Annotated in this window: 60 protein-coding genes (2 of these 60 cut by a window edge); 43 read left to right on the forward strand and 17 right to left on the reverse strand. The window is 64.9% G+C overall.

What is annotated here, in order from left to right; all coding sequences use genetic code 11:
• From fusA to RIB52_RS07460, 32 genes are all read left to right on the forward strand, one after another.
• Positions 1–1951 carry the 3' portion of an elongation factor G gene (gene fusA / locus RIB52_RS07305; RefSeq protein ID WP_350174441.1) on the forward strand. The gene continues 143 nt to the left of window position 1, outside the view, so 1951 of the gene's 2094 nt are visible here — the last part of the coding sequence; its start codon lies beyond the left edge, outside the window; its stop codon occupies positions 1949–1951.
• Positions 1952–2044: 93 nt separating this feature from the next.
• The gene (tuf, locus tag RIB52_RS07310; protein ID WP_350174443.1) at positions 2045–3235 is read left to right on the forward strand and encodes an elongation factor Tu; all 1191 of its coding nucleotides are present in this window, start codon (positions 2045–2047) and stop codon (positions 3233–3235) included.
• 338 nt (positions 3236–3573) lie between these two features.
• On the forward strand, positions 3574–3885 hold the full coding sequence (rpsJ, locus tag RIB52_RS07315) for a 30S ribosomal protein S10 (protein WP_034905023.1): 312 nt from the start codon (positions 3574–3576) through the stop codon (positions 3883–3885).
• A gap of 256 nt (positions 3886–4141) precedes the next feature.
• Positions 4142–4945 (forward strand): 50S ribosomal protein L3, encoded by an 804-nt coding sequence (gene rplC, locus RIB52_RS07320; RefSeq protein WP_350174777.1) that lies wholly within the window; start codon positions 4142–4144, stop codon positions 4943–4945.
• 3 nt (positions 4946–4948) lie between these two features.
• Positions 4949–5572 carry a 50S ribosomal protein L4 gene (rplD, locus tag RIB52_RS07325; protein WP_350174446.1) on the forward strand — a complete coding sequence of 208 codons (624 nt, stop codon included), beginning with the start codon at positions 4949–4951 and terminating at the stop codon, positions 5570–5572.
• Positions 5565–5873, forward strand: a complete 309-nt coding sequence (locus RIB52_RS07330) for a 50S ribosomal protein L23 (RefSeq protein WP_350174448.1) — start codon at positions 5565–5567, stop codon at positions 5871–5873. The genes rplD and RIB52_RS07330 overlap by 8 nt, the downstream gene beginning before the upstream one ends.
• A 14-nt stretch (positions 5874–5887) precedes the next feature.
• Positions 5888–6724 (forward strand): 50S ribosomal protein L2, encoded by an 837-nt coding sequence (gene rplB, locus RIB52_RS07335; RefSeq protein ID WP_350174450.1) that lies wholly within the window; start codon positions 5888–5890, stop codon positions 6722–6724.
• A gap of 6 nt (positions 6725–6730) precedes the next feature.
• Complete coding sequence (gene rpsS, locus RIB52_RS07340; protein WP_350174452.1) at positions 6731–7006, forward strand: 30S ribosomal protein S19; 276 nt, start codon at positions 6731–6733, stop codon at positions 7004–7006.
• Positions 7006–7383, forward strand: coding sequence for a 50S ribosomal protein L22 (gene rplV, locus RIB52_RS07345; protein WP_350174454.1), 378 nt, complete (start codon positions 7006–7008; stop codon positions 7381–7383). The genes rpsS and rplV overlap by 1 nt, the downstream gene beginning before the upstream one ends.
• Before the next feature lie 3 nt (positions 7384–7386).
• Positions 7387–8082 carry a 30S ribosomal protein S3 gene (gene rpsC / locus RIB52_RS07350; protein ID WP_350174456.1) on the forward strand — a complete coding sequence of 232 codons (696 nt, stop codon included), beginning with the start codon at positions 7387–7389 and terminating at the stop codon, positions 8080–8082.
• Positions 8083–8112: 30 nt separating this feature from the next.
• The gene (gene rplP, locus RIB52_RS07355) at positions 8113–8547 is read left to right on the forward strand and encodes a 50S ribosomal protein L16 (RefSeq protein WP_350174458.1); all 435 of its coding nucleotides are present in this window, start codon (positions 8113–8115) and stop codon (positions 8545–8547) included.
• Positions 8547–8756, forward strand: coding sequence for a 50S ribosomal protein L29 (gene rpmC, locus RIB52_RS07360; protein ID WP_350174779.1), 210 nt, complete (start codon positions 8547–8549; stop codon positions 8754–8756). Before rplP ends, rpmC begins: the two co-directional genes overlap by 1 nt.
• 10 nt (positions 8757–8766) lie before the next feature.
• The gene (rpsQ, locus tag RIB52_RS07365; RefSeq protein WP_350174460.1) at positions 8767–9057 is read left to right on the forward strand and encodes a 30S ribosomal protein S17; all 291 of its coding nucleotides are present in this window, start codon (positions 8767–8769) and stop codon (positions 9055–9057) included.
• Positions 9058–9127: 70 nt separating this feature from the next.
• Entirely contained in the window at positions 9128–9496 is a 369-nt protein-coding gene (rplN, locus tag RIB52_RS07370; RefSeq protein ID WP_350174462.1) for a 50S ribosomal protein L14, read from the forward strand.
• A 2-nt stretch (positions 9497–9498) separates the two neighbouring features.
• Complete coding sequence (gene rplX, locus RIB52_RS07375) at positions 9499–9819, forward strand: 50S ribosomal protein L24 (RefSeq protein ID WP_350174464.1); 321 nt, start codon at positions 9499–9501, stop codon at positions 9817–9819.
• On the forward strand, positions 9812–10393 hold the full coding sequence (gene rplE, locus RIB52_RS07380) for a 50S ribosomal protein L5 (protein ID WP_350174466.1): 582 nt from the start codon (positions 9812–9814) through the stop codon (positions 10391–10393). The genes rplX and rplE overlap by 8 nt, the downstream gene beginning before the upstream one ends.
• Before the next feature lie 42 nt (positions 10394–10435).
• The gene (gene rpsN / locus RIB52_RS07385) at positions 10436–10741 is read left to right on the forward strand and encodes a 30S ribosomal protein S14 (RefSeq protein WP_034905004.1); all 306 of its coding nucleotides are present in this window, start codon (positions 10436–10438) and stop codon (positions 10739–10741) included.
• An 11-nt stretch (positions 10742–10752) separates the two neighbouring features.
• Complete coding sequence (rpsH, locus tag RIB52_RS07390) at positions 10753–11148, forward strand: 30S ribosomal protein S8 (protein WP_350174468.1); 396 nt, start codon at positions 10753–10755, stop codon at positions 11146–11148.
• Positions 11148–11681: a 50S ribosomal protein L6 gene (gene rplF, locus RIB52_RS07395; RefSeq protein ID WP_350174470.1), complete on the forward strand. Its 534-nt coding sequence runs from the start codon at positions 11148–11150 to the stop codon at positions 11679–11681. Before rpsH ends, rplF begins: the two co-directional genes overlap by 1 nt.
• A 1-nt stretch (position 11682) precedes the next feature.
• Positions 11683–12027, forward strand: coding sequence for a 50S ribosomal protein L18 (gene rplR / locus RIB52_RS07400; protein WP_350174472.1), 345 nt, complete (start codon positions 11683–11685; stop codon positions 12025–12027).
• Entirely contained in the window at positions 12027–12845 is an 819-nt protein-coding gene (rpsE, locus tag RIB52_RS07405; protein ID WP_350174474.1) for a 30S ribosomal protein S5, read from the forward strand. The genes rplR and rpsE overlap by 1 nt, the downstream gene beginning before the upstream one ends.
• A 6-nt stretch (positions 12846–12851) precedes the next feature.
• Complete coding sequence (gene rpmD / locus RIB52_RS07410; RefSeq protein ID WP_350174476.1) at positions 12852–13028, forward strand: 50S ribosomal protein L30; 177 nt, start codon at positions 12852–12854, stop codon at positions 13026–13028.
• Positions 13029–13171: 143 nt separating this feature from the next.
• On the forward strand, positions 13172–13687 hold the full coding sequence (gene rplO, locus RIB52_RS07415; protein ID WP_350174478.1) for a 50S ribosomal protein L15: 516 nt from the start codon (positions 13172–13174) through the stop codon (positions 13685–13687).
• A 172-nt stretch (positions 13688–13859) separates the two neighbouring features.
• Complete coding sequence (gene secY / locus RIB52_RS07420; protein WP_350174480.1) at positions 13860–15224, forward strand: preprotein translocase subunit SecY; 1365 nt, start codon at positions 13860–13862, stop codon at positions 15222–15224.
• A gap of 94 nt (positions 15225–15318) precedes the next feature.
• On the forward strand, positions 15319–15963 hold the full coding sequence (locus tag RIB52_RS07425) for an adenylate kinase (RefSeq protein ID WP_350174482.1): 645 nt from the start codon (positions 15319–15321) through the stop codon (positions 15961–15963).
• A 63-nt stretch (positions 15964–16026) separates the two neighbouring features.
• Positions 16027–16776: an SRPBCC family protein gene (locus RIB52_RS07430; protein WP_350174484.1), complete on the forward strand. Its 750-nt coding sequence runs from the start codon at positions 16027–16029 to the stop codon at positions 16774–16776.
• 371 nt (positions 16777–17147) lie between these two features.
• Complete coding sequence (gene rpsM, locus RIB52_RS07435; RefSeq protein WP_350174486.1) at positions 17148–17516, forward strand: 30S ribosomal protein S13; 369 nt, start codon at positions 17148–17150, stop codon at positions 17514–17516.
• Positions 17517–17577: 61 nt separating this feature from the next.
• Positions 17578–17967 (forward strand): 30S ribosomal protein S11, encoded by a 390-nt coding sequence (gene rpsK / locus RIB52_RS07440; RefSeq protein ID WP_034904984.1) that lies wholly within the window; start codon positions 17578–17580, stop codon positions 17965–17967.
• 124 nt (positions 17968–18091) lie between these two features.
• Complete coding sequence (locus RIB52_RS07445; RefSeq protein ID WP_350174490.1) at positions 18092–19147, forward strand: DNA-directed RNA polymerase subunit alpha; 1056 nt, start codon at positions 18092–18094, stop codon at positions 19145–19147.
• A gap of 120 nt (positions 19148–19267) precedes the next feature.
• Positions 19268–19690, forward strand: coding sequence for a 50S ribosomal protein L17 (gene rplQ / locus RIB52_RS07450; protein ID WP_350174492.1), 423 nt, complete (start codon positions 19268–19270; stop codon positions 19688–19690).
• An 88-nt stretch (positions 19691–19778) separates the two neighbouring features.
• A complete protein-coding gene (locus RIB52_RS07455) occupies positions 19779–21224 on the forward strand; it encodes a serine hydrolase domain-containing protein (protein WP_350174494.1) in 1446 nt (481 codons plus the stop codon).
• A 173-nt stretch (positions 21225–21397) separates the two neighbouring features.
• A complete protein-coding gene (locus RIB52_RS07460; protein WP_350174496.1) occupies positions 21398–21943 on the forward strand; it encodes a hypothetical protein in 546 nt (181 codons plus the stop codon).
• 106 nt (positions 21944–22049) lie between these two features.
• Here the strand turns inward: RIB52_RS07460 and RIB52_RS07465 are convergent, their stop codons facing one another.
• On the reverse strand, positions 22050–22907 hold the full coding sequence (locus RIB52_RS07465; RefSeq protein ID WP_350174498.1) for a hypothetical protein: 858 nt from the start codon (positions 22905–22907) through the stop codon (positions 22050–22052).
• A gap of 226 nt (positions 22908–23133) precedes the next feature.
• Here RIB52_RS07465 and RIB52_RS07470 point away from each other — a divergent pair, with 226 nt between their 5' ends.
• Positions 23134–24162 carry a hypothetical protein gene (locus RIB52_RS07470; protein WP_350174500.1) on the forward strand — a complete coding sequence of 343 codons (1029 nt, stop codon included), beginning with the start codon at positions 23134–23136 and terminating at the stop codon, positions 24160–24162.
• A 7-nt stretch (positions 24163–24169) separates the two neighbouring features.
• Here RIB52_RS07470 and RIB52_RS07475 read toward each other — a convergent pair whose 3' ends face one another.
• From RIB52_RS07475 to RIB52_RS07530, 12 genes are all read right to left on the reverse strand, one after another.
• Entirely contained in the window at positions 24170–24928 is a 759-nt protein-coding gene (locus tag RIB52_RS07475; RefSeq protein WP_350174502.1) for a trimeric intracellular cation channel family protein, read from the reverse strand.
• Positions 24929–25027: 99 nt separating this feature from the next.
• Positions 25028–26410, reverse strand: coding sequence for an amidase family protein (locus RIB52_RS07480; protein ID WP_350174504.1), 1383 nt, complete (start codon positions 26408–26410; stop codon positions 25028–25030).
• Positions 26411–26435: 25 nt separating this feature from the next.
• Positions 26436–27848 (reverse strand): dihydrolipoyl dehydrogenase, encoded by a 1413-nt coding sequence (gene lpdA, locus RIB52_RS07485; protein WP_350174506.1) that lies wholly within the window; start codon positions 27846–27848, stop codon positions 26436–26438.
• Between the two features lie 78 nt (positions 27849–27926).
• On the reverse strand, positions 27927–29201 hold the full coding sequence (odhB, locus tag RIB52_RS07490) for a 2-oxoglutarate dehydrogenase complex dihydrolipoyllysine-residue succinyltransferase (protein ID WP_350174508.1): 1275 nt from the start codon (positions 29199–29201) through the stop codon (positions 27927–27929).
• A 51-nt stretch (positions 29202–29252) separates the two neighbouring features.
• Positions 29253–32072, reverse strand: a complete 2820-nt coding sequence (locus RIB52_RS07495; protein ID WP_350174510.1) for a 2-oxoglutarate dehydrogenase E1 component — start codon at positions 32070–32072, stop codon at positions 29253–29255.
• Positions 32073–32160: 88 nt separating this feature from the next.
• The gene (locus RIB52_RS07500) at positions 32161–32448 is read right to left on the reverse strand and encodes a GIY-YIG nuclease family protein (RefSeq protein ID WP_350174512.1); all 288 of its coding nucleotides are present in this window, start codon (positions 32446–32448) and stop codon (positions 32161–32163) included.
• A 57-nt stretch (positions 32449–32505) separates the two neighbouring features.
• Entirely contained in the window at positions 32506–33396 is an 891-nt protein-coding gene (sucD, locus tag RIB52_RS07505; protein WP_350174514.1) for a succinate--CoA ligase subunit alpha, read from the reverse strand.
• Between the two features lie 116 nt (positions 33397–33512).
• Positions 33513–33806: a GIY-YIG nuclease family protein gene (locus tag RIB52_RS07510; protein WP_350174516.1), complete on the reverse strand. Its 294-nt coding sequence runs from the start codon at positions 33804–33806 to the stop codon at positions 33513–33515.
• 85 nt (positions 33807–33891) lie between these two features.
• Positions 33892–34854 (reverse strand): malate dehydrogenase, encoded by a 963-nt coding sequence (gene mdh, locus RIB52_RS07515; RefSeq protein ID WP_350174518.1) that lies wholly within the window; start codon positions 34852–34854, stop codon positions 33892–33894.
• Between the two features lie 252 nt (positions 34855–35106).
• The gene (locus RIB52_RS07520; RefSeq protein ID WP_350174520.1) at positions 35107–37077 is read right to left on the reverse strand and encodes a putative bifunctional diguanylate cyclase/phosphodiesterase; all 1971 of its coding nucleotides are present in this window, start codon (positions 37075–37077) and stop codon (positions 35107–35109) included.
• A 141-nt stretch (positions 37078–37218) separates the two neighbouring features.
• Complete coding sequence (locus RIB52_RS07525) at positions 37219–37638, reverse strand: hypothetical protein (RefSeq protein ID WP_350174522.1); 420 nt, start codon at positions 37636–37638, stop codon at positions 37219–37221.
• 271 nt (positions 37639–37909) lie between these two features.
• Positions 37910–39250 (reverse strand): cell wall hydrolase, encoded by a 1341-nt coding sequence (locus RIB52_RS07530; protein WP_350174524.1) that lies wholly within the window; start codon positions 39248–39250, stop codon positions 37910–37912.
• A 220-nt stretch (positions 39251–39470) separates the two neighbouring features.
• On the opposite strand from RIB52_RS07530, the gene RIB52_RS07535 reads away from it, so the two are divergent.
• The 4 genes from RIB52_RS07535 to RIB52_RS07550 are packed head-to-tail and all read left to right on the forward strand — an operon-like array spanning position 39471 to position 42658.
• A complete protein-coding gene (locus RIB52_RS07535; RefSeq protein ID WP_350174526.1) occupies positions 39471–40334 on the forward strand; it encodes an ABC transporter substrate-binding protein in 864 nt (287 codons plus the stop codon).
• Positions 40331–41335 carry a FecCD family ABC transporter permease gene (locus RIB52_RS07540; RefSeq protein ID WP_350174528.1) on the forward strand — a complete coding sequence of 335 codons (1005 nt, stop codon included), beginning with the start codon at positions 40331–40333 and terminating at the stop codon, positions 41333–41335. Before RIB52_RS07535 ends, RIB52_RS07540 begins: the two co-directional genes overlap by 4 nt.
• Positions 41335–42129, forward strand: a complete 795-nt coding sequence (locus tag RIB52_RS07545; RefSeq protein WP_350174530.1) for an ABC transporter ATP-binding protein — start codon at positions 41335–41337, stop codon at positions 42127–42129. The genes RIB52_RS07540 and RIB52_RS07545 overlap by 1 nt, the downstream gene beginning before the upstream one ends.
• Before the next feature lie 46 nt (positions 42130–42175).
• Complete coding sequence (locus tag RIB52_RS07550) at positions 42176–42658, forward strand: hypothetical protein (RefSeq protein WP_350174532.1); 483 nt, start codon at positions 42176–42178, stop codon at positions 42656–42658.
• Between the two features lie 313 nt (positions 42659–42971).
• Here the strand turns inward: RIB52_RS07550 and RIB52_RS07555 are convergent, their stop codons facing one another.
• Both RIB52_RS07555 and RIB52_RS07560 read right to left on the reverse strand, forming a co-directional pair.
• Entirely contained in the window at positions 42972–43775 is an 804-nt protein-coding gene (locus RIB52_RS07555) for a lysozyme (protein ID WP_350174534.1), read from the reverse strand.
• 223 nt (positions 43776–43998) lie between these two features.
• Positions 43999–45270 carry an amidohydrolase family protein gene (locus tag RIB52_RS07560; protein WP_350174536.1) on the reverse strand — a complete coding sequence of 424 codons (1272 nt, stop codon included), beginning with the start codon at positions 45268–45270 and terminating at the stop codon, positions 43999–44001.
• 342 nt (positions 45271–45612) lie between these two features.
• On the opposite strand from RIB52_RS07560, the gene uvrA reads away from it, so the two are divergent.
• The 4 genes from uvrA to RIB52_RS07580 all read left to right on the forward strand — a co-directional run bounded on the left by uvrA (position 45613) and on the right by RIB52_RS07580 (position 51634).
• A complete protein-coding gene (gene uvrA, locus RIB52_RS07565; RefSeq protein WP_350174538.1) occupies positions 45613–48555 on the forward strand; it encodes an excinuclease ABC subunit UvrA in 2943 nt (980 codons plus the stop codon).
• Positions 48556–48799: 244 nt separating this feature from the next.
• Positions 48800–49417 (forward strand): hypothetical protein, encoded by a 618-nt coding sequence (locus RIB52_RS07570; protein ID WP_350174540.1) that lies wholly within the window; start codon positions 48800–48802, stop codon positions 49415–49417.
• Positions 49418–50686: 1269 nt separating this feature from the next.
• Complete coding sequence (locus RIB52_RS07575) at positions 50687–51169, forward strand: CHRD domain-containing protein (protein ID WP_350174542.1); 483 nt, start codon at positions 50687–50689, stop codon at positions 51167–51169.
• 81 nt (positions 51170–51250) lie between these two features.
• Positions 51251–51634 carry a hypothetical protein gene (locus tag RIB52_RS07580; RefSeq protein ID WP_350174544.1) on the forward strand — a complete coding sequence of 128 codons (384 nt, stop codon included), beginning with the start codon at positions 51251–51253 and terminating at the stop codon, positions 51632–51634.
• Positions 51635–51653: 19 nt separating this feature from the next.
• Here the strand turns inward: RIB52_RS07580 and RIB52_RS07585 are convergent, their stop codons facing one another.
• A complete protein-coding gene (locus tag RIB52_RS07585; protein WP_350174546.1) occupies positions 51654–52301 on the reverse strand; it encodes a septal ring lytic transglycosylase RlpA family protein in 648 nt (215 codons plus the stop codon).
• A gap of 911 nt (positions 52302–53212) precedes the next feature.
• Positions 53213–54427, reverse strand: coding sequence for an argininosuccinate synthase (locus tag RIB52_RS07590; RefSeq protein WP_350174548.1), 1215 nt, complete (start codon positions 54425–54427; stop codon positions 53213–53215).
• A gap of 134 nt (positions 54428–54561) precedes the next feature.
• On the opposite strand from RIB52_RS07590, the gene RIB52_RS07595 reads away from it, so the two are divergent.
• Positions 54562–55179, forward strand: coding sequence for a hypothetical protein (locus RIB52_RS07595; protein WP_350174550.1), 618 nt, complete (start codon positions 54562–54564; stop codon positions 55177–55179).
• Positions 55176–55301 carry the 5' portion of a hypothetical protein gene (locus RIB52_RS07600; protein WP_350174552.1) on the forward strand. It continues 90 nt past the right edge of the window, so only the first 126 of its 216 coding nucleotides appear in the window; the start codon lies at positions 55176–55178; its stop codon lies off the right edge, out of view. The genes RIB52_RS07595 and RIB52_RS07600 overlap by 4 nt, the downstream gene beginning before the upstream one ends.

Genomic DNA, 55301 nt, shown 5'->3' on the forward strand with positions numbered 1-55301 from the left:
GACCATGGACTGGATGGAACAGGAACAGGAACGCGGGATTACCATCACCTCGGCCGCGACCACGACTTTCTGGCGCGCCAATGACGGTGAAGGCGAAGAGCACCGCATCAACATCATCGACACCCCCGGACACGTGGACTTCACGATCGAAGTCGAGCGTTCGCTGCGAGTGCTCGATGGCGCCGTCGCAGTATTCGACGGAGTTGCCGGGGTCGAACCGCAGTCGGAAACAGTCTGGCGTCAGGCGGACAAGTATAAAGTCCCGCGGATGTGCTTCATCAACAAGTTGGACCGCACCGGCGCCGATTTCTATTACTGTGTCCAGTCGATTATTGACCGCCTCGGCGCGACTCCGCTCGTGCTTTATCTCCCGATCGGCGCGGAAAGCGATCTTCAGGGTGTCGTCGATCTCGTGAATAATCGCGGCATCGTGTGGGAGTCCGAAGGCCTCGGCGCGAAGTTCAATTACGTCGACATCCCCGATGATCTCCAGGGCAAGGCCGCCGAATATCGCGAGAAGCTGATTGAACTCGCCGTCGAACAGGACGACGACGTGATGGAAGCCTATCTCGAGGGCAACGAGCCCGACGTCGACACGCTCAAGCGGCTCATCCGCAAGGGCACGATGGCCCGTGCCTTCGTGCCCGTGCTGTGCGGCTCTGCGTTCAAGAACAAGGGCGTGCAGCCCCTGCTAGACGCGGTCATCGACTACATGCCTTCGCCGATCGACGTTCCCCCGATCGAAGGCGTGCTGCCCGACAGTGAGGAAAAGGCGACTCGTCCGTCTTCGGACGACGAGCCCTTCGCCGCGCTCGCGTTCAAGATCATGAATGACCCCTTCGTTGGTTCGCTCACCTTCACCCGGATCTATTCGGGCAAGCTGTCGAAGGGCGGCGTGCTCAATTCGGTCAAGGACAAGAAGGAAAAGATCGGGCGCATGCTGCTCATGCACTCGAACAACCGCGAGGATATCGAGGAAGCATCGGCCGGCGACATCGTTGCGATCGCGGGCCTCAAGGAGACGACCACCGGCGACACGCTGTGCGCGCCGAACGCTCCGATCATTCTCGAGCGGATGGAGTTCCCCGATCCCGTTATCGAGCTTTCGGTCGAACCCAAGACCAAGGCCGACCAGGAGAAAATGGGCGTCGCGCTCAACCGTCTCGCGGCCGAGGATCCTTCCTTCCGCGTTTCGACCGATCACGAATCCGGCCAGACGATCATCAAGGGCATGGGCGAGCTTCACCTCGACATTCTCGTCGACCGTATGAAGCGCGAATTCAAGGTCGAGGCCAATGTCGGCGCGCCGCAGGTGGCCTACCGCGAATCGCTCGCGAAGGAAGTCGAGCTCACCTACACCCACAAGAAGCAGTCGGGCGGCTCGGGCCAGTTCGGCGAGGCGAAGGTCGTCGTCACCCCGGGTGAACGCGGCCAGGGCATCGTCTTCGAGGACGAGATCAAGGGCGGCAACATTCCGCGCGAATACATCCCGTCGGTGGAAAAGGGCATGCGCGAGCAGGCCGAAAGCGGCCATCTCGTCGGCTTCCCGATCATCGACTTCACGATCCGGCTCGTCGACGGCAAGTATCACGATGTCGACTCCAGCACCGTCGCCTTCGAGATCACCGGTCGCGGCGCCATGCGCGAGGCCGCACAGAAGGCCGGGATCAAGCTGCTCGAGCCGGTGATGCGGGTCGAGGTCGTGACGCCCGAGGATTATCTCGGCGACGTGATCGGCGACCTCAACAGCCGTCGCGGCCAGATCCAGGGCACCGACAGCCGGGGCAATGCGCAGGCGGTAGAGGCTTTCGTCCCGCTTGCGAACATGTTCGGCTACGTCAACGAACTGCGCTCCTTCACGCAAGGGCGCGCGCAGTACACGATGCAGTTCTCGCATTACGACGAAGTCCCCGCGAACGTCGCGCAGGAGGTCAAGGAGAAGCTTGCCTAAGCGGCAAAGCAAGGCTAGGGGCGGCGCCTGTTTCGAGCGGGCCCGCCCTTTCTCCCGCTAAGAAATCATCTCAAGAGAAGGTAAAACTGAGAAATGGCGAAGGAAAAATTTGAGCGGAACAAGCCGCACTGCAACATCGGCACGGTCGGTCACGTCGACCATGGCAAGACTACGCTGACCGCCGCGATCACCAAGGTCATGGCGGAAGTCTATGGCGGTGCGGCCGTCGATTTCGCGAATATCGACAAGGCTCCCGAAGAACGCGAGCGCGGCATCACCATCTCGACTGCCCATGTCGAATACGAAACCGACAAGCGTCACTACGCCCACGTCGACTGCCCCGGCCACGCCGACTATGTGAAGAACATGATCACCGGCGCGGCGCAGATGGACGGCGCCATCCTCGTCGTGAACGCCGCCGACGGCCCCATGCCGCAGACCCGCGAGCACATCCTGCTCGCCCGTCAGGTCGGCGTGCCGGCGCTGGTGGTCTATCTCAACAAGGTCGACCAGGTCGATGACGAGGAAATCCTCGAGCTCGTCGAACTCGAAGTGCGCGAACTGCTTTCGGATTACGACTTCGACGGCGATAACATTCCGATCATCAAGGGATCGGCTCTGGCCGCTCTCGAAGGTCGCGACGACGAGATCGGCAAGAACTCGATCGTCGAGCTTATGAACGCCGTCGACGAGCACATCCCGCAGCCCGACCGTCCGGTCGACAAGGACTTCCTGATGCCGATCGAGGACGTGTTCTCGATCTCGGGTCGCGGCACTGTCGTCACCGGCCGTGTCGAAACCGGCATCGTGAAGGTCGGCGACGAAGTCGAGATCGTCGGCATCAAGGACACTACCAAGACGACTGTCACCGGCGTCGAGATGTTCCGCAAGCTGCTCGATTCGGGTGAAGCCGGCGACAATATCGGCGCTCTCATCCGCGGCGTCGCCCGTGACGATGTGGAGCGCGGCCAGGTTCTCGCCAAGCCGGGTTCTGTCACCCCGCACACCGAGTTCAGCGCCGAAGTCTACGTGCTGTCGAAGGACGAAGGCGGTCGTCACACGCCGTTCTTCGCCAACTACCGCCCGCAGTTCTATTTCCGCACCACGGACGTGACCGGCGAAGTGATCCTTCCCGAAGGCACCGAGATGGTCATGCCGGGCGACAATGTGACGATCGGCGTGAAGCTCATCGCTCCGATCGCCATGGACGAAGGTCTGCGCTTCGCGATCCGCGAAGGCGGTCGCACGGTCGGTTCGGGCGTGGTCTCGAAGATCACCAAGTAAGCCTCTTGCCCTGCAAGGGGTGGGTCGAAAAATTCGGGGCCCGGTTCGCCGCTGGTGAGCCGGGCCCCAATTTATGGAAGCCCCGCAAAAGCCGGCATCGGCGAGGGCGGGGCGGCCCTTCGCGGTTTGGCGTAAGTTCGGTGACAGAAGGGGGCTTGCGCTCCCACCCGCGTCTCCGTATATGCCCGCCATCGCTGTCGGGATTCGTTTCGGCTGCAACGAAATTCAACAAGGCCGCCCGTTCCGGTTTCACCGGGCTAAAGCGGGGCGGGCCTTTTATTTTTGGAGCGTGATCCTTCGGGGAGACGCTTCTGGCTCTTTCGCATCGGTAGCAGGACATGGAAGCACAGAATATCCGCATTCGCCTCAAGGCGTTCGACCACCGCGTTCTCGACCAGGCAACTGGCGAGATTGCCGACACCGCTCGGCGCACGGGTGCTCTTATTCGTGGCCCCATTCCCCTGCCGACGCGGATCGAGAAGTTCACCGTGAACCGTGGCCCGCACATCGACAAGAAGTCGCGCGAGCAGTTCGAGGTGCGCACCTACAAGCGGCTGCTGGACATCGTGCAGCCGAACGCCCAGACGGTCGATGCGCTGATGAAGCTCGACCTTGCTGCGGGCGTCAATGTCGAGATCAAGCTCGCCTGAGGCGTGATCTCGGTCTTCCCGGCGGACCTTAACCGGCCGGGCGATTTTCAAGGGGCTCCAACGGCCCCGCCGCTCCCACGGGATCGGCAAGACATTGGGATACCGCCGGCAAATGCCGGGCTGCGTCCCCCGTCTCGCTCCGACGACCATCTGGTCGTCACGAGCAGTTCAGCCCGGACGGGGCGATGCAACACAATTCGGGCTGGCAAGCACCTGGGGATGGTCCCCTTGTGCCTCTGTGTAGGAGTCAATGACGATGCGCACTGGCGTGATCGCAAAAAAAGTCGGGATGACCCGCCTCTTCCAGGAGGATGGACGGCATGTGCCGGTCACCGTTCTCGCGCTTGAGGACTGCCAGGTCGTCTCGCACCGCACCGCTGACACTGACGGTTATTTCGCCGTTCAGCTCGGCGCGGGCGAAGCGAAACAGAAGAACGTGGCCAAGCCGCAGCGCGAGCACTTCGCGAAAGCGGGCGTCGGCCTCAAGCAGCGCACGGCCGAATTCCGTGTCGAAGGCGAAGACGGCCTGATGCCGGTGGGCGCGCAGATCAGCGCGGATCACTTCGTCGCGGGTCAGAAGGTCGACATCACCGGCCACACGCAGGGCAAGGGCTTTGCCGGCGCGATGAAGCGCTGGGGCTTCGGCGGCCTTCGTGCCAGCCACGGCGTGTCGATCTCGCACCGTTCGCACGGTTCGACCGGTCAGAACCAGGATCCGGGCAAGGTCTTCAAGGGCAAGAAGATGGCGGGCCACATGGGCGACCGCCAGCGCACCCAGATGAATCTCGAAGTGGTTCGCACCGATTCCGAACGGGGCCTGCTCTTCATCAAGGGTTCTGTGCCCGGTTCGAAGAATGGCTGGCTGCTTGTGCGTGACGCGGTCAAGCTGCCGCTTCCCGAAGATGCACCGTTCCCCGGTGCCGTGATCGAGAAGAATGCGCCCGCGAATGAAGAACCCGCTGCCGAGGCCCCGGTCGATCAGGCCGCGGGCGACGTAGCTGCAGACACTCCCGCGCCCGAGGCCGATGCCCCGGCCGGCGACGCAAGCAAGGAAGACTGAGCCATGAAGGTGAAGGTCCAGAAAATCGACGGCAAGGCGTCGGGCGATATCGAACTGTCGGATGACGTGTTCGGGGTCGCGCCGCGCGCCGATATCCTGCACCGGGTCGTGACCTGGCAGCTTGAAAACCGCCGTGCCACCGCCCGCCCGACGCGTGAACGCGCCGACGTTGCGCGCACAGGCAAGAAGTTCGTCCGCCAGAAGGGGTCGGGCGGAGCTCGCCACGGCGACCGCAAGGCTCCGATCTTCATCGGCGGCGGCAAGGCGCACGGCGCGCGCAAGCGTGACTTCGAACAGTCGCTCAACAAGAAGGTCCGCGCGCTCGGCCTCAAGATGGCGCTTTCGACCAAGGCGAAGGAAGGGCTCGTCGTCGTCGACAGCCTCGAACTCGCCGAAGCCAAGACGAAGGTCCTCAAGGGCCATCTCGCCAAGGCGGGTCTCGACGGCAAGGTGCTGGTGATCGACGGCGACGCGGTGAATGACGGCTTCAGGAAGGCTGCCGGTAACCTCCCGGGCGTCAACGTGCTCCCGGCGATGGGTGCCAATGTCTACGACATTCTCAACCATGACACGCTGGTCCTGACCAAGGACGCGGTCGAAAAGCTGGAGGCGCGCTTCAATGGCTAAGAAGAGCGAGATCGATGCGCGTCACTATGACGTGATTCTGGCGCCGCATATCACCGAGAAGTCCACCTTGGCTTCCGAGAACAATGCGGTTGTGTTCCGCGTGGCGAACGATGCGACGAAGCCGCAGATCAAGGAAGCGGTAGAGGCGATCTACGACAAGAAGGTCGTCGCGGTGAACACGATCGTCACCAAGGGCAAGTCGAAGCGCTGGCGGGGCAAGCCCTACAAGCGTTCGGATTTCAAGAAGGCTGTCGTGAGGCTCGCCGAAGGCGAGATGATCGACATAACCAGCGGTATCTGAGGCGTTAGCGAACAATGGCACTCAAGAACTACAAACCGACAAGCCCGGCGCGCCGCGGCCTGATCTTGATCGACAAGACCCAGCTCTGGAAGGGCAAGCCGGTCAAGTCGCTCACCGAGGGCAAGCGCAAGACCGGTGGCCGCAACAACAAGGGCCATGTCACGAGCCGGGGTATCGGCGGCGGTAACAAGCAGAAGTACCGCGTGATCGATTTCAAGCGGCGCAAGTGGGATGTCCCCGCGACGGTCGAGCGGATCGAATACGATCCGAACCGCACCGCGTTCATCGCTCTCGTCAAGTACGAGGACGGCGAACAGGCCTATATCCTGTGCCCGCAGCGTCTTGCCGTGGGCGACACGATCGTGGCGGGCGAAAAGGCCGACACCAAGCCGGGCAATGCGATGCTTCTCGGCCAGATGCCGGTCGGCACGATCTGCCACAATGTCGAGATGAAGCCGGGCAAGGGCGGTCAGATCGCGCGCAGCGCGGGCGCTTATGTTCAGCTCGTGGGTCGCGACCGCGGCATGGTCATCGTGCGGCTCAATTCGGGCGAGCAGCGTTATCTGCGCGCCGATTGCATGGGGACGGTCGGAGCGGTTTCGAACCCTGACAACCAGAACCAGAATTTCGGCAAGGCCGGTCGCACCCGCTGGAAGGGCCGTCGTCCGCTGACCCGCGGCGTCGCCAAGAACCCGGTCGATCACCCCCATGGCGGCGGCGAAGGCCGCACCAGCGGTGGCCGTCACCCGGTCACCCCCTGGGGCAAGCCGACCAAGGGTGCGCGCACCCGCAAGAACAAGCAGACGGACAAAGACATCATCCGTTCGCGTCACGCGAAGAAGAAGAGGTAAGGCACGATGGCACGTTCCGTCTGGAAAGGTCCGTTCGTCGAACTCAGCCTGCTGAAAAAGGCCGAGGAAGCTCAGGATGCCGGTGGCAGCAAGCCGATCAAGACCTGGTCGCGTCGCTCCACCATCCTGCCGCAGTTCGTCGGGCTCACGTTCAACGTCTATAACGGGCAGAAATTCATCCCCGTCTCGGTTTCGGAAGAGATGGTCGGTCACAAGCTCGGCGAGTTCGCACCCACGCGCAACTTCCCCGGCCACGCTGCCGACAAGAAGGGCAAGCGATAATGGGCAAGGCAAAAGCACCCCGCCGCGTCGGCGATAACGAGGCGCTGGCTGTCGGGACCACGATCCGTGGTTCCGCGCAGAAGCTGAATCTCGTCGCCGAGCTGATCCGCGGCAAGAAGGCCGAAGAGGCTCTCAACATCCTCGAATTCTCGAAAAAGGGAATGGCGAAGGACGCGAAGAAGGTTCTCGCTTCCGCGATCGCCAATGCCGAGAACAATCACAATCTCGACGTCGATGCACTGGTGGTTGCCGAGGCTTCCGTCGGCAAGTCGATCACCATGAAGCGGTTCCACACGCGCGGCCGCGGCAAGTCGACCCGGATCCTCAAGCCCTTCAGCCGGCTGCGGATCGTCGTGCGCGAAGAGGAAGAGGCGTAAACCATGGGCCAGAAGAGCAATCCGATCGGTCTGCGCCTGCAGATCAACCGCACCTGGGACAGTCGCTGGTACGCCGAAGGGCGTGACTATGCCGGCCTGCTCAAGGAAGACATCGAGATGCGCAAGTTCATCCTCGAGAGCGTGCCGCAGGCCGCGATCTCGAAGGTGGTGATCGAGCGTCCGGCCAAGCTGTGCCGGGTTTCGATCTATGCCGCACGTCCGGGTGTTATCATCGGCAAGAAGGGTGCCGACATCGAGAAGCTGCGTTCCAAGCTTTCGGCGATGACCGACAGCGAAGTGAAGCTGAACATCGTCGAGATCCGCAAGCCGGAAATCGATGCGAAGCTCGTTGCGCAGGGCATTGCCGACCAGCTCGTTCGGCGCGTTGCGTTCCGCCGCGCTATGAAGCGTGCGATGCAGTCGGCCATGCGCCTCGGCGCCGAAGGCATCCGTATCGTTTGCGGCGGCCGTCTGGGCGGGGCGGAAATCGCCCGTGTCGAACAGTATCGCGAAGGCCGCGTGCCGCTTCACACGTTGCGCGCCAATATCGACTATGCCGAAACCGAAGCGCTGACCGCTTACGGGATCATCGGCATCAAGGTGTGGATCTTCAAGGGCGAGATCCTCGGCCACGATCCGACCGCGCAGGACCGTCTGATGATGGAATCGCAGACTTCGGGGGTGCGTCCGGCCCGCTGAGCGGAACCGGCGCCAGATAGGTAAGAGACAATGCTGCAACCGAAGAAAACCAAGTATCGCAAGGCTTTCAAGGGCAAGATCAAGGGCGAGGCCAAGGGTGGCACGACCTTGAATTTCGGCTCCTACGGCCTCAAGGCGATGGAACCGGAGCGGATTACCGCCCGCCAGATCGAGGCCGCGCGCCGTGCGATCACGCGCCACATCAAGCGCCAGGGTCGCCTGTGGATCCGTGTCTTCCCCGATGTGCCGGTGTCCAAGAAGCCTGCCGAAGTGCGTCAGGGTAAGGGCAAGGGCTCGGTCGAATACTGGGCCGCGCGCGTCAAGCCTGGCCGTATCCTGTTCGAGCTCGACGGTGTCCCCGGTCCGCTCGCTGCATCCGCTTTCGAGCGCGCCGCGATGAAGCTGCCGATCAAGACCAAGGTCGTCGCCCGCTTCGGCGACAATTCTCACAAGGAGGGCGAATGATGGCCAACACCGAAGACCTCCGTGCGAAGACCGACGACCAGCTCACCAGCGAGCTGACCGATCTCAAGCGCGAGCAGTTCAACCTGCGCTTCCAGGCCGCGACGAACCAGCTCGAGAACCCGGCGCGGATCCGCGAGGTGCGCCGCACCATCGCCAAGATCAAGACGCTGCAGAACGAGCGCGCCAAGAGCGCGGCGGAAAAGGCTTAAGGAGCAGACAATGCCGAAACGTATCCTGATCGGGACTGTCACCTCCGACAAGACCGACAAGACCGTGACCGTGAAGGTTGAACGCAAGGTGAAGCACCCGCTTTACGGGAAGATCATCCGTCGTTCGAAGAACTATCACGCGCACGACGAAAACAACCAGTACCATGTCGGCGACGTGGTGCGGATCGAGGAATGCCGGCCGATCTCCAAGACCAAGACTTGGACGGTCAAGGACGAGGTGGTTTCGGGCGGCACGCAGGCGATCGAAGCCGATCTCGATGTCGAGGCGGCGGGTAACTGACGCCACACGAATTACACGATAAGGAACTGCCGGACTGGTTCCGGCAAGCCATTGAGAAGGAAACGGATCGATGATCCAGATGCAATCCAATCTCGACGTCGCGGACAATAGCGGCGCCAAGCGCGTCCAGTGCATCAAGGTGCTGGGCGGCTCGAAGCGGCGTTTTGCCTCCGTCGGCGACGTGATCGTGGTCTCCGTGAAGGAGGCCCAGCCGCGTGCCAAGGTCAAGAAGGGCGACGTTCACCGCGCGGTGATCGTGCGCACCCGCAAGGACGTTCGCCGTCCCGATGGCAGCGTGATCCGCTTCGACAGCAATGCCGCGGTTCTCGTGAACAAGCAGGAAGAGCCGATCGGTACGCGTATCTTCGGCCCGGTGGTTCGCGAACTGCGCGGCCGCGGCTTCATGAAGATCATTTCGCTCGCTCCGGAGGTGCTCTGATCATGGCATCTGCAAAGATTCGCAAGGGCGACAGCGTCGTCGTGCTTTCGGGCAGGGACAAGGGCCGGACTGGTACGGTCGCCCAGGTCCTGCCGAAAGAAGGCAAGATCGTTGTCGAGGGCGTCAATGTCGTCGCCCGTCACCGCAAGCCGAGCCAGGCCAATCCGCAAGGTGGCATCGACCGTTTCCCGGCTCCGATGGACATCTCCAAGGTTGCGCTGGCCGATCCCAAGGATGGCAAGCCCACCCGCGTCCGCTTCGAGGAGAAGGACGGTCGCAAGGTGCGCGTTGCCGTGAAGAGTGGGGAGACCATCGATGGCTGATTACACTCCGCGCCTGCGCGCCAAGTATGACGAGGAAATCGTCAAGGCGATGACCGACAAGTTCGGTTACAAGAATCGCCTCGAAGTGCCGCGGCTTGAAAAGATCACGCTCAACATGGGCGTGGGCGAAGCCAGCCAGGACAAGAAGAAGGTCCAGACGGCTGCCGAGGAAATGGCGCTGATCGCCGGCCAGAAGCCGGTCATCACCAAGGCCAAGAAGTCGATCGCCCAGTTCAAGCTGCGCGAAGGCATGCCGATCGGTTGCAAGGTCACCCTTCGCCGTGAACGCATGTACGAATTTCTCGACCGGCTTGTCACCATCGCCATGCCGCGCATCCGTGACTTTCGCGGGCTGAATGCGCGCTCGTTCGACGGGCGTGGCAATTACGCGATGGGGCTGAAGGAACAGATCGTGTTCCCGGAAATCAGCTATGACCGGATCGAGAAGGTGCGGGGCATGGACATCATCGTCACGACCACCGCCAAGACCGATGAAGAGGCGCGCGAATTGTTGCGTCTGTTCGGCTTCCCCTTCGAAGGCGAAGCCAAGGGCGAACAGAAGGAGGCGGCGTGAGCCGTCCCCTAGTAGAGACACGAAAGAAGAGAGCTTAAGTCCATGGCGAAACTGAGTTCGATCAACAAGAACGAGCGTCGCAAGAAGCTCGTTAAGAAGTATGCGGCCAAGTACGAGAAGCTGAAGGCGATCGCGAATGACGAGAGCCTCGATGAGACCGAGCGTCTCATGGCGCGTCTCAAGATGGCCGAGATCCCGCGCAATGCGAACCCGACCCGGGTGCGCAACCGTTGCGCCACCACCGGCCGCCCGCGCGGCTATTACCGCAAGTTCGGCATCAACCGCATCGAACTGCGTCAGCTTGGCAACCGGGGCATGATCCCGGGCCTGACCAAGTCGAGCTGGTGAGGACCTGACAGATGGCTATGACCGATCCCCTGGGTGACATGCTCACCCGCATCCGCAACGGCCAGCAGGCGAAGAAGGATTCCGTCCTTTCGCCGGCTTCCAAGCTGCGCGCGAACGTGCTCGAGGTTCTCCAGCGTGAAGGCTACATCCGTGGCTATTCCGAGGACGAGAGCGGCAAGCACAAGGCGCTGCGGATCGAACTGAAATATTTCGAAGGCGAGCCGGCGATCAAGCACGTCGCGCGCGTTTCCAAGCCGGGCCGGCGCATTTATTCGGGCAGCAAGGAGCTTCCCACGGTGCGCAACGGCCTCGGCATCACCATCGTCTCGACCCCGCGCGGCGTTCTCTCGGACGCAGAGGCCCGTGCGAGCAATGTCGGCGGCGAAGTGCTGGCGGAGGTGTTCTGATGAGCCGCATCGGCAAGAAGCCGGTGGCGATCCCCTCGGGCGTCACCGCCAATATCGACAATGGCATCCTCAGTGTGAAGGGCCCGAAGGGTACGCTCACCATGGGGTTGTCCGACCTGGTCGAGTACAAGGTCGAGGACGGGTCGATTTCGGTCAACCCGGCCAATGACAGCCAGAAGGCCCGTGCCTACTGGGGCATGCAGCGTACCATGGTTTCGAACCTCGTGGAGGGCGTGACCGAAGGCTTCACCAAGACGCTCGAGATCGCCGGTGTCGGCTTTCGCGCGCAGGCACAGGGCAAGAAACTCAAGCTTCAGCTTGGTTTCAGCCACGATGTCGACCTCGACGTGCCCGAGGGCCTCGAGGTGAAGACACCCGACCAGACCACGGTCGAGATTTCGGGCATCGACAAGCAGGCCGTCGGCCAGTTCGCTGCCGAGATCCGCGAACTTCGCAAGCCCGAGCCCTACAAGGGCAAGGGCATCAAGTATCGCGGCGAGTACATCTTCCGCAAGGAAGGGAAGAAGAAGTAAGATGGCAAAGCTTTCCCTTTTCGAACGTCGCCGCTTGCGAGTGCGCAGCGCGCTGCGCAAGCGCTCGGGCGACAAGCCGCGCCTGTCGGTGCATCGCACCGGCAAGCATATCTATGCGCAGATCATCGACGACGCGCAGGGACGCACCCTGGCGGCCGCTTCGACGCTCGGCGCGGCGGGCAGCGGCGCGAATGTCGAGGCCGCGAGCAAGGTCGGCAAGGACATCGCCGAGGCCGCCCAGAAGGCGGGCGTGACCACTGTCGTGTTCGATCGCGGCGGGTTCCTCTACCATGGCCGCGTCAAGGCGCTGGCCGATGCCGCCCGCGAAGGCGGGCTGGAGTTTTGATGATGGCCGAGAACAACGAAAACACCGAGAACACCGAGGCGACGGAAAACGCTGCAACTTCGGCTCCGGACGCGCAGACCGAAGCCAAGGCGGAAACCCCTTCCGAAGCCGCCGACAACCAGTCGCCCTCGCAGGAGCCCGCGGCCCAGCCGACCGAGGAGCCCAGGCAACAGGGCCGCGGTCGCGGCGGTCGGGGCGGCCGTGACGGCGGCGGCGGCGGTGGCGGTCGCGGCCGGGGCCGCGGTCGCGACGGCGGCCGCGGCGGCCGACGCGAGGAAGAGGACGACGGCATCATCGAGAAGCTCGTCCACATCAACCGCGTCTCCAAGACCGTGAAGGGCGGCAAGCGCTTCGGTTTCGCAGCCCTAGTGGTTGTCGGCGACGGTCAGGGCCGCGTCGGTTTCGGTCACGGCAAGGCCCGCGAGGTGCCGGAAGCCATCACCAAGGCAACGGCTGCTGCGCGCAAGAAGATGATCCGCGTGCCGCTCAAGGAAGGCCGCACGCTGCACCATGATGCCAAGGGTCATTTCGGCGCGGGCAAGGTCACCGTCCGCACCGCGCCCCCCGGGACCGGCATCATCGCCGGCGGTCCGATGCGCGCCGTGTTCGAGAGCCTTGGCGTTGCCGATGTCGTGACCAAGTCGGTCGGGACCTCGAACCCCTACAACATGATCCGCGCCACTTTCGACGCGCTGACCAACCAGACTTCGCCCAAGTCGGTCGCCCAGCGTCGCGGCAAGAAGGTCGCCGACCTGCTCGGTCGCGGCGGTGCGAACGAAGCTGAGGCGGACGCCGACGCTGCGGCGATTGTGGAGTAACTGGCAATGGCTACCATCAAGATCAAGCAGGTGGGCTCGCCCATCCGTCGTCCCGAAGCCCAGCGCAAGACGCTGATCGGCCTCGGTCTGGGCAAGATGCACAAGGTCGTGGAGCGCGAGGATACCCCGGAAATCCGGGGCATGGTCGCCAAGATTCCGCATCTGGTCGAGATCGTCGAATAACCGACCCGTGAGTCCCCGCGCAAGCGGGGCCCTCGAGCCGTAGGCGGATCGCCGAATGCTCGAGATCCCCGCACCTGAGTTTCCTTGGCGCGGGGCTTCACATTCCAAGAAAGCGCGAAGAAAAGCGAAAGCGAGTGCAACACATGAAACTCAACGACATCCGCGATAACGAAGGCGCACGCAAGGGCCGCATCCGCAAGGGCCGGGGCATCGGCTCTGGCAAGGGCAAGACCGCCGCTCGTGGCCAGAAGGGCCAGAAGAGCCGCTCGGGCGTCGCGATCAAGGGCTTCGAAGGCGGCCAGATGCCGCTTCACATGCGCCTGCCGAAGCGCGGCTTCAATAACCCCTTCGGCAAGGACTATGCCGAGGTGAATATCGGCATGGTGCAGAAGATGATCGATGCCGGCAAGCTCGACGCCAAGGCTGACATCACCGAAGATGCGCTGCGTGCCTGCGGTCTCGCGCGCGGCGGTACGGACGGCGTGCGTCTTCTCGGCAAGGGCGAGCTTTCGGCCAAGGCGAAGTTCATCGTCACCGGAGCGACGAGGGGCGCCGTTGCGGCCGTGGAAAAGGCCGGCGGCAGCGTCGAGGTGACCGCGCCGACCAATGCCGAACTCAAGGCTGCCAAGGCTGCCAAGTCGGGTGACAGCGGCGAATAATGCGACAAAAGGCGAGCGGGGGGTTCGACAAGCGGCTCCCCGCCTCCTATTTACGCCTTTGCGCGGCCTGCCGGTTCCGGCAAACATCCGGTGTGTTTCGCCGCAGGTCGCCCACATCCGGGCCGTGATGCGTCAGCGAATCGCGGCCACAGGTTAGGATCGAAACGACGACATGGCATCACGCGCCGACAACATCGCCAGCAATCTGAATTTCGGCAATTTCGCCAAGGCGACCGAGCTGCGCCAGCGCATCTGGTTCACGATCGGCGCGCTGATCGTGTTCCGGTTCCTCAGCTTCGTCCCGCTACCGGGGGTCAATCCGTCGGCGCTGCGCGATCTCGCCGAAATGGGGCGGGGAGGGGTGCTCGACCTGTTCAACACCTTTTCGGGCGGCAGCCTCGAGCGGATGAGTCTCATCGCGCTCGGCGTCATGCCTTACATCACAGCCTCGATCGTGGTGCAGATGGCCTCTGCGCTGCATCCCACGCTATCCGCGCTCAAGAAGGAAGGCGCGAGCGGGCGTCAGAAGCTCAATCAGTATACGCGCTATGGCACGGTCTTCCTATGCGCGATCCAGGGCTATTTCCTTGCTGTCGGGCTTGAAGGGTTCGCCTCGCAGCAGGGTATCGGCGCCGTGGTGCAGCCGGGCTACATGTTCCGCATCGGAGCGGTCATCAGCCTAGTCGGCGGCACGATGTTCTTGCTCTGGCTGGGCGAGCAGATCACCAGCCGCGGGATCGGCAACGGCGTCTCGCTCATCATCATGGCGGGCATCGTCGCCCAGTTCCCGACATTCGCCGCCAACCTGTTCGAAGGGGGGCGCACGGGCTCGATCTCTGCGACGATCATTGTGTTCTTCGTCGTCATGGTGATCGCGCTGATCCTGCTTATCTCCTTTGTCGAGCGGGCGCAGCGACGGCTGCTGATCCAGTATCCCAAGCGCGCGACCCAGCAGGGCGTGATGCAGGCGGACCGTTCGCACCTCCCGCTGAAGCTCAACACCGCCGGCGTGATCCCGCCGATCTTCGCCAGCTCGCTGCTCCTTTTGCCGCTCACGATTTCGCAATTTGCGGGCAATTCGGTCGATACAGAAAGCGGCTTTGGCAGTGTGATCGTGACGCTCAACCAGTATCTCCAGCCGGGCGCGCCGATCTACATGCTGCTTTATGGCGCGGGGATCATATTCTTCTGCTTCTTCTACACGGCGGTCGTGTTCAACCCGGAAGAGCAGGCAGAGAATCTCAAGAAGGCCGGCGGCTTCATCCCCGGCATCCGCCCGGGCAAGCGGACGTCGGACTATCTCGAATATGTCCTCACTCGAATCACCGTGGTCGGCGCGCTCTATCTCGCGCTGGTCTGCATGCTGCCCGAATGGATGATTCGCCAGACGGGTATCCCGCTGTTCCTTGGAGGAACCAGCCTGCTCATCGTCGTCAACGTGACGGTCGATACGATCAGCCAGATTCAGTCGCACCTCATTGCGCACCAATATGGCGATCTTATCAAGAAGGCGAAGTTGAAAGGGCGGATGCGCTGAGGCATTCCGGCTTGACGGTTGCCATTCGCCGACCGCTTATGAGAGGAGCGACCTGCCGGCCACGAGGCCGCAGCGCGATAACGGGGGAGCTTTCGTGAACATTATTCTTCTGGGGCCTCCCGGTGCGGGCAAGGGCACGCAGTCCAAAGGCCTTGTCGAGCGCCATGGCATGGTCCAGCTCTCGACCGGCGACATGCTGCGCGAAACCCGCAAGGCCGATACCGAGCTTGGCCGGACGGTCGCCGGCATCATGGATTCGGGCGGGCTTGTTTCGGACGACATCGTCTCGGCCATGATCGATGCCAAGCTTGCCGACATGGGCGAGGGTCAGGGCGCGATCTTCGACGGCTATCCGCGCACCGCGTCGCAGGCCGACCAGCTCGACGGCATCCTCGCCAGACACGGTCGCGGGCTCGACCGGGTGATCGAGCTCGAGGTGAACGAGGACGCGCTGGTCGAACGCATCACCGGGCGGTTTTCCTGCGCCAATTGCGGAACGCTGTATCACGACACCGCCAATCCGCCGAAGACCGAAGGCGTGTGCGATGCGTGCGGCTCTACCGAGTTCAAACGCCGACCCGACGACAACGAGGAAACGGTGCGCAACCGGATGGCCGAATACCGCGCGAAGACCGCGCCGATCCTGCCCGGCTATGAAGCGCGCGGGATCGTAACGCGGGTCGACGGGATGGCAGGGATCGAGGATGTCGCCGCCGCCATCGACCGGGTGCTAGGCTGAACGCTCTTTCCCGGCCCTTGCCGATTGCCTAAACGCCGGCAAGATTGGACGAAGGAAAGGCCGATGACCCGTTTCACCATCCGCACCGCATGTCTTGCGGCAGGCCTGGGGCTTGCCGCCTTGGCGCTTCCCGCTTCGGCGGAGGTCGTGGAGCAGGAAGACCACAGTTTCGTTACCCGCGACGAGGCGATCGTCGCCAGCACCCCGAAGCAGGTCTGGCTCGCACTCATCAGCCCGGCGCGGTGGTGGAATTCGGCCCATACCTGGTCGGGCGAAGCGGCCAATCTCCGCCTCAAGCCGCAGGCGGGCGGTTGCTTTTGCGAAACGATCCCCGAAGTCGACGAACCGCGCCGTTTCACGCTCGAGGGCAGCGTCGAACACATGCGCGTGATTCAGGCCTATCCGGAACGGGCGCTGGTCATGCGCGGCGCGCTCGGCCCGCTCCAGCCCGAACCGGTTACAGGTGTGCTTACCATCGCGATCAGCGAAGTCGATCAGGGCACACGGATCGTGTGGGAATACAATGTCGGCGGCTTCATGCGCTTCGAGACCGAGGTGATCGCGCGCGCGGTGGACGGGGTGATGAGCGAACAGCTTGCCGGGCTTGCCGGGATACTTGGTCCGGTGGATCCTGCCGAAATCGATACCGAAGCCGAAGCCGAAGCCGAAGCCGAAGCGGCGCCCGTTGCCGACCCGGGCGGCAAGGCGATGATCGAACCCGAAGCAGTTATCGACGAAGCGCCACAGGAGGGGGGCGAGCCCTCTCCGAGCGTGGACGAAGCGTTTGGCGACTTCATCGAGGACGGAAAATGACGCGATCCGGCGCAGCTTGGCCGGCGCAGCTTGGCCGGCCCGGCTTTGACGGAACGGGCGAAGCGTTGTAGTATATAAATGATAATATGGCGCGCGGCTCCTGGGCGGGTTAGCGCATGTTTTGCGCGCGCAGCGGTTGACGGCCCGCGCGAATCACCCTATGCGCGCCGTTCATTCGACACGCTCGAGCCCCGTCCGGATGGTCGTCGCCCCGCGCGCGCACCGGCCGGGCTTTTTGCCGTTTCAAGACCGAGTGTCCTAGCCTGGACGAACGGCTCGCATCGACGGGGGCGCGCGTTTCGGTGGTTAAGCGATGAGATAGGGGCTCCGGCACGCCGTGTCGCAAACCCCTGTGGAGCATGGAGAATTAAGTGGCTCGTATTGCCGGGGTCAATATCCCCACCAACAAGCGCGTGATCATCGCGCTCACCTATATTCATGGAATCGGCCGCAGCAAGGCCGTCGAAATCGCCGAAAAGCTGGGCATTCCGCTCAGCGCGCGCGTGCAGGACCTTACCGATGAGGAAGTGTTGCGCATTCGCGAGACGATCGATTCGGAATACACCGTCGAGGGTGATCTTCGTCGCCAGACCGCGATGAACATCAAGCGGCTGATGGACCTGCGATCCTATCGCGGCCTGCGTCACCGCAACCAGCTGCCCGTTCGCGGCCAGCGCACCCATACGAACGCCCGCACCCGCAAGGGCAAGGCGAAGCCCATCGCCGGGAAGAAGAAGTAAGCGCGAGCGGTCATCCGCAGCACGCTTTTCCCTTCATCCGAATTCAAGAGGAATACGCATAATGGCACGCGAACCCGGCCGAGTGAGGCGCCGCGACAAGAAGAACATCTCTTCGGGCGTTGCGCATATCAATGCCAGTTTCAACAACACCATGATCACTATCACCGATGCGCAGGGCAATGCGATCAGCTGGTCCAGCGCCGGCATGATGGGCTTCAAGGGCAGCCGCAAGTCGACGCCCTATGCTGCCCAGGTCGCCGCCGACGATGCCGGCAAGAAGGCCGCCGAACACGGCGTGCGCACGCTCGAAGTCGAGGTCAAGGGCCCTGGCTCGGGCCGCGAAAGCGCGCTGCGCGGTCTTGCCGCGGTGGGCTTCAACATCACGTCCATCCGCGACGTGACGCCTATCCCGCACAACGGCGTTCGCCCGTCCAAGCGTCGCCGCGTCTGACCGCATCCCGTCCGGCGGCCTGCCGCGGCCGCCGGGACACCGCACGGGGTGTCCGCCGCATCCGCTCACCGCGCCTCGGCCCGTCCCGTATTTGAACCGCTGAAAGGCGAATTAGGGGAAATCCATGTCCGTCAACACGAAGAACTGGCAGGAACTCAAGAAACCCAACGCTCTCGAAATCAAGGAAGGCGGCGACAAGCAGCGCAAGACCACCTTCGTCGCCGAACCGCTCGAGCGCGGCTTCGGTCTCACTCTCGGCAATGCCCTTCGGCGCGTGCTGCTCTCCAGCCTGCAGGGTGCGGCGATCACCTCGATCAAGATCGAGAACGTGCTCCACGAATTCTCCTCGCTTGCCGGCGTGCGCGAGGACGTGACCGACATCGTCCTGAATGTGAAGCAGATCGCGCTCCGCATGGAAGGGGAGGGGCCCAAGCGTCTCCAGCTTTCGATGACCGGTCCAGCCACCGTCAAGGCCGGTGACATTGCCGTGACCGGAGATATCGAGGTGATGAACAAGGATCTCGTCCTTTGCCACCTCGATGAAGGTGCGACGCTCAACATGGAACTGACCGCGGATGTGGGCAAAGGCTATGCCCCGGCCGTGCAGAACCGTCCGGCGGATGCGCCGATCGGGCTTATCCCGGTCGACTCGCTCTATTCGCCGGTGCGTCAGGTCAGCTACAAGGTCGAGAACGCCCGCGTCGGGCAGGAACTCGACTATGACAAGCTCTCGCTCTCGGTCGAAACCGACGGCACGGTCACGCCGGAAGACGCCGTGGCCTATGCCGCGCGGATCCTGCAGGACCAGCTGACCTTGTTCGTGCACTTCGAGGACGGCATCCCACAGCCGCAGTCGGCGATGATCGGCCATGCCGCGCAGCCGCAGGAGGACGACGCGAACCAGCTCAACCGCTACCTACTCAAGAAGGTGGACGAGCTCGAATTGTCTGTGCGCAGCGCCAACTGCCTCAAGAACGACAACATCATCTATATCGGCGACCTCGTCCAGAAGACCGAGGCCGAGATGCTGCGCACGCCGAATTTCGGCCGCAAGTCGCTCAACGAGATCAAGGAAGTGCTTTCCTCGATGGGCCTGCGCCTCGGCATGGACATTCCCGGCTGGCCGCCGGAGAACATCGAGGAAATGGCCAAGAAGCTCGAGCAGGAACTGCTCGGCTGATGAATTGGCGTGCTCCGGGTAACCGCCCGGAGCCGCTTCAGGGGCGATGGTGACGGCCCGCAACGGTCACCGGGATGGAGCTACCTGACACGGGCTCCCTACGAACGAAGGAAACGAAAAATGCGTCACGGTATTTCGCAGCGCAAGCTAGGTCGCAAGACCGGCCACCGCAAGGCCCTGTTCCGCAATATGGCCGCGGCCCTTATCAAGCACGAACAGATCGTCACGACCCTGCCCAAGGCAAAGGAACTTCGTCCCTATGTCGAAAAGCTGGTCACGCTCGCCAAGCGTGGCGGCCTGTCGAACCGTCGTATAGCCATGGGCCGACTGCAGGACGAGACCCAGCTCAAGAAGCTGTTCGACGTTCTGGCCGAGCGTTATGCGGACCGCGATGGCGGCTATACCCGCATCATCAAGGCCGGCTATCGCGCCAGCGACAGCGCCGAGCTTGCGGTGATCGAATTCGTCGACCGCGACGAAGAGGCCAAGGGGCAGGACAGCGGCCCCGATATGAGCGAAATGGACGAATACGCTGAGGCGTAGGCCATCTCTCGACAAAGGTTGGACAGGGGCCGACGGAGCGATCCGCCGGCCCTTTTCTTTTGGCGCTTTCACCCTAGTCTCGCCGACCATGAAAATGCTCCTTCCGGCTGCCGCCGCCGCAGCTCTCCTTGCCCCGATTTCCGCCACGGCGCAGAGCCCGCAGGACCGGCTCGATTCCCGCTACGAGCGCGCGCTTGCCGCGGGATACAAGGCGCTGATGCTGTGCAGCGCCATTGCGGTGGCCGAGCGTAACGGGACGACGCGCACCCCCGATAGTGTCCACGAATGGGAGCTGTCGGGGATCTATCCCGCGCTCGATCCGATCATCCGCGACCTGCCCTATGAGATCGTGCGCCGCCCGACCGGACAGGTTGCCCATGTCGAGGTCGGCTGGGCCGAGGACATGCCCGACCGGATCGCTGCCTATTACGGTGCGCAGACCGGCTGTTCCGTTCTCCCGATCGGCGCGCCCGAGGATATCAGCAATCCCGAACTGCCATTGCAGGAAAGCGCCGGTGAGCCGGAGGCGGAAGGGCACACCATCGCGCTCGACGAGGCCGCGCCGAGCGGCGGCGCGAGCGATAGCGCGCTTGGCGAGGTTCTCGGCCAGGCATTCGGCGGGACCTATGGCGAGGGCCGGACAACCGCCGTGCTCGTTCGCCGGGTGGGTGATGACGGGACCAGGCTGGGCCAGAGAGCGCGATATGCGCCCGGCTTCGACGCGGCGACGCCCCAGCGCACCTGGTCGGTCGCCAAGAGTATCGCTGCAACCTTTGTCGGTGCGGCCGTACTCTCGGGGGAACACGACGTGAGCGATCCGGTTGGCCTCAATTACTGGCGCGCCGGCGCAGAGGGCGATCCGCGCAATGCTATCACCATCGATCACGCCCTGCGCATGGCCACCGGGCGCTATTCCGATACGCCGGGCAATCGCACCGATCCGCTTTACTGGGGCGGCACCACGGTTGACGAGCGCGCTGCCAACTGGCCGGTGATCCATCGGCCCGGCACGGTCTATCGCTACGCCAATAACGACACGCTCATGGCGGTGAAAGCGATCGATCGCTGGCTGACCTATTACCCGCCGCACGAATTATTCGAGCAACTCGGGATGGAACACACCGTTGCGGAGACCGACATTCGCGGCAATTACGTCCTTTCCTCACAAGTCTGGTCGACGGCGGAGGATCTCGCCACGCTCGGCCAGCTCTATCTCTCGGACGGGGTCTGGAACGGCAAGCGCCTTCTCCCCGAGGGGTGGCGCGATTATGTCTCCGACCCGTCCGGCCCGCAGCCCGTAGGCACCGACTGGGGCTATGGCGCGGGCTGGTGGACCTTTCGCCGACCCGAAGGAAACGCCTTTGAAGGCATCCCCGACGATGCTTTCGCCGCGCGCGGCAATCGCGGACAATATGTCGTCGTCGTGCCCAGCCGCAATGTCGTGATCGTGCGCCGGGGCGAGGATCGCGTAGGAACCCGCTTCGATATCGCCGCTTTCACCCGCGACGTGCTGGAGGCTCTGGAGGGCGCCTAAGTTGATCTTGTTCATTCACCGGGGTATCGAATAACGGCAAAGCTGTTCAGCTTGGGTGGTTTTTAGCTGAACGGGCGCTGCACGCCGGATTCAGGCTCGTCTCACCCCCTTTCCTACATGTTGGGCTCGCAAGCCGGAGCTATCCTGCCCCGGTCCAATGCGAGGATGAGACCATGACGAGCCACCCTTCCAAACTCGCCCGATCGGCATTCGGCGCGCTGGCCGCCGGAGCCCTGGCCTTCACCGCCGCTACCCCTGCCATGGCCGACGACCGACGCGATCGCGACGGCGGGATCGGCGCGGGCGAGATCATCGCGGGCGCGCTCGTCATCGGTGGGATCGCCGCGCTTGCGGGCGCTTTCGACGGCGACGACGACTGGCGCGACAGGCGCTGGCGCGACCGCAACTGGCGCGGTGACCGGCGCGGCTGGCGCGGCGATCGGCGCGGCGGGCGCTTCGGCGATCCGCGCTTCGCGATCAATCGCTGCGTGCGCGCCGCCCAGAACCAGGCCCGCCGTTTCGGCGGCTGGCGCTTCGCCGACGTGACCGAGATCCGCGATGTCGACCGCAAGCGCTACGGTTTCCGGGTGCGCGGCCGCATCGTGGTCGAGGACAATGTCCGCTTCCGGCGCAATTTCGACCGGGGCCGGTTCACCTGCCGTTTCGACGGGCGCGGCCGCCCGCGGATCGATTTCGACGGGGTGAGGGGCCTGCGCTGAGGCGCGGCCTCGTCCGAAGACCGGATGACCACCAAACGCCCCCGGCCAGACCGCGTCGGGGGCGTTTTCACGTCCGAGAGACGTGGCCCTTGCCCCGCGCCGCAGGTCAGCGCCCCGCTATCCTCCGGGCCATCGCATAGGCTGTCACATAGCTCGGCGCGATCGTCGTGAAATCGATCGGCATCGTGCGCTCGCCCGCCTCGGTCCCTTCCGGCGAGGCCTCGCCGCCTGCAAGGCCGAAGGTCAGCGTCACCGGCTGCCCCTTTCCCTCGAGCCAGCGGGGCAGGAGCGCGGTCGTCTCGCGCACGGCGCTTTCGAAGGCGAAGCCTTTGCCGAAACGCGCGCCCTTGCCCTCCAGCGTGAGAGTGCCGATCGGTGAAGCGAGCACGGCGGGGCGTGCAGGATCGACGCGAAGCGGGAAGCCGGCATCGCCGACGAAACGCAGGACCGACAGGAACGACCCTTGCGAACCCAGCGTCGCGCGCACGGCGAAAGCCTTGCGCCGGTCGATCCATATGTCGCAGCGAATGGCGTCTGGCCTCCGGCCGAATACTCGCTTGGAATAGCATTCGGCCATTGTCCGGGGCGCGGCGGTTGCATCGTCGGCGACTTCGAGAGTCATTTTCCGGCCGCCCATGCGTCCATGCCAGACGGTGACGGCCTGCCCGGCGCGCTCGCTGCGTTCGCCGACCCTCAGCTTGGCGCGTGTGCGATCGGGATGCGCATCGACCCGACAGAAGATCTCGGAGGTGGCGCCATCGGCCTCGAGCACCTTGCCGTGAAAGGCGGCGTCCTCGCTCCAGGCCGGCATTCCGGGCGCGGTCCCGGGGCCGTATTCGACGCTCTCGCAACCGAACTGCCGGGCGGCTTCTTCGATGGGCGGCCCTTCCTGCGCCGCGAGCGACGGGCCGCTCAGGAGAGCGAGCGCAACAAGGGCCGCGGCGGCGGGAAGCGGGTTTTTCATATGTAGCTGCCTCGTCATGCACGCCGGGCATAGCATGCGCTGCCGCCGGGACTTTGTAAGAACGCGACCTTGCAGCCTGGTGCGGTCCATGCTTTGATCGCAATGTTCCGCTGGTTGTTCACGCCCCGCTAAGCCGGGCAGCGTTAATCTGCGGACCGTAAACCCCGGAGCGCTTGGTGGCCGCTCGCCGTTTCGATGGACCCCTTTCGTGAAGGAGGACCCTTTCATGGCGTTCAAGTCCCGCACGGCCGCTGCCTCAGGCCTCGCTGCCGCGCTTTCGATGCTGGCCGTCCCGGCCCATTCCGCCAAGCTTCCGGCCAATCTCGTCCGGCCCGCTGCCACGGGCAGCGCCTTCATGGCCGATTTCTCCTCGAGCCGTTACGACGCACAGGCCGACACGGCCGACTGGCGGCGCTGCTGGCGACGCTGGGGCTGTCGCGGCTGGCGCGGGCGCGGCTGGAGAGGTCGTCGCGGGGTCGATGCGGGCGACGTGCTCGCAGGCGTCCTGGTGCTGGGCGGGATCGCCGCCATCGCCAGCGCGGCGAGCAACAACAACCGCCGCGAGCGCGATGTCGTCGTCGTCGAACGCGACCGGGTGCGCTACGATGATCGCTATGACGAGCGGCGCTATGATGATCGGCGCTACGACACGCGCCGCCGTGACGAGCGCCGCTATGAGGAGAGCCGCGCGCCGGCCCGTCGCTCCGGCGCCTCGGGCCTGGACCGGGCAGTCGACATGTGCCTGACGCAGATCGAGCGCGACGTGCGGGTCGAGGAAGTCGACAATGTCCGCCGCACCGCGCGCGGATGGAGCGTCACCGGTTCGCTGTTCAACGGGTCTTCCTTCCTTTGCTCGATCGGCAGCGACGGGCGGATCGAGGGAATCGATTATGGCGGCTTCACCGGCCGCGCCGCCGCCGATCCGGCGGGGGGCGAGACCTCTATCCCGCCGATGGGCGAAAGCCCCGAGCAGTGGAGCGACGCGCGGTACCTGAGAGCGCGCGCGACGGTCGAACGGCGCGAAGGGTTCGGCCCGCAGCCGGACGAGGAGATGCGCGTCGCGCTTGTCACCAGCCCGCGCGATGTCGAAAACGCCTTTGCCGGGCGGCAGGCATCCGTGCGCTATGCCGAAGATCGCCCGGCCGAACCGTTGGTCCCGCTCCGCGCGGAGCGGCAGCCGGCCTATCCCGGCGGCCCGATCCCGGGCGAGGATATTCCCGAGGCGCGGCCCATCGACGGCGACCTGAACCGCTAGGCGCGCCTCACGAGGCGTGCGGATCGCGCTCCTCGAAGGCGGCCTCGCCGCTATCCTGCATGACGGGGCTTTCCGCCGCTTCCGGCTCGACCAGCGCGTCCATCTGGGCGGCGGTTTCCGCGGCGGCCCTGCGGCGGAGCTTGCCATAGGTCGGCCAGCGCCAGCGGAACTGGATCGCGCCGAGGCGGACGACGAAGCCGACGGCGAAGGCCACGGCCCAGGCAATCGTCTCGGTGAAGCGGAAGAGCTCGGCGAGGAACGATCCCGCTGCCGTGATGGTCGAGGCGAGCAGGGCAGCGGTGAGATAGATCTGCGGCTGCATGATGACCGTGGGCCGCCCGGCCACGACATCGCGGATGATCCCGCCCGCGACTCCGGTGAAAACTCCCATCAGCAGGGCCGGGACCGGCGGGATGCCATAGGCGAGCGCCTTGGCCGTGCCGAGGACCGCGAAAGCGGCGAGCCCCGCGCCGTCCGCATAGAAGAACAGCCGTCCGTCCCAGATTCGGCCCGGAAAATTCCACGCGATGACCGCCATGCCGAGACAGACCGGTGCGACCCACGGATCGAACATCCAGAACACCGGCGCGCCGATCAACAGGTCGCGCACCGTGCCCCCGCCGACTCCGGTGACGAGCGCGAAGAACCCCATGGTGACGAAACTCTGACGCTCGCGCGCGGCGATCAGCGCGCCCGACAGTGCGAACACGGCAATGCCGAGAATGTCGAGAATGTCGAGAATGGGGGTGAGGATGGTCTCGTTCATGCTGGGCTTTCGATCGGGATGCGCGCGGGTCCGTCGCCATTATCACGCATCGCTCGAAAATGCGTTCCCGGCCTGCGCGCAACCCGCCGCAGCAAAGGGTCAGCTGTGGAGGATCGCCCCGATTTCGCCCGCGATCCTTATGCAGTCGAGATCGGCGAAGGCCGGGCCCATGACCTGCATCCCGCAGGGCAGCGGCGCGCCCCGATAGGTCCCCGAACCGATCGGCAGGACGGTGGAGGGCAGGCCCGGGAAAGTGGCGAGACCGGAGAAGACCAGCCCCGCGCCGCCGGGCACGTCCTCACCGTTGACGTCGAGCGCGCCCTTGAACACGCTTTCCTCGCGATGTTCGAGCGCGAGCACCGGGGCGGGCGGGGCGAGGACGAAATCGTAAGTCTCGAAAAGACGCTCCCACAGCACCTGGTTGGCCGCCTGCGCGTCGAGCAGGTCGAACCAGTCGGTCGCGCTGGCACGCTTGCCGCTTGGTGAGGGCGCGCCGCGGGCCATGATCGTGTTCATCATGCGCAGGTAATCGCGGTGCTGCTGCGCGAGATCGGGCAGGAGGTCGCCCGTGCCGGAAGGAGCCCGCTCGATGGCAATGCCCGCTTGTCCGAGCGCCTCGAGTGCGGCTTCGGTCGGCTCGGCGACGCTCGCATCGAGTGGGCAGGCGGCGAGGTCGGTAAGCGCGAGCAGGCGGCACTGGCCGAGTGGCTTGCCCCGCGCGCGCAGCGGGAAGCGCGCGCCGATCTCGGTCAGTACGGCAAGGTCTTGCGGGTTCCGTGCGAGCGGCCCGGCGATCGACAGCTCGCTTTCATGCGCGGCGATAAAGCCTTCGCGGCGGGCCATCATCGGGTGGTCGTGGCCGCGTTTCGAGATCAGGCCGTGGGTCGTCTTGTGCCCCCAGATGCCGCAGAAATGCGCCGGCACGCGGACCGAGCCGCCGATATCCGTGCCGTATTCGCACGCCACCATCCCGCTCGCCACAGCCGCTGCGCCGCCGCCGGAGGAACCGCCAGGCGAGCGCGCATGGTCGTGCGGATTGTTGGTGCGGCCATAGACCGGATTGACGCTCTGCCAGTCGGTCAGATCGACCGGCACATTGGTCTTGCCGAGGATGACGGCGCCCGCCGACTTAAGCTTGCGGACCAGTTCGGCATCGCGCGTCGGCACGTAATCGGTCAGGCGCTGGTGACCCCAACAGCTTTGCAGCCCTGCCACATCGAAGCTCTCCTTGACCGTCATCGGCACGCCGAACAGCGGCTGGTCATCGCCCCCGTCTTTTGGCGGTCCCGCGCGGTCCATCGCCTTCGCGGTCTCACAGGCGCGCTCGAAATCGGGCACGGCGAGCGCGTTGACCTGCGCATCGAGATGTTCGATCCGCACGATCGCGGCATCGACCGCCTCCGCGACCGAGTGCTTGCCTTCGCGGATAGCCTGCGCGGTCGCGAGCGCGCCCGGCTTCGCCGTCAGTTGCGGATAGGCCATGTCTCCCCCTCGACCCTGCGCCGCGTCACATATGGATCGGCTTGCCGGTTACCGCCATCGCCGCTTCCTTGAAGGCTTCGGCATGGGTCGGGTGGGCATGGCAGGTATAGGCGATGTCTTCGCTCGTCGCGCCGAATTCCATCGCCTGGGCTGCCTGCGCGATCATCGTGCCCGCCAGCGTGTTGATCATCCAGACGCCCAGCACCCGGTCGGTTTCGGCATCGGCGATGACCTTGACGAAGCCGTCCGTGTCGCGGTTCGCCTTGGCCCGGCTGTTCGCCATCATCGGGAACTTGCCGACCTTGACGGCTTTCTTGTCGCCCCCCGCGGCCTCGATCGCCTGTTCCTGCGTCAGGCCGACCCCTGCGATCTCGGGCGCGGTGTAGACGACATTGGGAATGACGTCGTGGTTCACGATGCCCGTCTGCCCGGCGATGAATTCGGCCACGGCGATGCCCTCGTCCTCGGCCTTGTGCGCGAGCATCGGGCCGGGCGCGACATCGCCGATTGCCCAGATGTTCTCGACCTTGGTGCGAAAATCGTGCCCGATCTCGATCTGGCCCTTATTGTTCGTTTGCAGGCCTGCCTTCTCCAGCATCAGCCCGTCGGTGTTGGGCCGCCGCCCGATGGAAACGAGGACATGGCTCGCCTCGATGGTCTGTTCATCGCCGCCGGCCGATTTCTCGACCGAAAGGGTGACTGTCTTGCCCTTGACGCTGGCGCCGGTGACCTTGTGGCCGAGCATCATTTCCATGCCCTGCTTCTTGAAGATCTTGCCCGCTTCCTTGCGCACGTCGCCGTCCATGCCGGGCAGGAGCTGGTCGAGGAATTCGATCACCGTGACCTTCGCCCCCAGCCTGCGCCACACGCTGCCGAGCTCCAGCCCGATCACGCCGCCGCCGATGACGACGAGGTGTTCGGGCACTTCGGGTAGGTCGAGCGCGCCCGTGCTGTCCACGATGCGCTTGCCCTCATTGTCGACTTCGACGCCGGGCAGCGGGGTTACGCTGGAGCCCGTGGCGATCACGATGTCCTTGGCCGTCACGCTTTCGTCGCCGACCTTGACCGTGTGCGCGTCCTTGAAAGCGGCGTGACCTTTCAGCCAGGTGACCTTGTTCTTCTTGAACAGGAATTCGATTCCGCCGGTCAGTTCATCCACCGCCTTGGACTTTTCCTGCATCATGCGCGCAAGGTCGAGCTTGGGCTTGGCGGTGATGCCCCAGGTCGCGAAATGACCGCCTTCGGCCTCGTCGAACAGTTCCGATCCGTGCAGCAGCGCCTTGGACGGGATGCAGCCGACATTGAGGCAGGTCCCGCCGAGCGTCTCGCGGCTTTCGACGCAGGCGGTCTTCAGCCCCAGCTGCGCCGCGCGAATCGCGGCGACATAGCCGCCGGGGCCCGCGCCGATGATGAGGACGTCGTAGTCGTATTCAGCCATTTATCAGCTCCATGATCCCTCAAGAGCGAGGTGGGATCGGAATTGTTTCGTTCAATCGTTACGCGGCGATGGCGCGGATTACAGGTCGATCAGCATCCGGGTGGGATCCTCGATCGCCTCCTTGATGATCTTGAGTGCCGTCACCGCCTCGCGCCCGTCGATCAGGCGGTGGTCGTAGGACAGGGCGATATACATCATCGGGCGGATGACGACTTCGCCACCCACCGCGACCGGGCGGTCCTCGATCCGGTGCAGGCCGAGCACCGCGCTCTGCGGCGGGTTTATGATCGGGGTGCTCATGAGCGAGCCGAAAACGCCGCCATTCGAGATCGTGAAGGTGCCTCCGCTCATGTCCTCCATCGTCAGCGTGCCTTCCTTGGCGCGCTCGCCGAAATCGGCGATGTCCTTTTCGATCCGGGCGAAACCCTTCTTGTCGGCATCACGGATGACGGGGACGACAAGGCCGTTGGGCGCGCTCACGGCGACAGAGATGTCGACATAATCGTGATAGACGATCTCGTCGCCCTCGATATAGGCGTTGGCCGCGGGCACGTCCTTCAGCGCAAGGCAGGCGGCCTTGGCGAAGAAGCCCATGAAGCCGAGGCGGATGTCGTGCTTCTTGGCGAACAGGTCCTTGTATTTGCTGCGCGCCTCGATCACCGCGCTCATGTCGACATCGTTGAAGGTGGTGAGCAGCGCGGCATTGTCCTGCGCGCCCTTCAGCCGCTTGGCGATGGTCTGGCGCATCCGGGTCATCTTGACCCGCTCCTCGCGGCGTTCGCCGGTAGAGACCGGCGCGGGGGCCGGCGCGGGCGCAGGCGCAGGGGACGGCGCTGAAGCAGGCGCGGGCTTCCCGCTCTTCCTTGCTTCGGCCGCGGCGATCACGTCTTCCTTGGTCAGGCGACCATCCTTGCCGGTCCCCTTGATCGTGGACGGGTCCACCCCGTGTTCGAGCACTGCGCGCCGCACGGCGGGGGAAAGCGTCGCGGCCGCGGCGATCAATTCCTCGGACGGACCTTCGCCGCCCGTTTCGTCTTCGCTGTCGTCTCGCGCCTCGCTTTCGGCGGGGGCAGGGGCGGGCGAGGACGCCGAAGAATCCTGGGGCGAGGCTTCCGCCCCTTCCTCGATGAGAGCGATCACCGCGCCGACTTCGACCGTGTCGCCGACCGCGACCTTGTGCTCGCTCATCACGCCCGCGACCGGGGAGGGCACGTCGACCGCGACCTTGTCGGTTTCGAGGCTGGCGATCGGCTCGTCGGCCGCCACCGGGTCGCCGGGCTGCTTGAGCCATTCGCCGATCGTGCCTTCGGTGACCGATTCGCCGAGGGCGGGGACTGTGATTTCGGTTGCCATTTCGGATGCTTCCTGAGCTTCGTTGCTATCTTGTATTGTGCGGAGGCGAGCCTAGCCGGCAAGGCCCAGCGCCTCGGCCACCAGCCGTTCCTGCTGCTCCTTGTGACGGCTGGCGAGGCCCGTTGCGGGCGAGGCCGCCGGTTCGCGCCCGGCATAGATCGGACGCTTGCCTTCGAACCCGGCCATCGTCAGCGAATCCTCGACCCGGTTCTGGACGAAGTACCACGCGCCGTTGTTCTTCGGCTCTTCCTGGCACCAGATCACGTTCTCGAGGTTCGTCATCCGCTTCATCCGCACGGCAAGCGGTTCGCCCGGGAAGGGGAAAAGCTGTTCGATCCGCACGATCGAGACGTCCTCGAGAGCTTCGGCATCGCGCTTTTCGATCAGGTCATAGGCGACCTTGCCCGAACACAGGACGAGGCGGCGGACCTTCTCGTCGGGAATTTCGGTGGTGTCGGACTTGATCCGGCGGAACTGACGGTCTCCGAGGAATTCGTCGCGGCTGCTTTTCGCCATCGGGTGACGCAGGAGCGATTTGGGCGTCATGATGACCAGCGGCTTGCGGAACGGGCGCAGCATCTGGCGGCGTAGGACATGGAAATAATTCGCCGGAGTGGTGATGTTGCAGACCTGGATATTGTCGTTCGCGCACAGGTTCAGGAACCGCTCGAGCCGCGCGGAGGAGTGCTCCGGGCCCTGGCCCTCATAGCCGTGGGGCAGCAGCATGACGAGGCCGTTGGCGCGCAGCCACTTGGCCTCTCCGCTCGCGATGAACTGGTCGATCATGATCTGCGCGCCATTAGCGAAATCGCCGAACTGCGCTTCCCACAGGACCAGCGATTTGGGATCGGCCATGGCGAAGCCGTATTCGAAGCCGAGCACGCCGTATTCGGACAGCGTGGAATCGTAGACCTCGAACTTGCCGTGGGGCAGGGTGGTGAGCGGGATGTATTTGCGCTCGTCGCGCTGGTCGACCCACACGGCATGGCGCTGCGAGAAGGTGCCGCGGCCGCTGTCCTGCCCGGACAGGCGCACGCCGTAGCCTTCCATCACGAGGCTGCCGAAAGCGAGCGCTTCGGCCGTGGCCCAGTCGAAGCCTTCGCCGGTCTCGAACATCTCCTTTTTCGCAGCCAGCACGCGGCCCAGCGTCTTGTGGATCTCCAGGTCCTGGGGCACCTCGGTCAGCACCCGGCCGAGGTGGTCGAACGCCTTGCGCTCGATCGCGGTTTCGACATTGCGGCGGGCGGTTTCGGGGTCGGCCGGCTTGTTGAGCCCGGCCCAGCGCCCGCCGAACCAGTCGGCCTCGTTGGGCTTGTAGGTCTTGGCCGCCTCGAATTCCTCGTCGAGCAGGTCGACGAATTCGCGCGCGACTTCCTCGCGGTGGCCCTGTTCGATCACGCCTTCTGCGATCAGCCGCTCCTCGTAGATCTTGGAGACCTTGGGGTGCGAGCGGATCGCGTCGTACATCAGCGGCTGGGTGAATTTCGGCTCGTCGCCTTCATTGTGTCCGAAGCGGCGATAGCACCACATGTCGATGACGACGTCGCGGTGGAAGGTCTGGCGGTATTCGACCGCGAGCTTGCAGGCGAACGTCACCGCTTCGGGATCGTCGCCGTTGACGTGGAGGATCGGCGCCATGACGCCTTTCGCGACATCGCTGGGATAGGGCGAGGAGCGCGCGAATTTCGGGCTGGTGGTGAAGCCGATCTGGTTGTTGATGATGAAGTGCAGGCACCCGCCGGTGTCGTAGCCAGGCACGCCCGAGAGCGAGAGGCTTTCCCACACCACGCCCTGACCCGCAAAGGCCGCATCGCCGTGGATGAGCACGGGCAGGACCTGGTCCTTGCTATCGAGATCGTCGCGGATCGCCGATTGCGCGCGCGCCTTGCCCAGAACGACGGGGTTCACCGCCTCGAGGTGGCTGGGATTGGGCGTGAGGCTCATATGCACGCTGATCCCGTCGAATTCGCGGTCGGTGCTGGTGCCGAGGTGGTATTTCACGTCGCCCGACCCGCCGACATCCTCCGGGTTGGCGCTGCCGCCGGAGAATTCGTGGAAGATCACGCGATAGGGCTTGGCCATCACGTTGGCGAGGACGTTCAGCCGCCCGCGATGAGCCATGCCGTAGATGATCTCGCGCACGCCCGCGCTGCCGCCATGCTTGATCACCGCTTCGAGCGCGGGGATCATCGATTCCCCGCCGTCGAGGCCGAACCGCTTGGTCCCGACATATTTCTTGCCGAGGAATTCCTCGTAGACCTCGCCGCGCATCACCGCGGACAGGATCGCCTTCTTGCCCTCCGGGGTGAACTGGATCGTTTCGCCCGGGCTTTCGAACTTGTCCTGCAGGAAACGGCGTTCCTCGGTGTCGGCGATGTGCATGTATTCGAGGCCGACCTTGCCGCAATAGACCTCCTTGAGTCGCCGGTGGAGCTTGCCCACGGTGGTCCATTCCATGCCCAACACGCCGCCGGCGTAGACTTCCTCGTCCTCCAGCCCGGCAAGGCCATGGAATTCGAGCGTCAGGTCCTCCGGCACCTCGCGCTGCTTCGACAGGCCGAGCGGATCGAGATCGGCCGCCATGTGCCCGCGCACGCGGTAGAGCCGCACCAGCGTCATCGCCGCGATCGACATGCTCGCCGCGCGCTGGACGGCCTGCGGGTCTATGCTCTTGCCGGCCTTCGCCGCGGCCTTCTCCACCGCCCCTTTCATGTCGGCGGCGCGCATCTGCGTCGGGTCCATCGCGGCGGAAAGGTCCGCGTCCGCCCCGCTCACCGTGTCGAGCCATCGCCGATTGCCCCAGGACGGACCCGGCTGCGGGCCTTCCTGGTCGGTCATTTCGGGGATGAAGTTGGTGCTTTGCTCGTTCATATCCTTGAGCCCCAGCGAAAGCTGGGACCTCCTTAGTAGTGAGCCGAGTCCCAGCGCAGGCTGGGACCTCCCTCGATCATGCGAGACGTCAAACCAGCGTCCGCGAGAGGTCGTCCCATCCGGGATTGCTCTCCTCGATCCGCCCGATCTTCCATTCGCGTTTCCAAGCCTTCATTCGTCTCTCGGCAGTCCGGGCATCGTGGATATTCTCGTGCCGTTCGAACCAGACCAGTCTCGTGCAATTGTATTTCTTCGCAAACCCCGGGACATCTCCCGTTCGGTGTTGTTCGATGCGTCGCGCTAGATTGTCGGTAACGCCGATGTAGAGGACCCCGTCTTTCCTGTTGGTCAGGATGTAGACGAAGCCCTCTTTCATTTCTTGTGGTCCCTATCCGCATGAGGTCCCAGCCTGCGCTGGGACTCAGCCTTCAATTTACACCATCTCCTTGAGCATCGCGGCAAGCGTCGTGCCGAGTTCGGACGGAGAGGGCGAGACGCGGATGCCCGCATCCTCCATCGCCGCAATCTTGTCTTCCGCGCCGCCCTGGCCGCCCGAGACGATCGCGCCCGCATGGCCCATGCGTCGGCCCGGAGGCGCGGTGCGGCCCGCGATGAAGCCGACGGTGGGCTTCTTGCGGCCGAGTGTCGCCTGCGTCTTCAGGAACGCGGCGGCTTCTTCTTCGGCCGAGCCGCCGATCTCGCCGATCATGATGATGCTTTCCGTTTCCGGGTCGTCGAGGAAGAGGTCGAGCACGTCGATGAAGTTCGTCCCGTTGACAGGGTCCCCGCCGATGCCGACCGCGGTCGACTGGCCGAGCCCGACCTGCGTGGTCTGGTGCACGGCTTCATAGGTGAGCGTGCCTGAACGGCTGACGACGCCGACCGACCCCTTCTTGAAGATGGAGCCGGGCATGATCCCGATCTTGCATTCGTCTGGGGTCAGCACGCCGGGGCAGTTCGGGCCGATGAGGCGCGAATTGGACCCGTCGAGCGCGCGCTTGGCCCGGACCATGTCGAGCACCGGGATGCCTTCGGTAATGCACACGATCAGCTCGATCCCGGCATCCACCGCCTCGCAGATCGCGTCGGCGGCGAAGGGCGGGGGGACGTAGATGCACGAAGCGGTCGCGCCGGTCGCGGCCTTGGCCTCCTTCACCGTGTCGAACTGCGGCAGGCCGATATGCTCCGTACCGCCTTTGCCGGGGGTAACGCCTGCGACCATCTGCGTGCCGTAAGCCAGCGCCTGCTCGGTGTGGAAGGTGCCGGTGTTGCCGGTCATCCCCTGCGTGATGACCTTGGTGTCTTTGTTTACGAGGATGCTCATTGGCTCGTTCCTTTTGCCTAGTGTTCGTCATGCCGGCGAAGGCCGGTATCCAGTCCGACCATCGCAACTGGACCCCGGCCCTTCGAATCTCTTGGCGCCGGGGTGACGGGTCTTCATCAGCCACAAACCAACTCGAAAAAGTCGTTCCAGTCGGGATTCATCTCTTCGATGCGGCGCACCTTCCATGCCCGCTGCCATTCCTTCATTTGCTTCTCGCGTCGTATGGCCGCTTCAATAGTGTCGTGACGTTCGAACCAGACGAGAAATTTGCAGCCATACTTCTTCGTGAATCCTTCGATCAGTCCTTCCCGGTGCTCCCATGCTCGCTTGGCCAGGTCGCTGGTCGCACCGATGTAAATCGTGCCATTGCGGCGGCTCGCCATTATGTAGACGAATCCGCCTTTTTCCATTCAACCGTCATTCCGGCGAAGGCCGGAATCCATGTCCGGGTCCGCCGATGGACCCCGGCCTGCGCCGGGGTTACGGAGAGCGCAGTCACGCAAGGCTCTCATCCAGCCCCTTGCACGCCTCGAGCAGTTCCTTGACCGCATCGACGCTGACCTGGAGGTTGGACTTTTCCTCGTCGTTGAGGTCGATCTCGATCACGTCCTCGGTGCCGCCGGCGCCGATCATCGTCGGCACGCCGACATAAAGCCCGTCGAGGCCGTACTTGCCTTCGACATAGGACGCGCAAGGGAGGATGCGCTTCTGGTCGCCCAGATACGCCTTGGCCATGGCGATCGCGCTGGTGGCGGGGGCGTAATAGGCCGAGCCATTGCCGAGAAGCCCGACGATCTCGCCGCCGCCCTTGCGCGTGCGGTCGACGATTTCGTCGAGGCGGCTTTCCGACACGCCCTTGATCTTGGCCATGTCCTTCACCGGGATGCCGTTGATCGTGGAGTAGGACAGGACCGGGACCATCGTGTCGCCATGCCCGCCGAGGACGAAGGCGTTGACGTCGCGCACCGAGACGCCGAATTCCCACGCGAGGAAGGTCGCGAAGCGCGCGGAGTCGAGCACGCCCGCCATGCCGACGACTTTGTCGTGCGGAAGGCCGGAAAATTCACGCAGCGCCCAGACCATCGCGTCGAGCGGGTTGGTGATGCAGATCACGAAGGCGTCGGGCGCGTTGTTCTTGATGCCTTCGCCGACCGCCTTCATCACTTTCAGGTTGATGCCGAGCAGGTCGTCGCGGCTCATGCCGGGCTTGCGCGGGACGCCGGCGGTGACGATCACCACGTCGGCCCCGGCGATATCGGCATAATCGTTGGTGCCGGTGATTTTCGCGTCGAAACCTTCGATGGGTCCGCACTGGGAGAGGTCGAGCGCCTTGCCCTGCGGCATGCCTTCGGCGATGTCGAACAGGACGACGTCGCCCATTTCCGCCTTCGCGGCGAGGTGGGCGAGCGTGCCGCCGATCATCCCGGCGCCGATCAGCGCAATCTTCGTGCGGGCCATATTTGGACTTCCTTCCCTGATCCTTCGGGACGAAAACCATGTCCTGATGGCACGAAAGCAGCCCGTCCCAAGCCGCAGCGCGCCGTGATCTCGCGGGCGGGCCTAGGCGCGCGGCAAATCCATTGCAACCGCCAAAAGGGCAGGATCGGCGGAAATATGTGATAACAGTTCGCAATTGCAATAAGGGGTGCAAAACAACGCTCTTTCGTGCCGCAGGCGCGACCTTGCGTCACTCTCACTGGTCGGAAAGGCTCAGGCCTGCGCGCGCAGCGGTGCGCTCGCCAGGTCGCCCTCGCGCTCCTGCGCGATCAGCATCGCGGCGAGGTAATCGGGCACGGCGCGGCTGAAATAGAAGCCCTGGCCGAGCGTGCAGCCGGCCTCGCGCACGGCTTGCACCTGCTCGACCGTCTCGAGCCCTTCGGCCACGATCTCGATATCGAGCGTCGATCCCATTTCGGCGACTGCGCGGATGATCGCATCGCTCTTGCGCCCGACATGCGCGCCCGAGACGAAGCTGCGATCGACCTTGATCTTGTGCAGCGGGAAGGTGTTGATGTGGCCGAGCGAGGAATAGCCCGTGCCGAAATCGTCGAGCGCGAACCGGACTCCGACCTCGGCCAGTTCCTCGATGAAGGCGGCAGTGGCGTGGTTGTCCTCGATGAACAGGCTTTCGGTCACTTCCAGCTCGAGCCGGGAAGGGTCGAGTCCCGCTTCGCGCAGCGCGTTGCGGATGCCGAGCGCCGCGCCCGGGGCGCGGATCTGCAGCGGGGAGAGGTTGACCGCGACATTGACGTCTTTTGGCCATGTCGCCGCGGTGCGCGCGGCCTGCGCGGTGATCCAGTTGCCGAGCGTCACGATCACCCCCGTCTCCTCGGCCACGGGGATGAATTCGTCGGGCTTGAGCTCGCCCTTCTCCGGGTGGAACCAGCGCACCAGCGCCTCGAAGGTGCGGATGCGCCCGGTTTCGAGGTCGACGATCGGCTGGAAGAAGATCGACAGCTCCTCGCGCTGGATCGCGACGCGCAATTCGTGTTCGATCTCGCGCCGGCGGATCAGGTCGCGCGTCATCGCACGGTCGAAGAAGCGGGTCTGCGCACGGCCCCCGACCTTGGCGTGATAAAGCGCAAGGTCCGCGCTCTGCATCAGCGTGTCGGCATCGGCCCCGTCCTCGGGCAGCAGGGCAACTCCGAGCGAGGCGCGCACTTCCAGCCGATCGCCGTCGATGCGCACCGGGCGCATGATTTCGGCATGGATCTCGCTTGCGATGCGTTCGGAATGCTTGCGATCCTCGATATGGGTGAACACGACAAATTCGTCCCCTCCGAAACGCGCCACGGTCGCGCCCGGGGGCGACACCTCGCGCAGCCGCCGCGCCACCTCGTGCAGCACGCGGTCGCCGACCGGATGGCCGAGCAGGTCATTCACTTCCTTGAAGCGATCGAGGTCGATCCAGATGAGCGCGAGACATTCGTCTTCGCCCAGCGACATCATTGTCTCGACCATGGAATGATTGAGCCCCGCCCGGTTGGCGAGCCCGGTAACGACATCGGTCCGCGCGAGGACCTGCATCCGGTCGGCGAGATTGGAGCTGGTTTCGGCCGACGCGATCGACTCGCGAAGCACCTTGGAAATGTTGAGCACGATCGACATCATGGCCGGGATCAGCAACGCGATGGTCGCCGCCAATGTCAGCAGCGCGGCGGATCCTTCGGCCACGCAGGCGGCCATGACCGGCAGCAGGGACAAGGTCAGCTGGCCGATCGCGATGCTCGGCCGACCCGCATTGCGCGCCGAGACGCCCACGCCATAGCACAGCGTGTTCGCCACCATCAGCACCTGCACCTCGCCCGGCGCGCCGAGCCAGATCGTCATCGCTCCGACCACGCCGATGGCCAGCGCATAGCTGAAGGCACCGATCTCGTAGATGATCTCGAGTTTGGCCGTGCTGGTGCGCCCGCTGTCCGGCGACAGGCCCATCGCCGAAACGACCCGCAGCACCGCGATGAGGGTGAGCACCGTGGCACCGGCATACAATTGCGGCAGCCCCGCCGAGAAAGCCGATACGGCGGTCGCAGCGATCCCGGTGAGCGCGCCGATCGCAAGGCTCGCGGGCTGGGTGTAGAGCGTCTTGACCAGCAGCCGGCGCGCGCGCGCGGACACGCGATCCGCGCCCGGGCGCGGGGCCAGCGCGCGCAGCCTGGCAAAGGGTCCTGTCGCTCCCATATCCGCTTCGGTCTAGCGCGAAGTGGTCAAGGCCGGGTTAATGCGACGCTTACCGTCATACGGATCGAATAATCCGGCCATGGGAAGGCTGTGCAAGAGCCGGGTGGGGCGGAACGAACAGCCGGCCGAGCCGGGCGATCGTCAGGCGCCCGGCTGCCGTGCGTCGGGGCCGACCTGCGCGCCCGGCTGACTGGGGACCTGCGCGGCCAGACGCCGGTCCAGCGTGCGGGTGACTTCCAGCCACCAGTCATAGGCCGCGCGGTCGCCGGCGAAGAACGCGGCTTCCGCCCGGACTCGCGCCGCGCGGGCGGCACCGAGCCCGTGCTCGGCGAAATGACGCAGGGCGGCGCGCAGGACCTTTTCGCCCGGCGCATCGCGGCGCGTGCGGCGTGGGGCAGACCTGCGCGTGCGTGCCGCGCCCGAGGCGCCGTCCTCGCTTGCCGTGTCGCTGCCATTGTCATTGGCCGCCCGCTCGCGCGCGCGGCGCACCAGGCCGCGCGCGATCGGGGCGCAGGCAGGGGCGTTCCAGGTGCCCGAAGCGGCCGCGAAACGAATGGTCATGGGTGGGCGGTTTCCCGAGGCTTGGCCCCTTGCGGCGGCTCGTGCGGCGGGCTTTTTTCCAGAACTTCGGGGCTCCGAAAAAGCCTTTGCGGCGGCGCTGCGGGCGGGGCGCAGGTGGTGAAATGGCTTCGGTGCTATTACGGGGCCCTGCGCTAAGGCTTGGTGAGCAGTCAGGGTTTCGCGCGCGTTAACCCCGTCCCCGGGGCGCGCGCCGCATCCCCGCGCTTTCCCCTGTTCGTCCGGTTCCTGTCCGCAGGCTTTTCCACGAGGCTTACTTCCCGATGTCCTCTTCGCCCGCACCGATGGCCGGATCGACCGCTATGCGCGGGGCCCGCCGGGCTGCTTCTTCCGGGCGGAGCTTCCAGCGTCCCGCGCCGCGATATTCGGCGCGCACGCTGCCGCTGCCCTGCGCGGGTTCGGCGATGGAGGTGGAAATGGGCCCGGCGGCGGTTTTTCGGGGAGCGACAGGACCGCCCGGAGCCGCGGCGACCGAGGGCGAAGGCGCGACCGCGCGTGAAGGCGATGGCCGCGGCGATGCCCGGCGCGCGGCGGGGGCTGTAGGCGCGCCTCGTTCGATCCCGGCATAGGCGGCATCGAAGGCGGCGAGAGAGCCCGCCGGCCCGCGCGCGCGATAAAAGCGGTGCGCCCCGATCGTCCCGACCGGATCGAGCGCCTCGGCCCAGCGCGGTGTGACCCACAGCGCGTGGTAATGTGTCGCCAAGCCCACCTGCGGCTGGACTGCGCCCGCCAGCGCCGCCCGCGCGATCCGGCGTGCCCGCGCCCAGCCCGCCCCGCGCGGGGTCCTCTCGCGGCTGCCGTCGCAAGTGAACGTGAACTGGCAGCCCGTCGCCCGCTCGGCGCCCTGGAACACGACCCCGCAGACGCTGCCGGGCCATGCCGGGTGGCGCACGCGGTTGAGCACGACCTGCGCGACCGCGCGCTGGCCCGGCTCGCTTTCGCCCGCCGCCTCGTAGAACACCGCCTCGGCCAGGCACCGTTCTGCCTGCGGATTGGCGGCGGCGGCGAGGAAGGGCAATGCGGACGGCCCGGGATCGAGCGCCCGACCGGATGCGCCGGGCGCACCGGCAGATGCGTGCCCGAGCGGATCGGGACCGGGCAGCGCGATCAGCGCGGCTTCTTCGGGCGGATCGGCGAGATGGTAGAAGGCCGAGCCGGGAAAGCTCATGCCCGGACGCTCGAAAGGCATGGGCTCGCGCGCCGCCCCGGAAAATTCGTCGGCGAAAAGCCCCGCGCCGTTTGCCTGCGCGTCCGGCGGCAGGCCGCCAAGACCGCCAAGGTCCGAACCGGGCGCGGCCAAAGCCGGAACTGCAATCGCAAGGATGAGCACGGCCAGGCGCCCCTTGAGCGAGGGGCGGCGGTCGGAGCGGGTATACGGCGGCGAGCTGCGAAAGGGCAGGTTTCGCAGGATCTGCCCGAAGCCGGCAGCGACTTGCGCAAGCCTTTTCGGCGCGGCAGGCAAGGCGCCCGCAAAGAGCGCGGCGCGGCGCTTTATTACCGGCATATGCCAGGAACCGCCCGTCGCAGGCCCGTCCGAGCCTTCGGGAGCGCGTTCGAGCAGCCGGGTGCGGGCAAGGTTGCGGCGACGGGTCACCTTGCATGCCTAGCCCGTGCGCTTGCCGCCGGGCGAGCGCCGCGGCGAACGCGTCCCGAAAGCGCACAGGGAAGGGGCAAGAGCTTATCGGTGGCTTTCGGACAGGGCGGGGCGGGCAGACAGGGGGCGGGCAGACAGGGGACGGGCAGACAGGGGCGGGCACATGGCTTGCGGCTGCGGGGGTGCGTCCCTATCGAAAGGGTCCAAGGGGATCGCTTCTTTGCCCAAAGTCCTGCTCGCAATCACGGGAACGGTGCTGGCGCTGGTCGCCGGCTGCGCCCCCGCGCCCGCCGGGCGCGAGCGGGCCGCGCCCGCGAATATCGCCGCCCCCACTTTCGTCAGCCTCAATCCCTGCCTCGATGCGCTGCTGGTCGAGATCGCCGCGCCGGGACAGATCCTCGCCCTGTCGCATTACAGCCGCGATGCCTCCTCCAGCTCGCTCGCCCGGGATATGGTGGAGCGTTTCGGGACCACCGGCGGAACGGCGGAGGAGGTGATCGCGCTGAGGCCCGACGTGGTGCTGGCGAGCAGTTTCATCGCGCCGGCCACGAAAGCCGCGCTCGAGCGCGCGGGATTCCGGGTCGAGACGTTCGGCAGCCCGGTGAGCGTTGCGCAAAGCCTCGCCCAGGCGCGCCGCATCGCCGCGCTTGCCGGGCGCAAGGAAGCGGGCGAGGCGCTCGCGCGGCGGATGCGGGCGAAGGGAGCGGGCGACCCGGACAAGCGAATCGGGCCGGACGCGACGATCGCGACCCTGCTGTGGCAACCGGGCCAGATCGTGCCGGGCGAGGCTACGCTGATCGCCGAACTGATGGCCGAAAGCGGTTTTGCGAGCCATTCCGCCGCGCGCGGGCTCGGGCAGGCGGACCATGTCGCGCTCGAGACCCTGCTGGCCGATCCGCCCGACCTGCTGCTGGTCGCGGGCGACAGCGCAGGTCAGGAACACCCGCTGCTCGCCCGGCTGGAGGAGACGCGCGTCGAGCGTTTTCCTGCGAGCCTGCTGTATTGCGGCGGTCCGACGATCCCCGCCGTGCGCGCGCGGCTCGCCGAGATCCGGGCCGGGATCGAGGGGCGTGCCGAGCCGTGACTCGTGCGAGCCTTGTCTTCGCCGCGCTTCTCGCGGTCCTGCTGCCCGCTTCGCTGCTGGCCGGGCGGGTGTGGATTTCCCCCTTCTCGCCCTCGGCCGGGCCCGAAAACGCCGCGCTCATCCTGATGGAATTGCGCCTGCCGCGCGCGCTGCTCTGCGTGGTGATCGGGGCGGGGCTGGGCGCGGCGGGCGCGGCAATGCAGGGCTATCTCAGGAACCCGCTCGCCGATCCAGGCCTGTTCGGGATCGCCCCCATGGCGGCGCTGGGGGCGGTGGGATCGTTCTGGTTCGCGGGCCTGCTTTCGCCCGCGCTCGCCGCGTGGAGCCTGCCCGGCTTTGCTCTGGCGGGTGCAGGGCTCGCCATGGCGCTGCTCGCGCTGATCGCGGGCCGCACGACATCGGACGCGCAGGGCGGGGCGGGGGGCGGCATCGCGCTGTTCACCCTGGCCGGATTGATGATCGCGAGCCTTGCGGGCGCGCTCACCGCGCTGGCCATCACCATGGCCCCCTCGGCCTTTGCGATGAGCCAGATCGTGCTGTGGCTGAACGGCGCGCTGACCGACCGCTCTTGGAACGAAGTGGCGCTGGCCGCGCCGCTGGTCGCGCTCGGCATCGGCGTGCTCGGCCTTGCCGCGCGGGCGCTCGATGCGCTGACGCTCGGCGAAGAGGCGGCGCGCTCGCTCGGGGTGGACCCGGCGCGGCTGCTGGTGTTGCTGGTGATCGGCGTCGGTCTGACCGTCGGGGCGAGCGTGGCGGTGGCTGGGATCATCGGCTTTGTCGGGCTGATCGTGCCCCATCTCGTCCGTCCGCTGACCGACCGGCGGCCTGCGAGCCTGATCCTGCCGAGCGCGCTTGCCGGGGCCTGCCTCGTGCTGGTCGCCGACAGCGCAGTGCGCCTGCTACCCTTCGTCACCGAGCTGCGGCTCGGCATCGCGCTTTCGCTGATCGGCGCGCCGTTCTTCGCGCTCCTGCTGCTGCGCATGCGCCGGGGGGAGGTGTGATGCTGGCAGCGCATGGACTGTCGCTGCAACGGGGCGGGGTACGCGTCCTCGAAGGCGTGTCGGCCGATCTCGCGCGCGCGACGATTACCGCGATCGTCGGGCCCAATGGCGCGGGCAAGTCGAGCCTGCTGCTCGGTCTTGCCGGCCTGCTTGCGCCCGAGGAGGGGCGGGTCGTGCTGGAAGGGTGCGACCTCGCCGATCTGTCTGCGCGCGAACGTGCACGCGCGCTCGGATACCTGCCGCAGGGGGCGGATATCGCCTGGGACGTGAGCGTAGGGACGCTCGTCGCGCTTGGGCGGATGCCGCATGGCGATGCAAGGGGTCGGGGGCACGAGGCGATCGAGCGCGCCATCACCGCGCTCTCGCTCGAGGACCTGCGCCATCGCCCGGCGAGCCGCCTTTCTGGTGGCGAGCGCGCGCGCGCACTGCTTGCGCGGGTGCTGGCGGGGGAGCCGCACTGGATCCTTGCCGACGAACCGCTCGCCGCGCTCGACCTTGCGCACCAGCTCGCGCTCATCCGTCACCTGCGCGCCTGTGCCGAGGGCGGGCAGGGCGTGGTGGTGGTGCTGCACGACCTTGCCCTGGCGATGAACCACGCCGACCGCGTTCTGGTGCTGGACGGCGGGCGGTTGGTCGCAGCGGGCGCGCCCGAGCAGGCGCTCGCCCCCGACCGGATCGCGGCGGTGTGGGGGATCGAGGCGCGCTGGCTGGGCGGGCCGGGGGCGCGGGCGCTCACCGCGCGGACGGCGCAGGCGGGTGCGGGCGGGGCGGGTGTGTCGCAAATTTCCAAGTAATCCGCTGCTCGAATGCGCTATGGGTCCCTGACATGGAGACCCGCAAATGATCGCATACGCCGCGCTATCGCGCACGCCCTGCGGCCGCGCCGTCAGCGCCGCCTGCTTCGCCGCCGCCGCCGCGCTCGCCGCGACGCCGCTAGCGGCGGAGGGGGTATCCACCCCGCAGGAAGCCAATGCCGAATTCATGGCCAGCATGGAATCGGGCCTTCGTGCCTCGACCTTGGGCGAAGCGAAGAAATGCGCGGGCTACTGGTGGGCGCTCCAGCTTGTGCAGGAGAACAGCACCGAAGTGACCTTCTGGCAAAACCTGCCCGACCGCTTTAGCGCCGAAACGGCGAAGCTGGGATTCCAGTATTACGCCAAGGTGGTTCTCGATGCGGTCGATGGCGACCAGGCCCGCGTCGACAAGGCCAACCAGGAAATCTTCGACTACCGGCAGGAAGCGATCCAGCGCGTCGTCTCGGCCGAGCAGACCGGCGGGATCGACGGGTTCTTCTCGGCGCTGGGCTATTGCGTCCCGGAGTGACGGCGGCGCCGTGAGCTGCGGGGCTGAGCGGACCGCGCGCGGCCGCACTGTGCGCGCAATGCGCCGGCGCGCAAAACAGCGGCCATAAAGGCGAAAATGGGTCGACCCGGCGGTTCCACCCCCACCTCAATGCATGGGGGAGCGCCGCGGGCCGACCCTCTCCGGGCAAGTTGTCGCGCTGGCCCGGAAAGGTGCGACCCGAAGGGCATTTGCGAAGACTTGCAAAGAGAAACCGACCATAGCGCGCCATGGGCGGATGGGGACTTCAGTTTTCCTGTAGGTCTCCTGCGAAGGGGCATTACAGGTTCAAGGGTCAGGCCGCGCGCGGATCCTCATAATCGCCGTCGAGGAAAATCTGCCTGCGCCGCTCGGAGCGATAGGCCAGACCGCGCGCGACGCGGCCGGCGGCGGTGGTGTAATCGAGTTCCGCCGCGATCGCCTCGTAATCCCCTCTTCGAATCGCGGCGTTGAGGCGCGGACTTTCCTCCTTGGAGACACTGCCGATCCCGACATTGAACACCAGGTCGACCAGCGCATCGAATTCGTTCTGGTTGACCGGCAGGTCGCCGACGAGTTCGCGCACGCCGTCCGCGGCCTTTTCGAGATCGCGTTCGAGCAGCTTCATCGCCCGGCCATGGGTGATCCGGTCGCCGACGCGCAGATTGTCTTCGGGAAGGACGAGGTGGCCGACGCCCACGGTCGGGTAGCCCGCCACGTCGCGATAGACGCGGTAGCGCACGCCTTCTTCCTCGACCAGCGCCTCGACCATCGCTTCGCTGGTAGAGAGGTCCTGCGCATCCCGGCGAACTGCGGGGTCGAGGACCACGGCCTGCTCGATTACGGGTTCGGTTCCGGCCGCCGCCTGCTCGACCGCGAGGTCGGATGCCCCTGCAAGGGCGACCGCCGAGACGCTCAGCATTGCCGCCGCGCCCTTGCGCCGCGAAAGCCGCGGGCGGCGTTTGATGGCGGAAGGCCCGGTGGCGGGATTGGCTGTCGCCGACGGATTGCTGCAGCGCGCCCGGCGACGGGCAAGCCGCTCGCGGAACTCGCGGAACGAGCGCAGAAAGCGCCGCCGCCGCAGGCTTTCGGGCCGACGCGCGGGGATCGGGGTCGGCACGCGCCGGCCGGACAAGGGCGGCTTGGCGGAGCGGGGCGGCGGGGCGGAGCGGGGAATGCACTGGAGCTCTGTAGTGGGGATGGGGTCCTCTTTTCGTTCGTAAGTCCAGTGCGTTGTCGGCTTTCACTGGATCAACGAGCGAGATGAGGGGAAATGTCCACGCTTCACCGGGGCTGAGACACGGGGCGCGGCGGCAGGCGACCCCGTCCAAGACTCCACACCGTTACGAGCCGAGCGGGCGACCCGCCTTGACCTTGCGCGTTGTTTTCGCGAGCAAGCCGGGATCGTCGAGCGGGTTGCCCTCGAGCACGAGGAAATCGGCCTCGCACCCGGCTTCAAGGCAGCCGATGCGCCGCTCCGGGAAAAGTCGGGGCCCAGTTTCGAAGGCGATGCGCAGCAGTTCCGCGCGGTCGAACACGTCGAGGCGGTCAAGATGCACGATCTCGTCGATCACGCTGCCGCCGCCATCGGTGCCGATCATGAATTCGGCGCCGGCCTTCCTCAGCTTTGCGAGGTTCTCGCGCTGCACCGCATAGGCGAGCGCGACCCGGCTGCGGCCGAGATCGGTCTCGATCCGCTGCGCGCTGCGGGCGGCCAGGACATAGGTGGAAACCAGCACCATACCGCTTTCCGCCACGACCTTGGCCTGGTCGTCGCGCAGAATGAATTGCACCGCTTTGTTACCGTCGCGAAACAGGCTGTATCCGGGCAGGTGCATCGCGGCGAAAGCCCCGCCTTCGGCCGCGGCGACCAGATCTGCTGCGGTCTCGACGTGAAACGCGGTCTTCAGCCCGCGCCTCGCAGCTTCCTCGACCAGCACCGGGACATTGGCCGGATCGAGGCCCTTCGCCCCGTAATATTCGTCGTCATCGACGCGGGCTTCGTATTCCTCCGAATAGAGCAAATAGCCCTTCACGAAATCCGCGCCCTGTTGCACCAGCGTATCGAGCGATGCTTCGATTTCGGCCCGGTCGCGACCGTAATGGAAGGCATCGCCAAGGAAATCCTTGCGCCCGCCATAGACCTGGTCGCTCAGCACTTCGACATAGAGCCGTTCGGGGTGACCACGCGGTTCGGTGATCCCTCCAAAAGCGACCTTTACGTCGAAGGTGTCGGGGCGGGCGAAGTAATCCTTCGCTCCGTCGCCGAGCTGCACGGTGTTGGGATTCCAGATGTAATAGATGCCGTTGCGGAGGAACTGGCCGCTCGACCAATCGGCCGGGACGGTGATGTGGTTGTGCGCGTCGGCGAGCGCAGGCGTTACGAAGGACCCTTCGAGATCGACGGTCCGCCCGGGGTTCTTACCGGGGGCAGGCTCCACGATGCGGCTGCTACGTACGGCGAAATCACGCTGCTCGAAGCCCTGGCCAGTCCAACCCTGTGCCCCGCGATAAAGGGTGAGGATGTCCTGATCCCCCTCCACCTGATCTTGCGCGTCGAGAGCTGGCGACCAAAAGGCAAGCGCGCAAAGGAGGGCAATAAAGGTCCGGCTCATGACTATCTCCTGTTACTTCAGATCTTTAGTTACAGATCTTTAGTTACTCAGCGCGGGGGTTTGTGGATGCCTTTGACTGCCGCCTATCGGGCGTAGCGACAAGGCACCACCAAGGGAAATTGAGGCGGCTCGACGATTGGACAGGCGGGGCGTGGAAACCAAGCCGACATGCCGGGCGTTGCATCAGCGCTGCTGCGGGGTCATTTCGCTTCGGTCGCTTGCCTCGCCCGTTGCAATGCCGAAAGACTGCGACCATTTCGTCAAGACGGTATTGGCAAGCCTCTCGCCAATGGGCCACTCGTCCCTTTACACCTACGAACATTTCCGGAACAAAGCCGTCCCATGAGCCTCACGAAAATATCCGTCCGCGGCGCGCGCGAGCACAACCTCAAGGGCATCGATATCGACCTGCCGAGGGACAGCCTGATCGTCGTCACCGGGCTTTCGGGCAGCGGCAAGTCGTCCCTCGCCTTCGACACCATCTATGCCGAGGGGCAGCGCCGCTATGTCGAGAGCCTGTCGGCCTATGCGCGCCAGTTCCTTGAGATGATGCAGAAGCCCGATGTCGAGCATATCGACGGGCTTTCCCCCGCCATCAGCATCGAGCAGAAGACGACGTCGAAGAACCCGCGATCGACCGTCGCGACCGTCACCGAGATCTACGATTACATGCGGCTGTTATGGGCGCGGGTCGGCACGCCCTATTCGCCCGCAACGGGAGAGCCGATCGAGGCCCAGACCGTTTCGAACATGGTCGACCGGGTGATGGCGCTGCCGGAAGGCACGCGGCTTTACCTGCTCGCCCCGGTGGTGCGCGGGCGCAAGGGCGAATATCGCCGCGAGCTCGCCGAATGGCAGAAGGCGGGCTTCACCCGCGTGCGGATCGACGGGGAACTTTACCCCATCGAGGAGGCCCCCGCGCTCGACAAGAAGTTCAAGCACGACATCGAGGTGGTGGTCGACCGGCTCGCGGTGAAGGAGGGGCTGGAGACGCGGCTGGCGGACAGTTTCGAGACCGCGCTCAAGCTCGCCGAGGGTCTGGCCTATGTCGATCTCGCCGACGGCGTCGTGCCGGGGCGTGAGGGTGAGGGCGAAGGTGCCGATGCCAAGGGCGGGGCGATGAAAGGCGCCGGCATCCCTGCCAACCGCATCGTCTTTTCCGAGAAATTCGCCTGCCCGGTCTCCGGCTTTACCATCGAGGAGGTCGAGCCGCGCCTGTTCTCCTTCAACTCGCCCCAGGGCGCGTGCCCCGCCTGCGACGGGATCGGGGAAAAGCAGCTGTTCGACGAACGGCTGGTCGTCCCGAACGAGGCGCTCACGCTCAAACAGGGCGCGGTCGTGCCGTGGGCGAAATCCAACCCGCCGTCGCCCTATTACATGCAGGTGCTAGCCAGCCTCGCGAAAGCCTACGATTTCGACCTGACGACGCCGTGGAAGGATCTCGAGCCCGACCAGCGCATGATCATCCTGCACGGCACGGGCGGGATGCCGGTCCCGCTCACCTTCAAGGACGGGCGCAAGCAATACACCGTGACCAAGCCGTTCGAAGGCGTGATCGGCAATCTCAATCGCCGCATGCGCCAGACGGAGAGCGCGTGGATGCAGGAGGAGCTGTCCAAGTTCCAGACCGCGCAGCCCTGCGAGGCGTGCGGCGGCAAGCGTTTGAACGAAAAGGCGCTCGCCGTGAAAATCCCCGGCCCCACCGGTCCCATCGACATCGCCGAACCCGTCCGCATGAGCGTTGCCGATGCCAAGGCGTGGTTTGCCGAGGCCGACGATCACCTGACCGATCAGCAGGGCCAGATCGCCAAGGCCATCCTGAAAGAGATCAATGAGCGGCTCGGCTTCCTCGACAATGTCGGGCTCGACTACCTCAATCTCGACCGCACATCGGGCACGCTTTCGGGCGGGGAATCGCAGCGCATCCGCCTCGCCAGCCAGATCGGCAGCGGGCTGTCGGGCGTGCTCTACGTCCTCGACGAACCCTCGATCGGCCTGCACCAGCGCGACAATGACCGGCTGCTCGCCACGCTCAAACGGCTGCGCGATCTCGGCAATACGGTGATCGTGGTCGAGCATGACGAGGACGCGATCCGCAGCGCCGACCATATCGTCGATCTCGGCCCCGGCGCGGGCGTCCATGGCGGCGAGATCGTCGCGCAGGGCACGCTGAAAAAGGTGATGAAGGCGAAAGGCTCGCTCACCGCCGATTACCTCACCGGGCGGCGCGCAATCGAGGTTCCGGAAAAGCGGCGCAAGGGCAATGGCCTGAAACTGACGGTGAAGGGGGCGAGCGCCAACAACCTGCGCGGTGTCACCGCCTCCATCCCGCTCGGCACTTTCACCTGCATCACCGGCGTGTCCGGTTCGGGCAAGTCCTCCTTCACCATCGACACGCTCTATGCCGGGGCCGCCCGCGTGCTCAACGGCGCGCGCGTCGTCGCGGGCAAGCACGACGCGATCGAGGGGCTGGAGAACTGCGACAAGGTGATCGAGATCGACCAGTCCCCCATCGGCCGCACCCCGCGCTCCAACCCGGCGACCTATACCGGCGCCTTCACCCAGATCCGTGACTGGTTCGCCGGCCTGCCCGAAAGCCAGGCGCGCGGGTACAAGCCGGGGCGCTTCTCCTTCAACGTCAAGGGCGGGCGCTGCGAGGCGTGCACCGGCGACGGCCTCATCAAGATCGAGATGCACTTCCTCCCCGACGTCTACGTCACCTGCGAGGAATGCGGGGGCAAGCGCTACAACCGCGAAACGCTGGAGGTGAAGTTCAAGGGGCTGTCCATCGCCGACGTGCTCGACATGACGATCGAGGACGCGGAAGGCTTCTTCAAGGCGGTGCCTTCGATCCGCGACAAGATGCGGATGCTGAACGAGGTCGGGCTCGGCTACGTCAAGGTCGGCCAGCAGGCGACGACCCTGTCAGGCGGCGAGGCGCAGCGCGTGAAGCTCGCCAAGGAATTGTCGAAACGCTCCACCGGGCAGACGCTCTACATCCTCGACGAACCGACGACGGGCCTGCATTTCGAGGACGTTCGCAAACTGCTGGAAGTGCTTCACCGGCTGGTGGAGCAGGGCAATTCGGTGGTGGTGATCGAGCACAATCTCGACGTGATCAAGACCGCCGACTGGATCGTGGACCTCGGCCCGGAGGGCGGCGTGCGCGGCGGGGAGATTGTTGCGGAGGGCACGCCGGAGGAAGTGGCCGAGGTGGAGCGGTCGTTTACGGGGGGGTATTTGCGGGGGATGTTGGGGCAGGGTGGCCGCGAGGCTGCGCAGTGACTACAGCTTGCTTGCAAGGGGTAGTACCTGACCTCTCGCTTTCGCTTCCAACTGCGAACCAGCGTAGGCACGCCATCTAGGCGCAAGGAGAGGACGAGTGAACCTAGGGCATTGGCAGTTTCTTACCGGCTTCTTCAAGTTTTCTTTCGTACGGCTATTTATAGCGTGGTTCGCCTTAGTGCCTATCGCGCTTTACATCTTCAGGTACCTTCCCAGCACGATTTCAATTTCGACAGCGCCCGATATGATCCTCAAGATTGACGTTGGCCTTCCATTTAATTGGATGATCCTATGGCTCTCATCGTTTCTGTTTGCATTATCCGCTGCGCTTTTTGCGATATTTTGCCCATCCTTCATCAAAAGGCATGATACATATACGAAATACAAGGAGCTTGGGCATTCGCCGCGGTGGGTGATTTGGGAGGTCTATTACGCCTTAAGTAAGAAGGGAAAGTTCCCATTGCTCTGGAAATACGACCATACCCAGCCAATGCGAAAACGCTTCATAGATAAGGGCTTAGCTACCTGCTGTACTGAGGTAAGCAACAAAGTTCCGGAAGGTCAAAATGCCGCAGTGGAGGCGTTGAGTGATCGTACAATCGTTTACTTTATGCATCAGTCGCAGGTGTATGAAATGTACTCGAGGCAGGCGCCCGAGGCAGATGATCAACGCGAGAACGATATATTCTGGGAGCTGTTCGGTTATTTAACAAAGCGACACCCATTAGTAAGAGGGGCTATCAATTGTCTTATTATTATATCATTCGCCCTAGTTTTTTGGGTTTTCATTGAAAATGTGTGGTTCACAATTGAGTATTTTGTGGAATGGTTAGACGAAACTACGAGCATTATGCAGGTATAACTAGCCAAATACATTTTTGCGCGTCCCCAATTCGGCTCGATACACAAAGTGAGTGCCAAATGGCATGTTCTTACTGTTTTGCAAAGGCGCGAGGTGGTTTCCGAGGGGATCCAAGGATTCAACTAGTAAACTCTGGCGCTTTCAGGAAGCGGCTGAAGCGCGCAGCCGAAGGGCGTGGTCGAGGCGCGTTTGAAGAGTTTCTGCAGCGCCGCATTCCAATTCAGCTGGGCGGTATGACGGACCCATTCTCAATTTCGTCTGTTGAGACTCAATGTATAAATGATCTTCTAGGCGTCTTGAATGAGTTCGATTATCCTACTATAATTAGTACAAAGGGTCGTTTTTGTGATTTGAAGTCTGTGCGCAATTTGCTTTCCGTTGGAAATTACTATGTGCGGGTGTCAATCGGCGCTTCTTTGTTCGACAAGAACGCAGTTGAACCAGGCACACCTTCTGTTTGCGAGTCCTTGGAGATTGTCTCCATGCTCGCGGAAGCTGACATTCCAACTTGTGTGCGGCTTCAACCCATATTTCCGGACGCTGAGGAGCAAGCACTCTTCTTGGGGATCGCGGCGAAGAATGCTGGGGCTAGAGCAGTTTCCCTTGAGTATCTGAAGGTGCCAGAAGATCGGAGTACCCATCAATTCAGGCAATTAGATCGTCTATATCGAGGCAGGCTCCGATCAATATTTGAGTCTGAAGGTATATCTACAGATGGCAGGGAATTTTCGCTGAGCTTAGAGCGAAGAATACGAGGCTTAAAGGTCCTGAAGAAGGAGTTGAACAGGATCGGCGTTCGCGTTGGTATTGCTGAGAATGAGCTACTACACTATGGAGACTTAGCGGGATGCTGTAATGGTGGTAGCGAAGTTCTCCGAGGCGCGGAGGATTTTCAATACAATACGTCGGCGGTCTTGAGGCGTCGCGTTGCGCGGTCTATTGCAATCAATGAGTTTGCGGACTTTTGGAAACCGACCTCACCGGTAGCTCGACATTTTAATTCTCACAGCCGTTTCGGACTCAAAGGACTAGACGCGACTTGGGAGAACTTTTTTAAGCGTCGTTGGAATGATCTTAGATCCAAATTTAATCCGACCTTTTTTCACGGTGTGACGTTTGACGGCGCCAATGATGAGGATGGTAATTTGATCTATAACTACGTTCCGGACACAGGATGGGGCGGGATGGTCCAAGAACCGGTTCGGTCCGGAACAACCCGCTCCCCCACTCGCTGACCTTGTGACAACAAAACCAGCGAAGGAGCATTCCATGACCCGCACCGCTCTCACCGTCGCTTTCCCGAAAACCGCCGCGCTCGCCGCTGCGGCCGCGCTCTCGCTTTCTGCCTGTTCGACTTATGGCGCGGGCGGCGATGCGCTTGGGTACGGCACGCAGCTTGCCACCAACCTGTCCGGCCAGGCCGAAGTGCCCGAGACCGGCGACGCCAACGGGGCGGGCGAGTTCATCGCCGCGCTGAACCCGCAGGGCGAGCTGTGCTATGAGATCGAAGTCGGCGCGATCGGTGCGCCCACCGGGGCGCATATCCATCGCGGCGGGGCGGAGGAGAACGGCCCCGTCGTCGTCTCGCTTTCCACCCCCGAAATCGGCGAGCGGACCGAGGCCTGCGCGGTGGTCGAAAGCGAGCTGGCGAGCGCGATGCTGGCCGATCCCGACGGCTTCTACGTCAATGTCCATAACGAGGAATTTCCCGGCGGCGCGGTGCGCGGGCAGTTGATGGGCGCGGGGATGTAATCGGCGCGCGGCGCATCCGCCCGGCACAAGGCGGCGTAGCTTGGCGCGGGATTATCCAGTAACCCACGCGGAGATTACCCCATGCCAGACCTTGCCAAAGCCGTCCTTTCCGCCCTCGCTCTCGCGGGCGGCGCGGGCCTTGTCGCCGTTGCCGCCAGCGCGGCGATCAATTCCAATCTCGCGATCGAGGCGGGGCAGACCTTCGTCCTGGGCGGCGGGCAGCGCGGGGCGTTCAGCGTCTCGGGCGAGAATGTCGGGCCGGTCGCCGTCGAAGTGCTGGCGCGGGACGGGGAGGAGCGCGTGAGTGTCGGCACGGTCGCGCCCGGCGTCGAATTCCAGCACGATTTCGCCCGCGGCGAAGCGGCGCTGCTGCGCAACACCTCGCAGGAGCAGGGCGCGCGGGTGAAGGTGCGCATCACCGGTTCGACCGGCAATCTCGGCATGGGATACGTCCCGAACGACTAGGTCCAGGCCCGGCGCGGGGCTATTCGAGCAATTCGAGCCTTACCGGGGCGTGGCCCCGCCGGATCAGGCCGAGCCGCTTCGCCGCCGCGCGGCTGACATCGATCACCCGGCCGCGCACGAAGGGGCCGCGATCGTTGATCCGCACCGTCACGCTGCGCCCGTTGGACGGATTGGTGACGCGCACGAGGCTGCCGAAGGGCAGGGTGCGATGCGCGGCGGTGAGCGCGTTCATGTCGAACCGCTCCCCGTTCGCCGTGCGCCGCCCGTGGAACCGCCGCCCGTAATACGAAGCCGTGCCGATCCCGAGGCTGCGGAAGGCCGGGGCTTCGACGGTCGGTTCGATCTCGGCGAGGTCGACTGCGCCTGTCGGCACGGCGAGATCGGGGCGCGGGGCCTCGGCCAGCGGGGCGAAGGCGGCGGAGAAGGTCGCCGGGGCAACAGGGCTTGCGACGGGCTCGGCGGGGGGGCGCGGCCTGGCGGCGCGGTCCTCGATCTGCGGGCGAGCGGTGTCCGGCGGCGCGTCGCCATCGGCTTCGGAGATGTCTTCCTGCGCCTTGACCGGACCGCAAAGGCACGCAGCCGCCGCAGCGAGCGCCGCCGCCGGGAAGAGGCGTGCGACATGCCCGAAACCGCCGAGCGCGCGCGCAGGGGTGGAACCGTCCTTCACGCAGGCAGGTTACCCTGACGCGCCGATGCAAGGCAACCGGGATGCGCCGCGAGGTCGCTTGCAAGGGGCCGTTTACCGCTTTCGAGAATGGGGCCGGGGGCCGGGGGCCGAAATGGTTTGGAGGGGCGCCCCAAGCAAATGGGGCCGGCATCGCTGCCGACCCCACTCTCACCGGCGCGTGGTCGCCGCTTTCTCATGCGGAACTTTCGGCGAACCGTCCGTCCCGCTCGATCCGGCAGCGCGCTTGGCGCCCGATGTCTGGGCCTTACGGCGGCTGCACCCGAAGGCGCGGCCTGCCCGAAGGCTTCCTCACCGGCGCTCGCGCCGGCATCCGGCCTGGTAGCGTTTCCGGCTGGCCGACGAGACACCTCGAAAGGGCCTTCGCCTGGCCGACCGGCTGCCCGCCTGGCCGAGACCGTGATCCCGTCTGGCTGGCAAGGATCGGTGCAACCGCGGGACCGAAGACCCGTCGCTGCTGCCTTGCCGGCCGGTATCGCGGCCTTCACGCCGGTCCAGCTTCGCACCATCGTCGGGCAAGTCGGCTTGCATTCGGCCTAAGCTTCCTGCATGTCGTCTCTCAGATGGCGCGTGGACAGTGACCAACGCGGCCTCCGGTCCTGAAAAGCACGGTTTTCCAAGGCCTTGCGACTTTGGTGCTCCGATCTTTCCCGTTCCGAAGACAGTTTGAGATTGCGCTTCGGGACCGCGTTGGGCAAGCGATGCAAGGGTGACTTATCCACTTTTCCCCGACTTCGCTGTGGAGAAGTGTGGACAACTGAACCGCTCGTCGCATTGGATAGGTGCACCCGCGACGGTTGCCTCGAACGGGCTGGGGCGTGCGGCAAGAATCGCCAACAGCCGCTCCATGAATGTTGCGCTAATTCGCAGGGTCCGCGCGGCGACTCGCGCCGTCAGCGTTCGCGGCGGGCGAGCAGGCGAAGGCGCAGCGCGTTGAGCTTGATGAAGCCTTCCGCGTCTTTCTGGTCATAGGCCCCGGCATCGTCTTCGAAAGTCACGTGCGCTTCCGAATAAAGCGAATGCGGCGATCTGCGCCCGACCACGCTGGCGAGGCCCTTGTAGAGCTTCATCCGTACCGTGCCCGTGACCTTGGCCTGAGAATGGTCGATCGCGGCCTGCAGCATTTCGCGCTCGGGGCTGAACCAGAAGCCGTTGTAGATCGCTTCGGCATATTTCGGCATCAGCTCGTCCTTGAGATGCGCCGCGCCCCGGTCGAGCGTGATCTGTTCGATACCCCGATGGGCGCGGGCATAGATTTCGCCGCCGGGGGTTTCGTACATCCCGCGCGATTTCATGCCCACGAAGCGGTTCTCGACGAGATCGAGCCGTCCGATGCCGTGCCGGCGCCCGAGATCGTTGAGCGCCGCGAGCAGGGTGGCGGGCGACATCGCTTCGCCGTTCAGCGATACGCCGTCGCCCTTCTCGAAGCCGATCTCGATATATTCGGGGGTATCGGGCGCATCCTCCGGGTGGTCCGTGCGCGAATAGACGTAATCCGGCGTTTCCTCCCACGGATCCTCGAGCACCTTGCCCTCGGACGAGGTGTGGAGGAGGTTCGCATCGGTCGAGAAGGGGCTTTCGCCGCGCTTGTCGGTCGGCACCTTGATCTGGTGCGCTTCCGCCCAGGCGATGAGCGCGGTGCGGCTGGTGAGGTCCCATTCGCGCCATGGGGCGATGACCGTGATGTTCGGGTCGAGCGCATAGGCCGAGAGTTCGAAGCGAACCTGGTCGTTCCCCTTGCCGGTCGCGCCGTGGGCGATCGCATCGGCGCCGGTTTCGCGTGCGATCTCGACGAGACGCTTGGAAATGAGCGGGCGCGCGATGCTGGTGCCGAGCAGGTAGTCGCCTTCGTAGCGGGCATTGGCGCGCATCATCGGGAACACGAAATCGGCCGCGAATTCCTCGCGCAGGTCCTCGATGAAGATATGTTCGTCCGGAATGCCCATCGCGCGGGCCTTTTCGCGCGCCGGTTCGATTTCCTCGCCCTGGCCGAGGTCGGCGGTGAAGGTGACGACTTCCAGCCCGCGCTCGACGGAGAGCCACCTGGCGATGACGGAAGTGTCGAGGCCGCCCGAATAGGCGAGGACGACGCGCTTTATGTCGCTCATGGATAAGGTCCCGGATCAGGTTGCGCGGGCCGGGCGGCCCGCACGCTGGGCGGGCACGTATCAGCCAATCGCGCGGGGCACAATTGCCGTGCAGCGGCCGCTTGAGAATGCCCGGCGAGCGGCTAGACTTGCCCATGGGGCGCGCGGTTTTGGGGGTTGCGGCGATGCGCATGACGAAACTGGCGAAACGGGCCGCGATGCTGGCGGCGATCACGCTGGCCACGGCGGCCGAGGCCCAACGGCTTGACGACAGCGAATGCCGCAATGCGCTTTACCATTTCGAGGACATGACCGTGTCGCCTGCACACATGTCCCGCATCCTCCTCGCCGACAGCCGAAGCTATTGCGAGACCTTCGAGGGCAAGCGCACATGCATGACCGGGCAGGAGGTCTACGACGATTACCTCGCGAGCATAAAACGGCTCGGCATCACCCGGATCGGTGTTACCCGCATGGCGCTGTTCCCCGAACTCGTCGGGGCCAAGCGGGCTGCGTGCATCGATAAGGGCGACGGGACGAGTTCGCTCGGCATCATCATGAACCGGGCCTTCACCACGCGAGGCGATCCCATCCATGACGAGGTCATCACCACTTTCCGGTTCCGCACGCACCCTGGGGGGAGCGTCGACATGCTGGGCTGGGAAACGGCTCGCGGCGCACCGTCTTCGGCATCGGCGCCGATCCCGACCGCGGGCAGGCGCCTCCGCGGCGGGCTGACGGTACGGGCAGAGAAACGGGCGGTTCCAGGGTGACGATGGTCACGCGCAGCGGTACGGCACTGACCGCCAGCCTGAGTTCGGCAAAGTCGCAGGCGCGCCGCGCTGCCGAAGTCGCCGCTCGCGGGGCTTGCCGCTATGACGGGGGAACGGTGATC

The organism is Erythrobacter sp. (genome assembly GCF_040217515.1).
Taxonomy (GTDB): domain Bacteria; phylum Pseudomonadota; class Alphaproteobacteria; order Sphingomonadales; family Sphingomonadaceae; genus Erythrobacter.

Excerpts from the sequence above, each read along its gene's own strand:
- rpsN (WP_034905004.1), top strand. The coding sequence starts at position 10,436 with ATGGCGAAACTGAGTTCGATCAACAAGAACGAGCGTCGCAAGAAGCTC.
- RIB52_RS07445 (WP_350174490.1), top strand. The coding sequence starts at position 18,092 with ATGTCCGTCAACACGAAGAACTGGCAGGAACTCAAGAAACCCAACGCT.
- RIB52_RS07590 (WP_350174548.1), bottom strand. The coding sequence starts at position 54,427 with ATGAGCGACATAAAGCGCGTCGTCCTCGCCTATTCGGGCGGCCTCGAC.
- RIB52_RS07460 (WP_350174496.1), top strand. The coding sequence starts at position 21,398 with ATGACGAGCCACCCTTCCAAACTCGCCCGATCGGCATTCGGCGCGCTG.
- rplQ (WP_350174492.1), top strand. The coding sequence starts at position 19,268 with ATGCGTCACGGTATTTCGCAGCGCAAGCTAGGTCGCAAGACCGGCCAC.
- RIB52_RS07560 (WP_350174536.1), bottom strand. The coding sequence starts at position 45,270 with ATGAGCCGGACCTTTATTGCCCTCCTTTGCGCGCTTGCCTTTTGGTCG.
- RIB52_RS07510 (WP_350174516.1), bottom strand. The coding sequence starts at position 33,806 with ATGGAAAAAGGCGGATTCGTCTACATAATGGCGAGCCGCCGCAATGGC.
- RIB52_RS07480 (WP_350174504.1), bottom strand. The coding sequence starts at position 26,410 with ATGGCCTATCCGCAACTGACGGCGAAGCCGGGCGCGCTCGCGACCGCG.
- rpmC (WP_350174779.1), top strand. The coding sequence starts at position 8,547 with ATGGCCAACACCGAAGACCTCCGTGCGAAGACCGACGACCAGCTCACC.
- rplP (WP_350174458.1), top strand. The coding sequence starts at position 8,113 with ATGCTGCAACCGAAGAAAACCAAGTATCGCAAGGCTTTCAAGGGCAAG.
- rplC (WP_350174777.1), top strand. The coding sequence starts at position 4,142 with ATGCGCACTGGCGTGATCGCAAAAAAAGTCGGGATGACCCGCCTCTTC.
- rplV (WP_350174454.1), top strand. The coding sequence starts at position 7,006 with ATGGGCAAGGCAAAAGCACCCCGCCGCGTCGGCGATAACGAGGCGCTG.
- rplF (WP_350174470.1), top strand. The coding sequence starts at position 11,148 with ATGAGCCGCATCGGCAAGAAGCCGGTGGCGATCCCCTCGGGCGTCACC.
- RIB52_RS07580 (WP_350174544.1), top strand. The coding sequence starts at position 51,251 with ATGCCAGACCTTGCCAAAGCCGTCCTTTCCGCCCTCGCTCTCGCGGGC.
- RIB52_RS07525 (WP_350174522.1), bottom strand. The coding sequence starts at position 37,638 with ATGACCATTCGTTTCGCGGCCGCTTCGGGCACCTGGAACGCCCCTGCC.
- RIB52_RS07595 (WP_350174550.1), top strand. The coding sequence starts at position 54,562 with ATGGGGCGCGCGGTTTTGGGGGTTGCGGCGATGCGCATGACGAAACTG.
- rpsS (WP_350174452.1), top strand. The coding sequence starts at position 6,731 with ATGGCACGTTCCGTCTGGAAAGGTCCGTTCGTCGAACTCAGCCTGCTG.
- RIB52_RS07495 (WP_350174510.1), bottom strand. The coding sequence starts at position 32,072 with ATGAACGAGCAAAGCACCAACTTCATCCCCGAAATGACCGACCAGGAA.
- mdh (WP_350174518.1), bottom strand. The coding sequence starts at position 34,854 with ATGGCCCGCACGAAGATTGCGCTGATCGGCGCCGGGATGATCGGCGGC.
- rplO (WP_350174478.1), top strand. The coding sequence starts at position 13,172 with ATGAAACTCAACGACATCCGCGATAACGAAGGCGCACGCAAGGGCCGC.
- lpdA (WP_350174506.1), bottom strand. The coding sequence starts at position 27,848 with ATGGCTGAATACGACTACGACGTCCTCATCATCGGCGCGGGCCCCGGC.
- RIB52_RS07500 (WP_350174512.1), bottom strand. The coding sequence starts at position 32,448 with ATGAAAGAGGGCTTCGTCTACATCCTGACCAACAGGAAAGACGGGGTC.
- RIB52_RS07470 (WP_350174500.1), top strand. The coding sequence starts at position 23,134 with ATGGCGTTCAAGTCCCGCACGGCCGCTGCCTCAGGCCTCGCTGCCGCG.
- rplX (WP_350174464.1), top strand. The coding sequence starts at position 9,499 with ATGGCATCTGCAAAGATTCGCAAGGGCGACAGCGTCGTCGTGCTTTCG.
- rplN (WP_350174462.1), top strand. The coding sequence starts at position 9,128 with ATGATCCAGATGCAATCCAATCTCGACGTCGCGGACAATAGCGGCGCC.
- sucD (WP_350174514.1), bottom strand. The coding sequence starts at position 33,396 with ATGAGCATCCTCGTAAACAAAGACACCAAGGTCATCACGCAGGGGATG.
- RIB52_RS07465 (WP_350174498.1), bottom strand. The coding sequence starts at position 22,907 with ATGAAAAACCCGCTTCCCGCCGCCGCGGCCCTTGTTGCGCTCGCTCTC.
- rpsH (WP_350174468.1), top strand. The coding sequence starts at position 10,753 with ATGGCTATGACCGATCCCCTGGGTGACATGCTCACCCGCATCCGCAAC.
- rplR (WP_350174472.1), top strand. The coding sequence starts at position 11,683 with ATGGCAAAGCTTTCCCTTTTCGAACGTCGCCGCTTGCGAGTGCGCAGC.
- RIB52_RS07520 (WP_350174520.1), bottom strand. The coding sequence starts at position 37,077 with ATGGGAGCGACAGGACCCTTTGCCAGGCTGCGCGCGCTGGCCCCGCGC.
- RIB52_RS07545 (WP_350174530.1), top strand. The coding sequence starts at position 41,335 with ATGCTGGCAGCGCATGGACTGTCGCTGCAACGGGGCGGGGTACGCGTC.
- rpsJ (WP_034905023.1), top strand. The coding sequence starts at position 3,574 with ATGGAAGCACAGAATATCCGCATTCGCCTCAAGGCGTTCGACCACCGC.
- RIB52_RS07455 (WP_350174494.1), top strand. The coding sequence starts at position 19,779 with ATGAAAATGCTCCTTCCGGCTGCCGCCGCCGCAGCTCTCCTTGCCCCG.
- rplE (WP_350174466.1), top strand. The coding sequence starts at position 9,812 with ATGGCTGATTACACTCCGCGCCTGCGCGCCAAGTATGACGAGGAAATC.
- rpmD (WP_350174476.1), top strand. The coding sequence starts at position 12,852 with ATGGCTACCATCAAGATCAAGCAGGTGGGCTCGCCCATCCGTCGTCCC.
- uvrA (WP_350174538.1), top strand. The coding sequence starts at position 45,613 with ATGAGCCTCACGAAAATATCCGTCCGCGGCGCGCGCGAGCACAACCTC.
- rpsK (WP_034904984.1), top strand. The coding sequence starts at position 17,578 with ATGGCACGCGAACCCGGCCGAGTGAGGCGCCGCGACAAGAAGAACATC.
- rpsQ (WP_350174460.1), top strand. The coding sequence starts at position 8,767 with ATGCCGAAACGTATCCTGATCGGGACTGTCACCTCCGACAAGACCGAC.
- tuf (WP_350174443.1), top strand. The coding sequence starts at position 2,045 with ATGGCGAAGGAAAAATTTGAGCGGAACAAGCCGCACTGCAACATCGGC.
- secY (WP_350174480.1), top strand. The coding sequence starts at position 13,860 with ATGGCATCACGCGCCGACAACATCGCCAGCAATCTGAATTTCGGCAAT.
- odhB (WP_350174508.1), bottom strand. The coding sequence starts at position 29,201 with ATGGCAACCGAAATCACAGTCCCCGCCCTCGGCGAATCGGTCACCGAA.
- rplB (WP_350174450.1), top strand. The coding sequence starts at position 5,888 with ATGGCACTCAAGAACTACAAACCGACAAGCCCGGCGCGCCGCGGCCTG.
- RIB52_RS07430 (WP_350174484.1), top strand. The coding sequence starts at position 16,027 with ATGACCCGTTTCACCATCCGCACCGCATGTCTTGCGGCAGGCCTGGGG.
- RIB52_RS07330 (WP_350174448.1), top strand. The coding sequence starts at position 5,565 with ATGGCTAAGAAGAGCGAGATCGATGCGCGTCACTATGACGTGATTCTG.
- rpsC (WP_350174456.1), top strand. The coding sequence starts at position 7,387 with ATGGGCCAGAAGAGCAATCCGATCGGTCTGCGCCTGCAGATCAACCGC.
- RIB52_RS07575 (WP_350174542.1), top strand. The coding sequence starts at position 50,687 with ATGACCCGCACCGCTCTCACCGTCGCTTTCCCGAAAACCGCCGCGCTC.
- rpsE (WP_350174474.1), top strand. The coding sequence starts at position 12,027 with ATGATGGCCGAGAACAACGAAAACACCGAGAACACCGAGGCGACGGAA.
- RIB52_RS07550 (WP_350174532.1), top strand. The coding sequence starts at position 42,176 with ATGATCGCATACGCCGCGCTATCGCGCACGCCCTGCGGCCGCGCCGTC.
- RIB52_RS07570 (WP_350174540.1), top strand. The coding sequence starts at position 48,800 with ATGATCCTCAAGATTGACGTTGGCCTTCCATTTAATTGGATGATCCTA.
- rplD (WP_350174446.1), top strand. The coding sequence starts at position 4,949 with ATGAAGGTGAAGGTCCAGAAAATCGACGGCAAGGCGTCGGGCGATATC.
- RIB52_RS07475 (WP_350174502.1), bottom strand. The coding sequence starts at position 24,928 with ATGAACGAGACCATCCTCACCCCCATTCTCGACATTCTCGACATTCTC.